Annotated in this window: 44 protein-coding genes, 1 tRNA gene and 1 pseudogene; 20 read left to right on the top strand and 26 right to left on the bottom strand. The window is 74.1% G+C overall.

Annotation, left to right across the window (positions count from 1 at the left end; translation table 11 throughout):
• The 3 genes from ACSNOH_RS12710 to ACSNOH_RS12700 form a co-directional block, all read left to right on the top strand.
• On the top strand, positions 1 to 636 hold a 636-nt coding region (locus tag ACSNOH_RS12710; protein ID WP_436721374.1), incomplete at its 5' end, for a GNAT family N-acetyltransferase.
• Positions 633 to 1190 (top strand): hypothetical protein, encoded by a 558-nt coding sequence (locus ACSNOH_RS12705; protein WP_436721373.1) that lies wholly within the window; start codon positions 633 to 635, stop codon positions 1188 to 1190. The genes ACSNOH_RS12710 and ACSNOH_RS12705, both read left to right, overlap by 4 nt.
• 65 nt (positions 1191 to 1255) lie before the next feature.
• Positions 1256 to 1729, top strand: a complete 474-nt coding sequence (locus ACSNOH_RS12700) for a pyridoxamine 5'-phosphate oxidase family protein (protein WP_436721372.1) — start codon at positions 1256 to 1258, stop codon at positions 1727 to 1729.
• On the opposite strand, the gene ACSNOH_RS12695 is transcribed toward ACSNOH_RS12700, so the two are convergent.
• The 6 genes and pseudogenes from ACSNOH_RS12695 to ACSNOH_RS12670 form a co-directional block, all read right to left on the bottom strand.
• Positions 1645 to 2436, bottom strand: a complete 792-nt coding sequence (locus ACSNOH_RS12695; protein WP_436721371.1) for a sirohydrochlorin chelatase — start codon at positions 2434 to 2436, stop codon at positions 1645 to 1647. The genes ACSNOH_RS12700 and ACSNOH_RS12695 overlap by 85 nt on opposite strands.
• 3 nt (positions 2437 to 2439) lie before the next feature.
• On the bottom strand, positions 2440 to 3894 hold the full coding sequence (locus tag ACSNOH_RS12690; protein WP_436721376.1) for a nitrate/nitrite transporter: 1455 nt from the start codon (positions 3892 to 3894) through the stop codon (positions 2440 to 2442).
• A gap of 108 nt (positions 3895 to 4002) precedes the next feature.
• Positions 4003 to 4335 (bottom strand): annotated as a pseudogene (gene nirD / locus ACSNOH_RS12685) (nitrite reductase small subunit NirD); the annotation flags it as partial.
• On the bottom strand, positions 4332 to 6920 hold the full coding sequence (nirB, locus tag ACSNOH_RS12680) for a nitrite reductase large subunit NirB (RefSeq protein WP_436721370.1): 2589 nt from the start codon (positions 6918 to 6920) through the stop codon (positions 4332 to 4334). The gene nirB and the pseudogene nirD, both read right to left, overlap by 4 nt.
• Entirely contained in the window at positions 6920 to 8149 is a 1230-nt protein-coding gene (locus ACSNOH_RS12675; protein WP_436721369.1) for an NAD(P)/FAD-dependent oxidoreductase, read from the bottom strand. Before ACSNOH_RS12675 ends, nirB begins: the two co-directional genes overlap by 1 nt.
• Positions 8146 to 10332 (bottom strand): molybdopterin oxidoreductase family protein, encoded by a 2187-nt coding sequence (locus ACSNOH_RS12670; RefSeq protein WP_436721368.1) that lies wholly within the window; start codon positions 10330 to 10332, stop codon positions 8146 to 8148. The genes ACSNOH_RS12675 and ACSNOH_RS12670 overlap by 4 nt, the downstream gene beginning before the upstream one ends.
• Before the next feature lie 191 nt (positions 10333 to 10523).
• Between ACSNOH_RS12670 and ACSNOH_RS12665 the strand changes: the two genes are divergently transcribed.
• Positions 10524 to 11651: a uroporphyrinogen-III synthase gene (locus ACSNOH_RS12665; RefSeq protein ID WP_436721367.1), complete on the top strand. Its 1128-nt coding sequence runs from the start codon at positions 10524 to 10526 to the stop codon at positions 11649 to 11651.
• 54 nt (positions 11652 to 11705) lie between these two features.
• On the opposite strand, the gene ACSNOH_RS12660 is transcribed toward ACSNOH_RS12665, so the two are convergent.
• A complete protein-coding gene (locus ACSNOH_RS12660; protein ID WP_436721366.1) occupies positions 11706 to 12056 on the bottom strand; it encodes an ArsR/SmtB family transcription factor in 351 nt (116 codons plus the stop codon).
• A gap of 140 nt (positions 12057 to 12196) precedes the next feature.
• Between ACSNOH_RS12660 and ACSNOH_RS12655 the strand changes: the two genes are divergently transcribed.
• Entirely contained in the window at positions 12197 to 13639 is a 1443-nt protein-coding gene (locus tag ACSNOH_RS12655) for an MFS transporter (RefSeq protein WP_436721365.1), read from the top strand.
• Between the two features lie 108 nt (positions 13640 to 13747).
• On the opposite strand, the gene ACSNOH_RS12650 is transcribed toward ACSNOH_RS12655, so the two are convergent.
• From ACSNOH_RS12650 to ACSNOH_RS12595, 12 genes are all read right to left on the bottom strand, one after another.
• Positions 13748 to 14563, bottom strand: coding sequence for a VOC family protein (locus ACSNOH_RS12650; RefSeq protein ID WP_436721364.1), 816 nt, complete (start codon positions 14561 to 14563; stop codon positions 13748 to 13750).
• Positions 14564 to 14640: 77 nt separating this feature from the next.
• Positions 14641 to 15927 (bottom strand): MFS transporter, encoded by a 1287-nt coding sequence (locus ACSNOH_RS12645; RefSeq protein ID WP_436721363.1) that lies wholly within the window; start codon positions 15925 to 15927, stop codon positions 14641 to 14643.
• Between the two features lie 64 nt (positions 15928 to 15991).
• Positions 15992 to 16654, bottom strand: coding sequence for a class I SAM-dependent methyltransferase (locus ACSNOH_RS12640; protein ID WP_436721362.1), 663 nt, complete (start codon positions 16652 to 16654; stop codon positions 15992 to 15994).
• 49 nt (positions 16655 to 16703) lie between these two features.
• Positions 16704 to 17339: a serine O-acetyltransferase EpsC gene (epsC, locus tag ACSNOH_RS12635; protein WP_436721361.1), complete on the bottom strand. Its 636-nt coding sequence runs from the start codon at positions 17337 to 17339 to the stop codon at positions 16704 to 16706.
• Positions 17336 to 17956, bottom strand: coding sequence for an NADPH-dependent FMN reductase (locus ACSNOH_RS12630; protein ID WP_436721360.1), 621 nt, complete (start codon positions 17954 to 17956; stop codon positions 17336 to 17338). Before ACSNOH_RS12630 ends, epsC begins: the two co-directional genes overlap by 4 nt.
• On the bottom strand, positions 17953 to 19176 hold the full coding sequence (locus ACSNOH_RS12625; protein WP_436721359.1) for an ATP-grasp domain-containing protein: 1224 nt from the start codon (positions 19174 to 19176) through the stop codon (positions 17953 to 17955). The genes ACSNOH_RS12630 and ACSNOH_RS12625 overlap by 4 nt, the downstream gene beginning before the upstream one ends.
• Before the next feature lie 98 nt (positions 19177 to 19274).
• Positions 19275 to 20342 (bottom strand): PLP-dependent cysteine synthase family protein, encoded by a 1068-nt coding sequence (locus ACSNOH_RS12620; protein WP_436721358.1) that lies wholly within the window; start codon positions 20340 to 20342, stop codon positions 19275 to 19277.
• A gap of 465 nt (positions 20343 to 20807) precedes the next feature.
• Positions 20808 to 21944, bottom strand: coding sequence for a transaldolase family protein (locus ACSNOH_RS12615; protein ID WP_436721357.1), 1137 nt, complete (start codon positions 21942 to 21944; stop codon positions 20808 to 20810).
• A gap of 137 nt (positions 21945 to 22081) precedes the next feature.
• Positions 22082 to 22171 (bottom strand) — tRNA-Ser (locus tag ACSNOH_RS12610).
• Between the two features lie 113 nt (positions 22172 to 22284).
• Positions 22285 to 22776 (bottom strand): tRNA adenosine(34) deaminase TadA, encoded by a 492-nt coding sequence (gene tadA / locus ACSNOH_RS12605; protein ID WP_436721356.1) that lies wholly within the window; start codon positions 22774 to 22776, stop codon positions 22285 to 22287.
• A 45-nt stretch (positions 22777 to 22821) separates the two neighbouring features.
• Entirely contained in the window at positions 22822 to 23349 is a 528-nt protein-coding gene (locus ACSNOH_RS12600; protein ID WP_436721375.1) for a tRNA adenosine deaminase-associated protein, read from the bottom strand.
• A gap of 195 nt (positions 23350 to 23544) precedes the next feature.
• Positions 23545 to 23799, bottom strand: coding sequence for a hypothetical protein (locus tag ACSNOH_RS12595; protein ID WP_436721355.1), 255 nt, complete (start codon positions 23797 to 23799; stop codon positions 23545 to 23547).
• A gap of 189 nt (positions 23800 to 23988) precedes the next feature.
• Here ACSNOH_RS12595 and upp point away from each other — a divergent pair, with 189 nt between their 5' ends.
• Positions 23989 to 24624, top strand: a complete 636-nt coding sequence (upp, locus tag ACSNOH_RS12590) for a uracil phosphoribosyltransferase (protein WP_391828784.1) — start codon at positions 23989 to 23991, stop codon at positions 24622 to 24624.
• Positions 24625 to 24732: 108 nt separating this feature from the next.
• On the opposite strand, the gene ACSNOH_RS12585 is transcribed toward upp, so the two are convergent.
• From ACSNOH_RS12585 to ACSNOH_RS12575, 3 genes are all read right to left on the bottom strand, one after another.
• A complete protein-coding gene (locus ACSNOH_RS12585; protein WP_436721354.1) occupies positions 24733 to 25458 on the bottom strand; it encodes a LytR C-terminal domain-containing protein in 726 nt (241 codons plus the stop codon).
• Positions 25459 to 25560: 102 nt separating this feature from the next.
• The gene (locus ACSNOH_RS12580) at positions 25561 to 25857 is read right to left on the bottom strand and encodes a type II toxin-antitoxin system VapB family antitoxin (RefSeq protein WP_003986294.1); all 297 of its coding nucleotides are present in this window, start codon (positions 25855 to 25857) and stop codon (positions 25561 to 25563) included.
• Positions 25858 to 26013: 156 nt separating this feature from the next.
• A complete protein-coding gene (locus ACSNOH_RS12575; protein WP_436721353.1) occupies positions 26014 to 26637 on the bottom strand; it encodes a helix-turn-helix domain-containing protein in 624 nt (207 codons plus the stop codon).
• Between the two features lie 80 nt (positions 26638 to 26717).
• Between ACSNOH_RS12575 and ACSNOH_RS12570 the strand changes: the two genes are divergently transcribed.
• Complete coding sequence (locus ACSNOH_RS12570) at positions 26718 to 27425, top strand: B3/B4 domain-containing protein (protein ID WP_436721352.1); 708 nt, start codon at positions 26718 to 26720, stop codon at positions 27423 to 27425.
• 55 nt (positions 27426 to 27480) lie between these two features.
• Here the strand turns inward: ACSNOH_RS12570 and ACSNOH_RS12565 are convergent, their stop codons facing one another.
• Entirely contained in the window at positions 27481 to 28101 is a 621-nt protein-coding gene (locus ACSNOH_RS12565) for an HhH-GPD-type base excision DNA repair protein (protein WP_436721351.1), read from the bottom strand.
• 187 nt (positions 28102 to 28288) lie between these two features.
• On the opposite strand from ACSNOH_RS12565, the gene ACSNOH_RS12560 reads away from it, so the two are divergent.
• The 6 genes from ACSNOH_RS12560 (at position 28289) to ACSNOH_RS12535 (ending at position 32765) form a co-directional block, all read left to right on the top strand.
• Complete coding sequence (locus ACSNOH_RS12560; RefSeq protein WP_436721350.1) at positions 28289 to 29101, top strand: alpha/beta fold hydrolase; 813 nt, start codon at positions 28289 to 28291, stop codon at positions 29099 to 29101.
• A 228-nt stretch (positions 29102 to 29329) separates the two neighbouring features.
• Positions 29330 to 29515 (top strand): hypothetical protein, encoded by a 186-nt coding sequence (locus tag ACSNOH_RS12555; protein WP_436721349.1) that lies wholly within the window; start codon positions 29330 to 29332, stop codon positions 29513 to 29515.
• Positions 29516 to 29606: 91 nt separating this feature from the next.
• Positions 29607 to 31364: an asparagine synthase-related protein gene (locus tag ACSNOH_RS12550; protein ID WP_436721348.1), complete on the top strand. Its 1758-nt coding sequence runs from the start codon at positions 29607 to 29609 to the stop codon at positions 31362 to 31364.
• The gene (locus ACSNOH_RS12545; protein ID WP_436721347.1) at positions 31355 to 31723 is read left to right on the top strand and encodes a PqqD family protein; all 369 of its coding nucleotides are present in this window, start codon (positions 31355 to 31357) and stop codon (positions 31721 to 31723) included. The genes ACSNOH_RS12550 and ACSNOH_RS12545 overlap by 10 nt, the downstream gene beginning before the upstream one ends.
• Entirely contained in the window at positions 31720 to 32205 is a 486-nt protein-coding gene (locus ACSNOH_RS12540) for a lasso peptide biosynthesis protein (protein ID WP_436721346.1), read from the top strand. The genes ACSNOH_RS12545 and ACSNOH_RS12540 overlap by 4 nt, the downstream gene beginning before the upstream one ends.
• Before the next feature lie 89 nt (positions 32206 to 32294).
• Positions 32295 to 32765 carry a hypothetical protein gene (locus tag ACSNOH_RS12535; RefSeq protein WP_436721345.1) on the top strand — a complete coding sequence of 157 codons (471 nt, stop codon included), beginning with the start codon at positions 32295 to 32297 and terminating at the stop codon, positions 32763 to 32765.
• Positions 32766 to 32822: 57 nt separating this feature from the next.
• Here the strand turns inward: ACSNOH_RS12535 and ACSNOH_RS12530 are convergent, their stop codons facing one another.
• Positions 32823 to 33305, bottom strand: a complete 483-nt coding sequence (locus tag ACSNOH_RS12530; RefSeq protein WP_436721344.1) for an STAS domain-containing protein — start codon at positions 33303 to 33305, stop codon at positions 32823 to 32825.
• A gap of 674 nt (positions 33306 to 33979) precedes the next feature.
• Between ACSNOH_RS12530 and ACSNOH_RS12525 the strand changes: the two genes are divergently transcribed.
• From ACSNOH_RS12525 to ACSNOH_RS12505, 5 genes are all read left to right on the top strand, one after another.
• Positions 33980 to 34144 carry a hypothetical protein gene (locus ACSNOH_RS12525; protein WP_436721343.1) on the top strand — a complete coding sequence of 55 codons (165 nt, stop codon included), beginning with the start codon at positions 33980 to 33982 and terminating at the stop codon, positions 34142 to 34144.
• 85 nt (positions 34145 to 34229) lie between these two features.
• On the top strand, positions 34230 to 34523 hold the full coding sequence (locus tag ACSNOH_RS12520) for a Dabb family protein (RefSeq protein ID WP_436721342.1): 294 nt from the start codon (positions 34230 to 34232) through the stop codon (positions 34521 to 34523).
• Positions 34524 to 34673: 150 nt separating this feature from the next.
• On the top strand, positions 34674 to 35699 hold the full coding sequence (locus tag ACSNOH_RS12515; protein WP_436721341.1) for an RNA polymerase sigma factor SigF: 1026 nt from the start codon (positions 34674 to 34676) through the stop codon (positions 35697 to 35699).
• A gap of 187 nt (positions 35700 to 35886) precedes the next feature.
• Positions 35887 to 36720: an RNA polymerase sigma factor SigF gene (locus ACSNOH_RS12510; RefSeq protein WP_179081853.1), complete on the top strand. Its 834-nt coding sequence runs from the start codon at positions 35887 to 35889 to the stop codon at positions 36718 to 36720.
• Between the two features lie 730 nt (positions 36721 to 37450).
• Positions 37451 to 37687, top strand: a complete 237-nt coding sequence (locus ACSNOH_RS12505) for a hypothetical protein (RefSeq protein ID WP_436721340.1) — start codon at positions 37451 to 37453, stop codon at positions 37685 to 37687.
• Between the two features lie 31 nt (positions 37688 to 37718).
• On the opposite strand, the gene ACSNOH_RS12500 is transcribed toward ACSNOH_RS12505, so the two are convergent.
• The gene (locus ACSNOH_RS12500; protein WP_436721339.1) at positions 37719 to 37928 is read right to left on the bottom strand and encodes a hypothetical protein; all 210 of its coding nucleotides are present in this window, start codon (positions 37926 to 37928) and stop codon (positions 37719 to 37721) included.
• Between the two features lie 213 nt (positions 37929 to 38141).
• On the opposite strand from ACSNOH_RS12500, the gene ACSNOH_RS12495 reads away from it, so the two are divergent.
• Positions 38142 to 38585, top strand: a complete 444-nt coding sequence (locus ACSNOH_RS12495; RefSeq protein WP_436721338.1) for a MarR family winged helix-turn-helix transcriptional regulator — start codon at positions 38142 to 38144, stop codon at positions 38583 to 38585.
• Positions 38586 to 38732: 147 nt separating this feature from the next.
• Positions 38733 to 40379, top strand: coding sequence for an MDR family MFS transporter (locus ACSNOH_RS12490; protein ID WP_436721337.1), 1647 nt, complete (start codon positions 38733 to 38735; stop codon positions 40377 to 40379).
• Positions 40380 to 40542: 163 nt separating this feature from the next.
• On the opposite strand, the gene ACSNOH_RS12485 is transcribed toward ACSNOH_RS12490, so the two are convergent.
• A partial coding sequence (locus ACSNOH_RS12485; protein ID WP_436721336.1) for a TetR/AcrR family transcriptional regulator C-terminal domain-containing protein occupies positions 40543 to 40915 on the bottom strand: 373 nt, incomplete at its 5' end.

The raw sequence follows: 40915 nt of genomic DNA, 5'->3' as shown, positions 1-40915 counted from the left end.
CCCAAGCACCCTTCCCCCGGCTTCGCCTTCAAGCCCACCCTCACCGGCGAACTGACCACCCTGCGCCCGGTCACCGTGGACGACCTGCCCGCCCTGCTGCCCATCTTCCGGGACCAGGAGACGGCACGGCTGACCGGCAGCCACGGCGCGCCCGACGACGCCGCGCTGCGGACCTGGTACGCCACGCGCGCCGGCCGGGACGACCGGCTGGACCTCGCCGTCGTGGAGAGGGCGACCGGCGAGGTCGTCGGCGAGGCGGTCCTCAACGAGTGGGACCCCGGCAACGAGAGCTGCAGCTTCCGCATCTGCTGCGTACCCGGCGCACCCGGGCGCGGGCTGGGCACCGAGGCGACCCGGCTGATCGTCGGCTACGGCTTCGAGACCCTGGGCCTGCACCGCATCTCGCTGGAGGTGTACGCCTTCAACCCGCGCGCGCGGCGCGTCTACGAGAAGGCCGGTTTCGTGCCGGAGGGCGTGCTGCGGGGCGCGCTGCTGTGGAAGGGCGAACGGGTCGACGCCGAGGTGATGTCGATCCTCGCACCGGAGTGGTTCCGCCACCGCGGACACCCGGAGGGCCGTTCGGCCCCGGAACTCTCGCGGGCCGGCCACCGGCAGGAACAGGAAATGGCGACGTGACGCCCCACTCCCTCGCCTTCTACCTGAGCGTCGTCACCACCGGGACGGTGCTCGGCGCGAAGCCGGCGGACACCCCGGAGCGCGTCGCCGCGCTCCTGGGCCCGGACTTCGCCGAGAACTCCCTCGACGACACCGGCATGTGGCGCGACTACGGCCTCGCGGAGTTCTACTGGACCCGCTCGTCCGCCGCGGGGCCGTGGGAGGGGCACCACTTCTCCCTGCAGGTGCACCGGCTCGCGCACGGCGGGACCGGGAAGCTGGTCGGCGAAGCCGTACGGGACCGGTACGGCCGGTTCGGCCGGAGGCTGCGCTTCGAGAAGCTGCGGCGGCTGCTGGAACGGCGCGGCACGGCGCTGCTGGAGGTCCCGGACCCCTGGAACGGGCCGCACTACCGCCTGTACTGGCAGCCGGAGTCGCAGGTGGCGGTCAGCGTCGTCGGCGAGCGCGAGGAGTACCTGACGCCGCGGAACCTGCAGCCGGGCGACGTCTGCCGCATCAGCGCCCCGATGACCCCGGAAGAGGTGGCACGGCACCGGTCCCACGGACGGGGGTGACGGGCGGCGGCCCGGGGCCGTTCGGCCCCTGGCGCGGCCGCGGGCCGGGCGCCTGTACTGGAGGCGTGAGCGACACCACCGCACCGCCCCGCCGCCGCATCGAGCTGACCCGCACCGAGTCCCTCCGGCTTCTGCGCACCGTCTCCCTGGGCCGCGTCGTCTTCACCCGGCGCGCCCTGCCGGCCATCCGCCCGGTCAACCACGTCGTGGACGGCGGCCACATCGTCATCCGCACCCACGAGGGCGCCGCCCTGGCCGGTCTGGCGGCGACCGCGCACCCGCCCGGCGGGCCCGTCCGCCGCGTCGTCGTCGCGTACGAGGCCGATTCCATCGACCCCGTCACGCACCTCGGCTGGAGCGTCGTCGTCACCGGCTACTGCGCGCCGGTCACCGACCCGCGCGAACTGGCCCGCTACGCCACGCTCCTGACCCCCTGGTGGGACGAGCGGATGGACTACGCGGTACGGATCCGGCCGTCGCTCGTGACGGGCGTCCGGCTCGTCCCCGGGTGCCCGCACCCGCCCGCGGCGGCCTGCTGATACCGGCGCAGGACCAGCCGTGCGACGGCGTCGTGCGGCCCGAGCGGGCGGGAGACGAGCACGTGGTTCACTCCCCTCCGTACGGACCTCCGTACGGACTCGCTGAAGTGCCCCGGGGCGGTCAGGTACGTGGCGACGGACGCGTTCTCCCGCGCGCCGTCGCGCAGCGCCGCCACCGCCTCGGCGGGGCGCGGCCCGCGGCCCGACACGTATGACGGCACAACCCTCACTCCCATCCGCAGGGCGAGCAGCCGTGCCATGCGCTCGGTGTCCGCCCGGGCCGCGGGGTCCGAGGAGCCCGCGGCGGCGAGGACGACGGGCCCCGCCGACCCGGGCTCGCGCCCCGCCTCGGCCAGCCGGTCCGCGAGGGCCTCCGCGAGCAGCGGGTGGGGCCCCAGCGCGGGCGCGGTCCGGCACCGGAGCCGGGGCGCCGCGGACGCCACCGCCGCCGGGACGTCGGCGCGGATGTGGTGCCCGGTCCCGAGCAGCAGCGGTACGAGCACCGCTTCCCCGCGCAGCCCGGCCAGGACCTCCTCCAGGGAGGGCGCCACCAGTCCGAGGTAGCCGACGCGTACGCCGAGCTCCGGACGCAAGCTCCGCACCCGCCCGGCCAGCGCCTCGGTCACGGCGATCCCGGCGGGGCTGCGGGTGCCGTGCGCGACCAGGACCAGGAAGGGACGCCGCCCCGCCGCCGGGATCACCGCCACCGTCTACACCCCCGCCGCGCGGCCGCTGCCGGGCCGCAGGTAGACCGCCCACGTCAGGACGGCGCACACGGCGTACGCGGCGAGGAAGGCCAGGTAGGCCGCGTTGCCGTTGTGCGAGCCGAGGAAGGACTGGCGGAAGGCCAGGTTGACCAGGACGCCGCCGAAGGCGCCCACCGCGCCCGCGACGCCGATCAGGGCCGAGGCGCGGCGCCGGGAGGCCTCCTCGGCGGCGGCCGGGTCCGCGCCGTGCACCTCCACCGCGGTCCGCGCCTGGGCCCGGAAGATCGCCGGGATCATCTTGTACGTCGAGCCGTTGCCGATGCCGCTGAAGACGAACAGGGCCACGAACCCGGTGAGGAACAGCGGCAGCGAGCCCTGCCGGGACGCGGCCAGGACGGTCACCGCGCCCGCCGCCATGGCCCCGTAGTTCACCAGCGTCACCCGGGCCCCGCCCCAGCGGTCGGCCAGCATCCCGCCGACGGGGCGGACGAGCGAGCCGAGCAGCGGGCCGAGGAAGGTGAGGCCCGCGGCCTTGACCGGGGTGCCGAAGTCGCCCTGGAACTGCACCTGCAGCACCTGCCCGAAGGCGAAGCCGAAGCCGATGAAGGAGCCGAAGGTGCCGATGTAGAGCACCGACATCACCCAGGTGTGCGGCTCGCGGCAGATCTCGCGCAGGGCGCCCGCCCCGTCGCCCCGCACGGACGTCAGGTTGTCCATGCGCAGGGCGGCGGCGAGGGCCGCCAGCGCGATCAGCGGGATGTAGAGCAGCGGCAGCAGGCGCGGCGCGCCGCTGCCGGCGGTGGCCAGGACGAGCAGGCCGAGGAGCTGGACGGCGGGGACGCCGAGGTTGCCGCCGCCGGCGTTGATGCCGAGGGCCCGGCCCTTGAGGCGCTGGGGGTAGAAGGCGTTGATGTTGGCCATGGAGGAGGCGAAGTTGCCGCCGCCGACGCCGGCGACGCACGCGACGGCGAGCAGGGTCCCGTAGGAGACGCCGGGTTCGAGGACGACACCGGCCAGGACGGTCGGGACGAGCAGCAGGAGGGCGCTGATCACCGTCCAGTTCCGGCCGCCGAACGCCGTGACGGCGACGGTGTACGGCAGGCGCAGCACCGCGCCGAGGGCCGTCGGCAGTGCGGTGAGCAGGAACTTCCCGGCCGGGTCGATGCCGTACTCGGGGCCGAGGAAGAGGACGAGGACGGACCACAGGCTCCAGACGGAGAAGCCGATGTGCTCGGAGAGGACGGAGTAGACGAGGTTGCGGCGGGCGATGCGGGAGCCGGTCTCCTTCCAGAACACGGGGTCCTCGGGCCGCCAGTCGTCGATGTCGCGGCCGCGGGCCGGGGGCGACGGCGGAGCGGGGCCCTCAGCGGCCGCCGGGGCCACCGGGCCCGCCGCGGCCGCCGGGGCCGCCGCGCGCGCGGCCTCAGGAGCCCCGGGAGCCGCCGGAGCCGCCGACATCCCCGAAGCCACCGTGGCCGCCGCGGCCGCCGGTACGCCAGCCCCCGCCGCCACCGCGGACGCCGCGGACGCCGCCACCGCGGACGCCACGGCCCCCACTCCCTCGCCCCGTCGCACCGGCCACACCCGTACCGCCGCCTCGCTGCCGTCCGGCGCCACGGGCTCGTCCAGGCAGGCGCCCGTCCGCAGGCAGAACGCCTGCTTGTACATGGGCGAGGCCACCACGGGCGCGCCGTCGCGGCTGCCGAGGATGCCGCGCGAGAGGACGTACGCCCCGCTGAACGGGTCGCGGTTGCCGACGGCGTACACCTCGCCGGCGCGGTCGCGGAAGACGGCCACCTGCTCGTCGCCGACGAGCACCGCGACCCCGCGCCCGGGGACGAGCCCGTCCCAGTCGCAGACGGGCTGCCAGCCCGTTCCGTCGTGGATCTCCACGGTCATCCTGCACGCACCTCCAGCTGAGCGCCGGCGATCAGCGGCGCGGTGAGCGGCTGCCCGTCCTCGTGCGGCAGGGCAGGGCGGATCTGGTCCCGTTCGGGGACGAAGCGGACGGTCGGGTCGGGGGTGCCGGGCGCGTTCGCGAAGGAGACGAAGCGGCGCAGCCGGACGGGGTCGGCGAGGGTGGCGGCCCACTCGTCCTCGTAGGTCGCGATGTGGCGGGCCATGAGCGCGTCGAGGTCGGCGCAGATGCCGAGGGAGTCGTCCATGACGACGGCGCGCAGGTGGTCGAGGCCGCCGTCGAGCCGTTCGAGCCAGGGGGCGGTGCGCTCCAGGCGGTCGGCGGTGCGGATGTAGAACATCAGGAAGCGGTCGATGGTGCGGATGAGCGTGGGGCGGTCGAGGTCGGAGGCGAGCAGGTCGGCGTGGCGCGGGGTCATGCCGCCGTTGCCGCCGACGTAGAGGTTCCAGCCGGCGGAGGTGGCGATGACGCCGAAGTCCTTGCTCTGCGCCTCGGCGCACTCGCGGGCGCAGCCGGAGACGGCCGACTTGAGCTTGTGGGGAGCGCGCAGGCCGCGGTAGCGCAGCTCCAGTTCGACGGCCAGGGCGACGGAGTCCTGGACGCCGTAGCGGCACCAGGTCTCCCCCACGCACGACTTCACGGTGCGCAGGGCCTTTCCGTAGGCGTGGCCGGACTCGAAGCCGGCGTCGACGAGCCGCCGCCAGATGTGCGGGAGCGCGTCGACGGTGGCGCCGAAGAGGTCGATGCGCTGCCCGCCGGTGATCTTGGTGTAGAGGCCGTAGTCGCGGGCGATCTCGCCGATGGTGATGAGGCCGTCGGGGGTGATCTCGCCGCCGGGGACGCGCGGGACGACGGAGTAGGAGCCGTTGCGCTGGAGGTTGGCGAGGAAGTGGTCGTTGGTGTCCTGGAGGGCGGCCTGTTCGCCGTCGAGGATGTGGCCGTTGCCGAGGCTCGCGAGGATGGAGCCGACGACGGGCTTGCAGACGTCGCAGCCCTCCGCGCCCCGGCCCGTGCCGTGTTCGTCGACGAGGCGGGCGAAGCTGTCGATGCCCTTGACGCGGATGATCTCGTAGAGCTCGGCGCGGGTGTGCTCGAAGTGCTCGCACAGGCCGCGGGCGGTCTCGACGCCGGCGGCGGCGAGCTCCTCGGTGACGAGCGTGCCGAGCAGCTTCACGCAGCTGCCGCAGCCCGAGCCGGCCCGGGTGCACTGCTTGACCTCGGGGACGGTCGTGCAGCCCTTGTCGCTGACCGCCGCCCTGACCTGCCCCTTGGTGACGTGGTGGCACGAGCACACGACCGCCTCGTCGGGCAGGGCCACCGGCCCGGCGGGCGCCCCGGCGGAGGCGGGCAGCACCAGCTGCTCGGGCGGGGCGGGCAGCGGCGTGCCGCTGAGCGCGAGGGGCCGCAGGATCCCGTACGCCTCGGTGTCGCCGACGAGGACGCCGCCGAGCAGGGCGCCGTCCGCGCCGATCACCAGCTTCTTGTAGACGCCGTCGCGGCTGTTGGAGTACGTGACGTCGAGGGCGCCTTCGGCGGCGCCGTGCGCGTCGCCGAAGCTCGCGACGTCCACGCCGAGGAGCTTGAGCTTGGTGGAGGTGTCGGCGCCGGTGAAGGAGCCGCCGCCCGCCGAGAGGGCCCGCGCTGCGGTCTCGGCCATGGCGTAGCCGGGCGCGACCAGCCCGTAGACGCGGCCGTCGGCGGCGAGCGCGCACTCGCCGATGGCGAGGACGGCGGGGTCGGCCGTACGGCACTGCTCGTCGACGACGATGCCGCCGCGCTCGCCGACGGGGAGGCCACAGGCGCGGGCCAGTTCGTCGCGCGGGCGCACCCCGGCCGCGAAGATCACCAGGTCGGCGGCGATCCGCCCGCCGCCGGAGAGGGCGAGGGCCCGCGCGGCGCCGTCCTCGCCGGTCTCGACGCTCTGCGCCCCGGCCCCGGTGTGGACGGTGACGCCCAGCTCCTCGATCCTGCGGCGCAGGACCGCGCCGCCGCCGTCGTCCACCTGAAGGGCCATCAGGCGGGGCGCGAACTCGACGACGTGCGTCTCGACGCCCATGGCCTTCAGCGCGCCCGCGGCCTCCAGGCCGAGCAGCCCGCCGCCGATGACCGCGCCCGCGCCGGCCGTGGCGGCGGCGTCGCGGATGGCCTCCAGGTCCTCGATGGTGCGGTAGACGTGGCAGCCGGGGGCGTCGTGGCCGGGGACGGGCGGCACGAAGGGGTACGAGCCGGTGGCCAGGACCAGCACGTCGTAGGGCAGTTCGCGGCCCGAGGCGGTGGTGACGGTGCGGGCCTCGCGGTCGACGGCCGTGGCGCGGTCGCCGAGGTGCAGCTCGATGCCGTACTTCTCCAGGAAGCCGTCCGGGCAGAGGGAGAGCTCCTCGGCGGAGGTGCCGGAGAACCAGGAGGTGAGGTGGACGCGGTCGTAGGCGGGGCGGGGCTCCTCGGCGAGGACGGTGACCTGCCACGCCGCGCCGGGCCCGGCCGGGTCCTGCTCGAAGAGCGCTTCCAGGAAGCGTTGTCCGACCATGCCGTGGCCGACGAGAACCAGGCGTCGTGCAGCCGTCATCAGGAGGCTCCTTGCGAGGTCAGCAGGTGGAAGGGGTCGGCGGGCACGGGTTCGTCCCGTTCGTAGGCGCGGGCGAGGGCGCCGACCGTCGCCAGGTCGCCGAGGAGGATGGCCCCGGCGATCCGGTCGCCGCGCAGGACGAGCTTCTTGTACGCGCCGCGGGTGGCATCCGCGATGCGGAGCACGTCGACGCGCTGCGCACCGGCGTCCTCCTCGTCGGCGGCCGGGTCGCCGAACGCCGCGTACTCCAGGGGCCCGGCCGACAGCCGGGCGTACGGGCGCGAGCCCGCGTAGACGGCGTCCGGCGCGGCGCCGGACAGGCGCGCGGCCAGCACGTCCGCCTGCTCCCAGGCGGCGCCGGCCGTGCCGTGCGTACGGCCCCGGTGCTCGGCGCAGTCGCCGATCGCGTACACGCCGGGGGCGCAGGAGAGGCAGTCGTCGACCAGGACGCCGGTGCGGACGGGGAGGCCGGCGGCGCGGGCGAGGGCGGTGCGGGGGCGCACGCCGCAGGCGGCGACGACGAGGCCGGCGTCGAGCGTCCGCCCGTCGGAGAGGGCGACGCGGCCGTCCGCGTCGACCGCCCGGACGGTGCTCCCCGTGCGCGTCTCCACGCCCAGGGCGGCCAGGCCCCGGCGCAGGAGCTCGCCCGCGGCGCCGTCCAGGGCGCGTTCGACGAGGTGGGGGGCCTGGTGGACGATCGTCACCCGCAGTCCGCGGGACGCCAGCGCACGGGCCACGCTCACGCCGAGGACGCCGCCGCCGATCACCACGGCCCGGTGGGCGCGGGCCGCGGCGGCCGCCAGCCCCTCGCAGTCGTGGGCGGTCCGCACCACGTGCACCACGCCCGGCCGGAGCGCACCGGCGACCGGCTCCCGGACGGGGGCCCGGCCCGCCGCGGCACCTTCCGGAACCACCGGCCCCGCGCCCGTGGCCAGGACCAGCTCGTCGTACGGGACCTGCGTGCCGTCCGCGAGGTGCAGCGTGTGCGCGACGACGTCGAGCGCCGTCACCTCGCAGCCGGTCCGCAGCTGTGCCTCCCCGGCCGGGAGCGTGAGGTCGTCCGCGGTGTAGCGGCCGGTGAGGACGTCGGCGAGGAGCACCCGGTTGTACGGGGCGCGCGGCTCGGCACCGTACAGCGTCACCTCGGCGTCCCCGCCGAGGGCCTGGAAGCGCTCGGCGAAGCGGGCCGCGGCCATCCCGGCGCCGACGACGGCGATGCGGCGGGTCATGCCGCCACCTCCGTGGCGGGAGCGGGGTCTGCACCCGGACCGGGGTCTGCACCGGGACCGGCCCCCGTGGCGGGAGCCGACCCCGCCTTCTCCACCCGCACCGCGCACACCTTGAACTCCGGCATGCGCGAGACCGGGTCGAGGGCCGGGTTGGTGAGGGTGTTGGCGCGCCCGTCGCCGCCCCAGTGGAAGGGCATGAAGACGGTGTCCGGGCGGATGGTGTCGGTGACGCGGGCGGGGGCGACGGCCCGCCCGCGCCGGCTGGTGACCGCCAGCGGCTCGCCCTCCGCGACGCCGAGGCGGCGGGCGAGGACGGGGTGCAGCTCCACGAACGGGCCGGGCGCGGAGCGGTTGAGCTCCTCGACGCGCCGCGTCTGGGCGCCGCTCTGGTACTGGCCGACGACGCGGCCCGTCGTCAGGTAGAGCGGGTACTCGCCGTCGGGGCCGTCGGGCTCCTCCGCGGCGGGCCGGTGCGTCACGGCGGCGAACCGGGCCCGCCCGTCGGGGGTGGCGAAGCGGTCCAGGAAGAGGCGGGGCGTGCCGGGGTGGCCGGGCTCCGGGCAGGGCCAGAAGACGCCGTCCTCGGCGCGGATGCGGTCGTAGCTGATGCCCGCGTAGTCCGCCTGGCCGCCGGCCGAGGCGCGCCGCAGCTCCTCGAAGACCTCCTCGGGGTCCTCGGGGAACCCCTCGGGCACGCCGAGGCGGGCGGCGAGCCCGTGCAGGACGGAGAGGTCGCTGCGCACGCCCGGCGGGGCGTCGACGGCCTTGCGGCGCAGGATGACGCGGCCTTCGAGGTTCGTGGTGGTGCCGGTCTCCTCCGCCCACTGCGTGACCGGCAGGACCACGTCGGCGAGGGAGGCCGTCTCGGAGAGGACGACGTCGCCGACGGCGAGGAAGTCCAGCGCCCGGATCCGTTGGGTGACGTGGGCGGCGCGGGGCGCGGAGACGGCCGGGTTGGAGCCCATGAGCAGGAGCGCGCGGACGCCGCCGGGGGTGCCGAGCGAGTCGAGCAGTTCGTAGGCGCTGCGGCCGGGGCCGGGCAGGCCGTGGGGGTCGACACCCCAGACGGCGGCGACGTGGCGGCGGGCCGCGGGGTCGGTGATCGAGCGGTAGCCGGGCAGCTGGTCGGCCTTCTGGCCGTGCTCGCGGCCGCCCTGGCCGTTGCCCTGGCCGGTCAGGCAGCCGTAGCCGGAACCGGGACGGCCCGCCTTGCCGGCCGCCAGGCACAGGTTGATCCACGCGCTGACGGTGTCCGTGCCCTTGCTCTGCTGCTCGGGCCCGCGCGCGGTCAGCACCATGCCGCGCGGCGCCTCCCCGAACATCGCGGCCGCCTCGGCCAGTTGCGCCACCGGCACGCCCGTCAGCCGCTCCACGCGCTGCGGCCAGTGCGCCATCGCGGCGGCGCGGGCCTGCGCGAAGCCCGTCGTGCGGCGGGCGATGAACTCCCGGTCGGCCCGGCCGTCGGCGATCAGCAGGTGCAGCAGCCCGAGCGCGAGGGCGAGGTCGCTGCCGGGCAGGGGCTGCAGGTGCAGGTCGGCCTGCTCGGCGGTGCGCGTGCGCCGCGGGTCGACGACGATCAGCCGGCCGCCGTTCTCGCGCAGTTCGCGGAAGTAGCGCAGCGCCGGGGGCATCGTCTCGGCCGGGTTGGCGCCGACCAGGATCACGCAGTCCGTACGGGCGATGTCCTCCAGCGGGAACGGCAGCCCGCGGTCGATGCCGAACGCGCGGCGGTGCGCGGCCGCGGCGGAGGACATGCAGAAGCGGCCGTTGTAGTCGATGTGCGGCGTGCGCAGCACGACGCGCGCGAACTTGCCGAGCAGGTAGGCCTTCTCGTTGGTGAGCCCGCCGCCGCCGAAGACGCCGACGGCGTCGTCGCCGTGGCGGCGCCGCGCCGCCGTCAGGCCCGCGGCCGCGCGGTCGAGGGCCTCCTCCCAGGAGGCGGGGCGCAGGGGCGCGTCACGGGCGTCGCGGACGAGGGGTCCGGTGAGCCGCACCCCGGGGCGCAGCACGGCGGCGGCCGTGCGCCCCTTGCCGCACAGGGCGCCCCTGTTGACGGGGAAGGCGGGGCGCTCCAGGACCTCGGCGGGCTCGGACCCGGCGCCGGGACGGAGCCGCATGCCGCACTGCAGGGCGCAGTACGGGCAGTGGGTGTCGGTGGCGGTGCCGGAGCCGGAGGTCGTCATGGCACCGAGGTTCACTCCGTGTCGTTACGGGGTGAGGTCGGCGATGTTGCCCGCGCGGTACAAGCTGTTCACACGGCCGGGCGGGCGGTGCAGGCCCGACGACATCTGCCGTAACGTGCCGGAAGCTTTCCCTAACGCTTGTGTGACGGGGGCGCAACCGGCCCGAAACCCCGCCGACGGACCATGCGCGCATGGGAACGACCAGCGCTGACACAGGACCGCTCACCGGCTTCGTCGTCGGGGTGACCGCGGACCGGCGGCGCGACGAGCTCACGGCACTGCTCCGGCGCAGGGGCGCCCGGGTGACCGAGGCGCCCACGATGCGGATCCTCCCGCTCGACGACGACGTGGCGCTGCGGCGCGCCACCGAGCGCTGCCTCGCCGCCCCGCTGGACTACGTCGTCGCCACCACGGGCGTGGGCTGGCGGGGCTGGATGAGCGCCGCCGAGGGCTGGGGGCACGGCGCGGAGCTCGCCGCGGCCTGCCGGGGCGCGCAGGTGCTCAGCCGCGGGCCCAAGGCGACGGGCGCGGTGCGCGCCAGCGGCCTGGCGGAGGCGTACTCGCCCGGCTCGGAAGCCACCGGCGCGCTCCTGACCTGGCTCCTCGCCCGCGACCTCACCGGCCGCCGGATCGCCGTCCAGGAGCACGGCGCGCCCCTGGACGGCTTCTCCGACGCGCTGCGCGAGCGCGGCGCGGAGGTCATCGACGTGCCGGTCTACCGGTGGACGCCGCCGGCGGACACCGACGCCGTACGGCGCCTGGTCGAGCAGACCGTACGGCGCGAGGTCCACGCCCTCACCTTCACCAGCGCCCCGGCCATCGTCTTCTTCCTGGAGGCCGCGCACGCGGCCGGCCTGTACCCCGAACTCCTCGCGGCGCTGCGCGGCGACGTCCTGCCCGTCTGCGTCGGCCCGCTGTGCGCACGCCCCCTGGAGGACGCCGGCGTCTCGTCGGTGTGGCCGGAGCGCGGCCGCCTCGGCGCCCTCGTCCGCACCCTCACGGACACCCTCCCGGCCCGCGACCGCCGCGTGCTGCGCTCGGGGCCCCGCCCTCTCGTCCTCCAGGGCAGCGCCCTCCTCGCCGGCGAGGAAGCCGTCTGGCTGCCCCCGGTCCCGGCCGCGGTCCTGCGCGCCCTGGCCGCCCGCCCGGGCTGGGTCCTGAGCCGGACCGACCTGCTCCAGCGGGTGTGGGCCGGCGCCCGCGCGGACGAGCACGCCGTGGAAGCGGCGGTGGGCCGGCTGCGCGGCGCGCTGGGCGCGTACGCGGGACTGGTCCGGACGGTGCCGAAGCGGGGGTACCGGCTGGTGGTGGACGACTGATCCCGGATCAGCCGCCCGGCCCCGCTCCGGCGGTCGTACCGGCGGTCCGGGGTCTCAGCCCGCGTCCTGCGGCTGCAGGACGAGCGTCAGCAGCCCGGGGAACCGCTCCTCGAACTCGGCCCGGCGCAGCCGGTTGATCCGCTTGGCGCCCGCGTCGCGCTGCTCGATGAGCCCGGCGGAGCGCAGCACCGCGAAGTGATGACTCAGCGCGGCCTTGCGAACCGGCACGTCGAAGCTGCCGCAGGTGCGCTCCCAGTCCTCGCTTGCGGCCAACTCCCGTACGAGCGCGAGCCGTACGGGATCGGCGAGCGCCGCCAGCGCGGTCTCCAGCGGCACGTCCCGGGGATGGACGTGCTCCGGTGGCGTGCGGTGCGGCGCCGGAGCCGCGACGTTTCCCTTGGTCATAACGGCCTTCCTGACGAGCGATTGCAAAGTGTTCGACGATCTGCGTACAGTCTACGTGTTCGCCTCGCATCGAACAGTCTATTCGCGTCGTGCGCCCCTCACCCTCCCCGCACCCTTCCGACCGACCCTTAGGAATAGGCATGTCCCAGAGTGAACCCAGTACTGCGAAAAGGAAGCTGTCGCTGCTCGCGGCCTGCCTCGGGTTCGTCGTCGTCATCCTCGATGTCAGCGTGGTCAACGTCGCCACCGACGCGCTGAGCAAGGACTTCGGCGGCAGCCTCTCCGGGCTGGAGTGGGTGATCAACGGCTACACCCTCACCTTCGCCGCGTTCCTGCTGTCCACCGGATCGCTGGGGGACCGCTTCGACCCGAAGCGGATCTACCAGGTGGGATTCGCGCTCTTCGCCGTCGCGTCGTTCGCCTGCGGCGCCTCCACCACGCTCGTCGCGCTGATCGTCTCCCGCGTGGTCCAGGGCCTGGGCGCGGCGATGATCGTCCCGTCCTCGCTGTCGATCGTGAACAAGTCGTTCCCCGATGCCGGCGAGCGCGCCAAGGCCGTCAGCCTGTGGGCCGCGGCGGGCGGTCTCGCCCTCGCCCTCGGCCCGGTCGTCGGCGGCGTCCTCATCGACCAGCTCGGCTGGCGCTCGATCTTCTTCGTGAACGTCCCGATCGCCGTCGTCGGCATCTGGCTCACCCAGGCCAACGCCCCGGCCGGCGTCCGCCCCGCCGATGCCCCGCGCCGCTCCTTCGACCTGCTCGGCCAGGTGCTCGCCGTGGTCGCGCTCGGCACCTTCACCGCCGCCATCATCGAGGCCAACGGCCGCGGCTGGGGCTCGGCGTTCGTCATCGGCAGCCTCGTCGTCTTCGCCGTCGCGACGATCGCCTTCATCGCCGCCGAGAAGCGCAGCAGCGACCCGATGCTGCCGCTGCACCTCTTCGGCCGCAAGGCGTTCACCTCGACCTCGCTGATCGGCGTCCTCGTCAACTTCGCCTTCTACGGTCTGATCTTCGTCTTCAGCCTGTTCTTCCAGTCCGTCTGGGGCTACTCGCCGATCGTCGCCGGCCTCGCGTTCCTCCCGATGACCGCCGCGATCATGACCGCCAACCTGTCCTGCGGCCCGCTCGCCAAGCGCTACGGCGCCCGCGCCGTGCTCATCACCGGCAGTTCCCTCGCCGCCCTGGGCTACCTCGGCACCCTCCCGGCCGTGCACTCCGGCTCGTACTTCGCCATCATCGGCCAGTTCCTGGTGGCGGGCTTCGGCATCGGCCTGGTCGTCCCGGCCATGACGAACGCCATGCTCGGCGCGGTCGACTCCGGCAACGTCGGCATCGCCTCCGGCGTCCTCAACGCCTCGCGCCAGCTGGGCGGCCTCATCGGAGTCGCGATCATGGGCCTGATCGTGGGCGACGCGAAGTCGGACACCTTCACCTCCGGACTGCAGACGGCCCTGGGATGGGCCGTGGCCGCACTGGTGGCGTGCGCGCTGCTGAGCGCCTTCGGCATCCACCGCGCCGCGAAGGCCACGGCCGCCGCCCCCGCCGCTGCCCCGGCGGGCGCTAAGGCCGCCGTCCCGGTGAAGTAGCCCCCCGGCCACGCCCTGCCCCGCCTCCCGGACGGGCCGGATCGCGGAAAGCCCGCAGCCCGCACAGCTGCGTCCCGCGCATTCCGGCCCGTCCGGCGGCGACCCGCCTCACGCCGCGTCCGTCAGCCCCGGCATCTTCCCCGTCGTCGCGCTCAGGTCGATGACGGCGAACGCCGCCCCCTGGGGGTCGGTCAGGGCCGCGAAGCGGCCGAAGGGGCTGTCCATCGGGCCGAACTCGAGCGCGCCGCCGCGCTCCACCGCCTTGGCGACCGCCGCGTCGCAGTCGCCGACCGCGAAGAAGACCTGGATGTGCGGCGGGACCTCCGGAGGGAACTCCTCGCCCATCACCATGCGGCCGAGCACCGCGTCGCCGCCGAGCGTGAAGAGCTTGAAGTCGATCTCCTCCTCGTCGGTGTCCGCGTCGCCCTCGATGCGCTGGACGCCGTACGGGAAGACGGCCGGGAAGAAGGCGTCGGCCGCGCCCGGCTCGCGGGTGAAGATCTCGGCCCAGCAGTACGCGCCGGCCTCGCCGCGCTTGCCGAAGCCCTCGTGGGTGCCGGCCTGCCAGACGCCGAAGGCGACGCCCGAGGGGTCACGGGCCAGGACCATCGTGCCGAAGTCGCCGACGGTCATCGGGTCCATCAGCACCTCCCCGCCGCTCGCCCGGATCTTCACCGCGGTGGCGGCCGCGTCGGGCGAGGCGAGGTAGAGGCACCAGGCGGACTGACCCTCCTGGCCCGGCATGGGCGGCACCACGGCGGCGACGGGCTTCCCGTCCGCGTACGCCTCCGTGTAGTCGCCGAACTCCGACGCGCTCTCGCCGAAGGTCCATCCCAGGACGTGACCGTAGAAGTCCTTGGCCGCCTCGACGTCCGTGAACATCGCGTCGGCCCAGCACGGCATGCCCTCTGCTTGCGCGGCCATGGCTCCGGCTCCTTCCGGGCGGTGCGGGCCCTCCCGGGCGGTGAGGCCCTCACGCTCCTTGAGTCCCCGTAGCCACGCTAGTCACCCGCGACCGCCCCCGCACGGGGAGCGCGCAGGGCCACCAGCCCCACGACGGCCGCCGCGGCCACCGCCAGCAGCCCGCACGCCAGGATCCCCGCGCGCGCCCCGTAGTGCTGGACCGCCCAGCCCACCAGCGGCCCGCCGACCGGCGTCCCGCCCGTGTAGACGAGCATGTACAGGCCCATCACGCGGCCCCGCATCGACGGATCGGTGTTCAGCTGCACCAGCGCGTTGGCCGTCGTCGCAAACGTCACGCTCAGCAGCCCCACCAGCACCATGAGCACGCCGAACCACCAGACACCCGGTGCCGCCGCCGTCAGCATCTCCAGCACGCCGAAGGCCGCCGCCGTGCCCACCATCACCACCGCGCTGCCGCTCCGCCGCCGCGCCGACAGCAGCGCCCCCGCCAGGGCCCCCACCCCGACCGCCGTCGTCAGGAAGCCGAACTCCTTCGCGCCGCCGTCGAAGACGGTGTACGCGAAGCCCGACAGGATGGTGGGGAAGTTGAAGCCGAAGGTGCAGACGAACCCGACGAGGACGATCGGCAAGATGAGCTTCGGATGTTCCCGCACGTGCCGCAGACCCGCCCTGACCTGGCCCTTCTGCCGCGGCGCGGGCGTCGTCGGGCGCAGCTCGCAGGTGCGTACGGCCAGGAGGGAGGCGATCACCGCGAGGTAGGAGACGGCGTTGAGCGCGAACGCCCAGCCGCTGCCGATCACGACGATCAGCGGGCCCGCGACGGCCGGGCCCAGCAGGCGGGCGCTCTGGAAGTTGACGGCACCCAGGCTGACCGCGTTGGCGACGCGCTCGGGGCCGACCATCTCCGGCACGAACGTCTGGATCGCCGGGTTGGCGAACACGTTCATGAGGCCGAGAAGGAACGCGAAGACGTACACGTGGGCCACGGTGACGGCGCCGGTCAGCGTGAGGACGGACAGGGCGGCCGCGAACAGGCCCATCGCGCCCTGCGTGGCGAGCAGGATCCGGCGCTTGGAATACCGGTCGGCCGCGACGCCGCCGAACAGGCCGAACAGCAGCACCGGCAGGAACTGCAGCGCCGTGGTGACGCCCACCGCGAACGTGCTGCCGGTGAGGTGGAAGACCAGCCAGTCCTGGGCGACGAACTGCATCCACGTGCCGGAGTTCGAGACGAACTGGCCGAAGAAGAAGTAGCGGTAGTTGCGCACGGCGAGCGACGCGAACATGCGGCTGCCCGGCTTCGCGGGCGCGGGGACGGGGGCGGGGCCCGCCGCGGCGGGACCCCTCGGGGACGGAGCGGTCATCGGTACCAAACCCTTGACGGTGGTGCGGTGGGTGTCTTTCCGGCGTACGGCGTACGCGCGCGGCTCACTCCTCGCGGCGCGCCAGCACCAGGAGGTAGGCGAGCCCCGGCAGCTCCCTGCGCACGGTGCGGACGGCGGTCACGGCGAACCCGGCGCCGGCCAGCAGTTCCCTCGCCTCCCGCTCGGTGAACCAGCGCGACAGGCGGCCGTCCTCGGCGCGGTTGAGGACGCCCTCGGCGAGCTCCTCGGCCGTGGTGAACAGGCTGACGGCCAGCAGCCCGCCGGGGCGCAGCCGCCGCCGCACGTTCGCGAGGTACGGCGCGTAGCCGGCGGGGTCCTGGTGGTGGAGGACGCCGTTGTCGACGGCCGCGTCGAAGGTGCGGCCGCCGGTCATGTCCGCGAAGTTGCCGGTCTCGAAGGACACCGCGGCGCCGTGGCGGCGGGCTATGCCGTCCCAGTCGGGGAGCCGCACGAGGTCGACCGCGGTGACGCGGTGGCCCGCGGCCAGCAGGAGCTCGGTGTCGCGGCCGCGGCCCGCGCCGATGTCGATGACGGTGCTGCCGGCCGCCAGCTCCGTGCAGAGCAGGGGCACCAGCTCGCGCATGGCGGGTTCCTCGCTCCAGGAGTCGGCGCCGTCCTCGTAGCGCCGGACGAAGGCCTCGCGGAGGACTTCGCGGTACGGGCCGGCGGCGCCGGCCGCGCCGTTGTGCTGGTTCGTCGTGGTCACAGGCCGCTTCTCTTCACTCTTCGTCACAGGCCGCTTCTCTCCCTCTTCGTCACAGGCCGCTTCTCTTCCTCTTCGTTTCCGTGCCGCCGGCCCGGGTCAGGACCGGCCGGCCCTTCGGCTGGATCTCGCTCGGAGGGGCGCCCACCCGGCTCCCGGCCGGCACGTCCGTCGTCACCAGGGCGTGCGCGCCGATGAGGCTGTCGTCGCCGATGCGGACCGGGCCGAGGACGGAGGCGCCCGCCCCCACCACGACCCGGTCGCCGAGGGTGGGGTGCCGCCGCTCGCCGGGCAGCCTGCGGCGGTCCCGCCACCAGCCGACGGCGCCGAGGGTGACCTGGTGGTAGAGGGTGACGTCGTCGCCGATCACGGCGTCCTCGCCGATGACGACGGCCGCGGCGTGGTCGATGAACAGCCGCCGCCCCACGCGGGCGCCCGGGTGGATGTCGACGCCGCCGGACAGGAAGCGGCCGGCGAGCGACAGCACGCGGGCCGTGACCCGGTGGCCCCGCGCGTGCAGCCTGCTCGCGGGCCGGTGCAGCCACAGGGCGGGCAGGAAGGGCGCCAGGAGCGCCTCGGCCCGGGTGCGGACGGCGGGGTCGCGGTCGGCCACCACGTTCAGGTCCTCGCGCAGGCGGTGCACGAGGCCCGCGCGGGGCGGGCGGCCCGTACGGAAGGCGATGCTCAAGCCGCCACCTCCGCCCGGTCCTCCAGGGACCCGGCCCGCGCGGGGCGCATGGCGCGCGTGAACACCGCGAGCTGGCCGGCCAGTTCCGCGCACCGGGCGTGCACGGGACCCGTTTCGTCCAGCGTCCGCTGCCCGACCCCGCTCGTGAGATTCCCCGAGAAGTCCGCGGACACCGTGCTGACCTGCATCGGCACCGCCCACCCGCCGAGCGCCTTCACCACCTGCCGCAGTTGCTCGCAGGCTCCGGCCGACCCGCGCGGGCCGCCGGCGTGCGACACCAGGGCCACGGCCTTGCCCGCGAAGGCGTCGCTCGGCAGCAGGTCGACGGCGCTCTTGAGCAGCCCCGAGTACCCCGAGTGGTAGACGGGCGTGCCCAGGACGAGCGCGTCGCTCGCCCGTACCGCGGCGATGAACTCCCGTGCCCGCGCGTCGGGGTGGGGTTCGGTACTCCAGTAGTGGTCGGGGTGGCCGGGCGGCAGGCCGAGCTCGGCGAGGTCCGCCAGGAGGGTCTCGGAGCCGTGCCGCTCCAGCAGGCCGGCGACGTGGGCGACCAGCGCCCGCGTGCGGGACCCGCGGCTCGGGCTCCCGGCGACGCACAGCGTACGGAAACGCGTCACGAGGCACCCTCCACGCCGTCCGCACTGCCCGGGCCGCCCTCGACCGTCACCCGCACGAGGCCGTGCGCCTCCTCGGCCGCCTTCCGCGCCTCGGCCGCCGTGCCGGCCGTCGTGATGAGGAAGCCGAGCCGGTCGAAGTTGTCACGGGCCGGGCGCACCGCCTGCCCGGGGCGCGCCTGCAGCATCACCTCGGCCGTCCCGGGGGCGCCGCGCGCCGCCTCCGCGTCGATGCCGGCGAGCACGCCGGGCGCCGGGGCGGTGATCGCCCGGATGCAGCCTGCGCCGCGCGCCGGGGAGGGCGACGGACTGCCGCCCAGGGCGAGTTCGATGACGTCGTGGTAGATGTTCCGGCCCAGCACGTAGTTGATCATCGTGGGGACGTAGCCGCCGATGAGCCGGCCGTTGATCTCGATGATCTGCGGGCCGTCCGGCCCGAGGACCACCTCGGTGTGGGTGTGCGCGCGCCGGATGCCGGCGGCGGCGAGCGCGTCGGCGACCACGCGCACGACGGCCTCGTGCACGTCGTCGTCCAGCTCGGCGGGGAAGCAGCCGCCCAGCTCGACGGGGTGCGGCGCGGGGGCGAGCATGCGGTCCACGCAGCCGTACGGGGTGCTCGTGCCGTCGACGGTCACCATCTCGCAGCTGACGACCGGGCCCGGCACGTACGTCTCCAGCAGGACCACGCCGCTGCCGGAGACCCCGCGCCCGTACGCGCGCTCGCCGCAGACGGCCGCCGCCAGCCGGGCCGTCTCCGCGGCGTCGTGCGCGACGCCGACGTGGAGGGAGCCGAAGCCGTCGGCCGGCTTGACCACGACGGGGTAGCCGAGCTCCCCGGCCGCGGCCACGGCCTCCTCGGGGCTCACGGCCCGCCGGAACGCGGGCTGCGGGACGCCCGCGGCCGCCAGGAGCTCGCGCACGGCGTGCTTGTCGCGCAGCCGCCGCATCACCGCCGCCCTCTCGAAGGGCAGGCCGAGCGCCCCGGCGACCTCGGCCGTGGCGGGCAGGTGGCCCTCGCTGAGGGCGAGCATGCCGTGCACCGGGTGCTTGCGGTGCAGCGTGCAGATCACGTCGAGCAGGCCGCCGGGGTCGGTGGTGGGCACCCCGGTCAGCAGCCGGTGCGGCGTGCGCAGGGCCTCCTCGCCGCCCTCGGCGGCCAGGTAGGGGTCGAGGGAGTGCGCCACGAAGGTCACTTCGTGGCCGAGCGCACGGGCCTCGGTCACGATCTTGAATCCAGCCGTCGGAGTCGTCTCGACGAGAACCAGGTGGGAAGGGCGGGAGGAACGGGAGGAACGCTGCGGATCCCCCGGCTTCGTCGTCGTCATCGGCCGAGCCGCTCCCACTCCTCCGGCGTCCCGGCGTCGGGGAAGACGGTGACGACCGTCGCCGACGGCGGCAGCGCGGCGGCCGTCTCCTTGGCCGCGATCCAGTTGGCGGCGGCCGAGCTGCCGACGCGGAGGCCGGTGAGGTCGCGGAACTCCCCCATGGCGGCGAAGGCGCGCGGGTAGGAGACGGTGCGCTGCTCGGTCTCGTCGTCGTGCAGCGTCACGAACGGCTGCCTGATGCCGTACCCCATGCCGCCCGAACCGGCGTATTTCCGCTTCCCGTTGGGCGGCTGCTCGCTGCCGTAGGGCAGCTCGGCGGGCGTGACGCCGATCGCCCGTACGGCGGGGAAGCGGGCGCGCAGGGCGCGCAGCACGCCGACCAGCGTGCCGCCGGTGCCGATCGAGGCCACCCACGCGTCGGGGACGCGGCCGCCGAGCTGCTCGACGAGCTCGGCGCCGGTGGTGCGTTCCTGCAGGAGCACGTTGGCGGGGTTGCGGTGCTGGTAGAGCAGGGTCCACTCGGGTTCCGCCGCCGCGATGCGGAGGGCCTCGCGGACGACTTCGAGGAAGCCGCGCTCCTTGTCGACCAGGTCGACGCGGGCGCCGCGCCCGGCGAGGGTCGCGAGGAGGCTCGGGGGGCTCGCCGAGGAGAGGACGAAGCGGGAGCGGATGCCCAGGCCTGCGCAGAGCTGCGAGAGGGCGTTCGCGAGGCTGCCGCCGGAGTACTCCAGGACGCGGAGCTCGCCGAGCGGACGGTCGCCGTGGCGCTGCAAGGCGCTGCCGAGCAGGGCGTGGGCGACGCGGTCCTTGATGGATCCGGCGGGGTTCTCCCACTCGCACTTGGCGAGCACGGTGGCGCCGCCGGGAGGGCCGGGCACCTCGATGAGGGACGTGCCGCCGAGCTCCTGGCCGAACTTCGCGTAGAAGGGATGCCGTTCGCCGACGGCCGCGGTGTCCACGGCGGCCCGGGCCGGGTCCAGATCGCCGGGTGGGTAGGGCGCTTCGAGTGGCTCGTGGCGGGCGGCGGGGAGAGGGGAATACGCGTTGTTTCCGGCCTGATGCACCGACAGCCTCCCTGAGCGGTTTACGCGTTCACATGCACGTTCACAGGCAGCGCGATCACCCTAGGTGCCGGAATGGTCACATCAGCGGGTGATGTGACGTCCCTCACCTCCCCATACGGAAGATGACTTATTACTTCCTCCGGGAAAGCCGGGTCGGGGCAGGTAGGAAGGGGAATCGGACGGACAACCTCCGCTATATGGCAGGCAGTTGGAAAGTGCTGCTACGTCATGCCGCCGCTTCCCCGGCCGTACATTCCGGCCAGCGCTGCCGTATTGCGATGTTTACGCCACGGGTAAGGGGGTCTGGTCCCCCCGATCCGGCCGACGAAATCCGGCCGCCCGAACGCCCGACGCCCGGCCCCGCCGAAACACCCCGCCGCCACGGCGGAAGAAACCGGCCGGACCCGGCAGCGCCGCGCCCCTGCCCGCCCCGCCCCGAAGAACGGGCCCGGCCCGGTCGGCGCGCTAGCGGGCGCTGACCGCCGTCAGCAGCGCCTGCCAGCGGGCCGCGCGGGCGCGGGCCGCGCCCGTGGCCAGGTCGCGGGTCGTCCGGGCGTAGGCCGCGCCGAGGATTTCCAGGGAGTCCAGGACGCGCGCCGCGGCCCGGCCCCGGCCGGTGACGGCGTCGCCGCGCGGGTTGCCGCGCTCGGCGACGGCCTCCAGCGTCGCGGGGCTCAGCGTCGTGATCGCGCCGCGGACGACGAGCTCGTCCACGTAGCGGGTCCCGGGCCGGCCCGGGGCCCGCACCGCGGTGTCCGTCCAGCGCACCCGGTGCGGCCGCGCCCCGAGCGCGGCGAGCTCGCGCCACTCCGGCCCGGCCAGCAGCTGCTCGTGGCAGTGGAAGACCAGCCGCGCGGAGGCGAGCGCCGCCTCGCCGCGCATCATCCGGGCCGCCTCGGACGCGGAGCGCCGCAGCCGCTCGTCGAACGCGGCGTCCACGGGCGCGAGCGGCACCGAGACGACGGCCCGCACGGCGGAGAGGTCGCGGCCCGCACGGTGGGCCCGGCGCAGGCCGTCCAGCCACGCGCCGGCCGCCTCGCCGTAGTGCGCGGGCGACACCACGGGGCCGATGTCGACGCCGGCGCCCTCGGCCAGGCAGTCCGCGGCCGCGGCGAGCCCCTCGGGCCCGGCGGGCAGGCCGACCAGGGCGTTGGGCCGGTCGACGGCCCGCCACAGGCGCAGCGCGGTGGCCGTGTCGGCGACGGGGCCGACCTCCAGGGTGACGTGGCCGTCCCGGCCGCCGGTCCGCTCGTGGACGGGCAGCAGCACGTCGCACGCGCGCCGCCCCTCCGCGGCGAGCAGCGCCTCGGCCGCCGGCCCGGCCTCGCACACGGGCCGCGCAGCACCGGGAACGCCGGAAGGCCACGCGCCGCGGGCGCGCCGGACCAGGGACCGGGTGAGGGGCTCGGGCCCCAGGGCCAGCCCGTTGATCAGCCCGTCGTCCACGAGCCGGGCCAGCCGGCGCGGGTTGGGCTCCTGCCACTCGGCACCGTCCAGCCAGCGCGACACGCCCTGGTCCGCCAGCAGGCTGATGATGCCCGCGCCGCACACCTCGTCACTCCCCTTGCACAGTCCGCGCGAGCGCCCCGCCGCTCGACGCACGCCGCGGCATCTTCGGCGGAAATGCCGTACGAGTCAAGGAAGCTGACGGTGCGTCGCATGATGTCACCGCGCGGCGGAGAGGTCCGGGCATGCAGAACGCCCCTCCGTCCGCGTTTCCACGGGCGAAGGGGCGTCGCTGGCGGTAGCGGTGGGATTTGAACCCACGGTGGAGTTGCCCCCACACACGCTTTCGAGGCGTGCTCCTTAGGCCGCTCGGACACGCTACCGAGAGAGAGCTTAGCGGACGGTGGGCCGTGCTCTGAAATCGATACCGGGGCGGACCGGTGTGACCCTCGTCATCAAGGCGCCGCGAGGCCGCCGGACGGGCGCCCCGGGGCGCTCACCGGGAGCGGAAGAATTCCGTGAGGAGCGCGGCGCACTCCCCGGCGAGGACGCCGTGGATCACTTCGGGGCGGTGGTTGAGCCGGCGGTCGCGGAGGACGTCCCAGAGGGAGCCGGCCGCTCCGGCCTTCTCGTCGACGGCGCCGTAGACGACGCGGTCGACGCGGGAGAGGACGATCGCGCCCGCACACATCGTGCACGGCTCCAGCGTCACGACGAGCGTGCAGCCCGCGAGGCGCCACTCGCCGACGGCCCGCGCGGCCTCGCGCAGGGCGAGGACCTCGGCGTGGCCGGTCGGGTCGCCGGTGGCCTCGCGCTCGTTGCGGCCGCGGCCGATGACGGAGCCGTCCGGGCCCAGCACGACGGCGCCGACCGGCACGTCGCCGGTGGCGGGGGCCCGTACGGCCTCGTCGAGGGCGGCCCGCATGGGGGCGAGCCACGGGGTGCGTACGGGGTCGTGGCCGGTGGGCTCGCGGACGGCTTCGTTCATGGCACCAGTGTGGGCGAACCCGCCCCGGGGCCCCGGGGCGGGGCGTCAGCGCACGGCCTCCAGGACGTCCGTGCAGCCGAGGACGTCGGCGATCTCGCTGAGGGCGTCCCCCTCCAGGGCGAGCAGCTCCTTCTCGCCCACGCCCAGGTCGGAGAGGATCCCGGCGTCGCCGAGCGGGCCGGCCGGCCGCGGCTCGGCGTCGCCCGCCTCCTCGGCCTCGTCCTCCACGGGCTCGGGCTCGCCGTCCTCGGTGCCGTCGAGATCGAGGTCGTCGAGGTCGTCGGCGCCGGTGTCGTCGCGGCCGATCAGCTCGTCCACGAGCATGGCGCCGTAGGAGCTGCGGCCCGCGACGACGGCGTTGGAGACGAAGACGCGCGGGTCGTCCTCACCGTCGACGCGCACGACGCCGAACCAGGCGCCCTCCTGCTCGATCAGGGCCAGGACCGTGTCGTCGTCCACCGCGGCCTCACGGGCCAGGTCGGCGAGGTCGGCCAGGGTTTCCACGTTGTCGAGTTCTGTGTCGCTCGCTTCCCATCCGTCGTCGGTGCGCGCGAGCAGTGCGGCGAAGTACACCGTGACTCTCCCACTGGTCATAGGCGGTGCCGGGCCGGACGGGGACCACCCCGCCCACTCGGAATCGTGGCAGAAACCTCGCCGTTGCGAGAGGTCTTCCGCGCTGCGTCGTGCAGCAGTCCGAAGAGATGTGCCTCACGTGGCGCCGCCGGACCCGCCGTCCGGGCGGCGCGGCGCCGGCCGGTCGGCCGGAGATCACCAGCGGAAGGTCCGCATCCGCATCTGCTGGCGCATCCGGGCCGCCCGGGCCCGGCGCGGCTGCACGCGGTCCCGGAGCTCCTTCGCCTCGTTCAGCTCGCGCAGGAACTGCGCGCGTCTGCGGCGGCGGTCCGCCTCTTCCTCCGTCTCGGGGCCGCTCGTGTCGGACTTCGTGTCGGACTTCGTGTCGGACCTCGGGTCGGACTTCGTGTCGGGCGTCGTGTCGGGATTCTCGGGGGCGTCTTCAGCCATGGCAGGACCACCTCGTGCCGAGTGCTTCGCCGGCCACACCCGGTGCGACAGACCGGGCGTACGTGCCCACTTTCCCCCTAAGTGGTGGTTTGATGCCAGTGCGGCGACAGACCGCCGCAGACCTGCAGCGACCCGTCGAACGCCGCACGGCGGCCGCCGGGGGCCGAAAGCTCGGTTAATGTCGATGTCATGCGGATCCACGTCGTCGACCACCCCCTGGTGGCGCACAAGCTCACCACCCTGCGCGACAAGCGCACCGACTCCCCCACCTTCCGGCGGCTCGCCGACGAGCTGGTCACCCTGCTCGCCTACGAGGCCACGCGCGACGTGCGCACGGAGCAGGTGGACATCGAGTCCCCGGTCACGGCGACCACCGGCGTCAAGCTCTCCCACCCGCGCCCGCTCGTGGTGCCGATCCTGCGCGCCGGCCTGGGCATGCTCGACGGCATGGTCCGGCTGCTGCCGACCGCCGAAGTGGGCTTCCTGGGCATGATCCGCAATGAGGAGACCCTCAAGGCGGAGACGTACGCCACGCGCATGCCCGACGACCTCTCGGGCCGCCAGGTCTACGTCCTGGACCCGATGCTGGCCACCGGCGGCACGCTGGTCGCGGCGATCCAGGAGCTGATCTCCCGCGGTGCGGACGACGTCACCGCGATCTGCCTGCTGGCCGCCCCGGAGGGCGTCGAGGTCATGGAGCGCGAGCTGTCCGGCGCGCCGGTGACCGTCGTCACCGCCTCCGTCGACGAGCGCCTCAACGAGAACGGCTACATCGTCCCGGGCCTGGGCGACGCGGGCGACCGCATGTACGGCACGGCGGGCTAGCCGCCGGTTCACGGCCAACGCGTAGGTCCGGCGGCTCTGCATTCCGCCGGACCTCGCGGCGTCCCTCCCTCAGCGCTTCCGCGCCCTCAGCACTTCCTCAGCACTTCCTCAGCACTTCGAGGGCCTCGGTGCCGGGGACGCCTTCTTCGAGGGCGAGGGCGGCGCCGAGGACGGTGAGTCCGACGGCGCCGGCCCCTCGCCCGGTTCGACGCCCATGTCGGTCAGGGCCCGGTCGGCGTCCTTGCGTGCCGTGAGCTCCTTGAAGTCGTTGCCGATGACCAGGTCGACGTCCTCGTCGGTGTCGCGCTGGTCGTTCTTGATCTCGGCCCCGGCCATCTGGGTGCCGATGACCCGCAGCGCCCCCTCCGCGGCCGTCGGTGCGCCGATCAGCAGGCCGACCTTCTCGACCTTCTTGTCGTAGAGCGCGGGGGCGTTCCCCACCTTGCCGATCCTGAAGCCGCGGCTCTGCAGCTCGTCCGCGGTGATCTTGGCGAGTCCGCCGCGCGGAGTCGCGTTGAAGACGTTGACGGTGATGTCGCCGGGGCGGGGCAGCGGTTTCGGTTCCGCGCCCTCGTCCGCCGCCGCCTTGCAGTCGCCGCCCTTCGCCCCTTTCCCGCCCTTCGCGCCCGCACCGTGGGCCTGTGTCTCGCTCGGGCCCCCGGTGAAGACGTCGACGAGCTGGAAGGTCCCCCATCCGGCCAGGGCGAGCGCGGCGGACGAGGAGACTGCGGCGAGCACGATCCTGCGGCGGTTTCTGGGACGGCGCATGTGCGGGAATCGCTTGCCCGTGATGCGGTACCTGCCGCCCATGCCGGGAGGGGTGAGCATGCTCATGGGCGCAGCGTAGTGCGGGGCGGGGCCGCTGCCTACTAAATGATCAATGGGTTCGCGGGGGCCAACCCGAAAGGCCGAACAACGGCCGGAATGTGCCTCCGGTCAGCCCAGTTCGAGCACGCGCGCGTGCAGCACCTGGCGCTGCTGGAGCGCCGCCCGCACGGCGCGGTGCAGGCCGTCCTCCAGGTAGAGGTCGCCCTGCCACTTGACGACGTGGGCGAAGAGGTCGCCGTAGAAGGTCGAGTCCTCGGCCAGCAGCGTTTCCAGGTCGAGCTGCTGCTTGGTGGTCACCAGCTGGTCGAGCCGCACCGGGCGCGGGGCGACGTCCGCCCACTGCCGGGTGCTCTCCCGGCCGTGGTCGGGGTACGGCCGCCCGTTTCCGATGCGCTTGAAGATCACACGGAAAGCCTACCGGGCGACAGGCTCCCGGCGCAGCCACGGCACGGCAGCGCGAAGGCGACAATCGGCCGCATACCAGGAGCAGCGGGGGCGCTCCGCGCCCCGGAAACGGTGCGTGCATCGTGCACGGGATCCGTCGTCCACAGGCTGGGGACGTCAGCCGTGCGGCGGTACGAGGACGACCCCCGCGTACTCGGTCTCCGCCTCCGTGCGGTTCGCGTAGGAGTGGGGGTGGTCGCCCGCCATGCGGAGCCCGTACCCCTGCGGAAGGACGACCTCCTGCCCGCCGGCCGTGACGGTGAGGGTGCCGCGCAGGACGTGCAGGAGCTCCACCGTGCCGCTGACGTGCGCCTCGCTGCGGTGCTCCTCGCCGGGGGCGAGCTTCCAGTGCCACAGCTCGGCGCCCACGGGCGGGGCGGCGCCGGTGACGAGCAGGCCGCGGCCGCCGCCGGGGCCGCTCCACAGGACGGCCTGGTCCGCGGGCGGGGCGGGCTGCAGGAGCGGCGCGGCGGGCTGCTGGAGCAGGGTGGTCAGAGGGACGCCGAAGGCGTCGCAGAGGCGGACGAGCGTGGCGAGGTTCGGGTTCGAGCGGGCGTTCTCCAGGGAGACGAGCACGCCCTTGCTGACCCGGGCGCGGGCGGCGAGGGCGTCGAGGCTCCAGCCGCGCTCCTTGCGCAGGGCCCGCACGCGGGCGGCGACGGCTTCCATGACGGCCCGGTCGTCGCCGGATTCCGCCGCTGTGTCTGTCCCGCTCATGCCGCTGCGCTGCTCGCCGCTCATGCCGTTCATCTTCGCGCCTCCGCCCTGCCGGTCGTTTGATGCTACCGTCCAGACCACTCAACCGACTGCAGGAGGACGACATGGGCCCGGACCGGGAACCCGATCTCGAAGCGGTGGCCGCGAGCGTGCGCGTGGACGAGGCCGTCCGCGCGCTGCGGCCCGGCTTCGCCGTGCTGGTGATCGCGGCGGACGGGCTGCCCGCCGGGCCCAGCGACGACTGGTCGCGCGGCCTGCTCGCGGAGGCCGCCGCGACCACCGAGGGCCTCGACGTCACCGCCGACCCGCACGTCGCGGCCTGGCGGGAGGCGTACAAGGCGTTCGGCGCCAAGCCCGGCCGCACCCGCAACAGCGCCGAGGCCCTGATCCGCCGCGCACCGGCGGGCCTGCCCGAGGTCAACCTCCTGGTCGACGTCTACAACGCCGTGTCCGTCGCGCACCGCCTCCCGGTCGGCGGCGAGGACCTGGCCGCCTACGCGGGCGCGCCGCGCCTCGTGCGCGCCACGGGCGACGAGGTGTTCGACACGGTGGCCGGGGGCGCGCCCGCGACCGAGCACCCCGAGCCCGGCGAGGTGGTCTGGCGCGACGACCTGGGCGTCACCTGCCGCCGCTGGAACCACCGCCAGTGCGTGCGCACCCGCATCACCGAGAAGTCGGCGAGCGCCCTGTTCCTGCTGGAACGGCTCGACCCGATGCCGCTCGGCGCGCTCGACGACGCCGCCGCCGATCTCCTCGCCCGGCTGCGCGAGCGCGCGCCCGGCCTGCGCGCGGTCTCCCGCCTGGTCCGCTGACGGAGCCGGCGGGCCGTGCCGCCGGCGCGGCGGAAGCCCGCGGCGGAAGCCCGGGTCAGGGCTTCTTCTTCGCCGGGCGGATGGTGGTCTTCTGCGCCGCCGCCTTCTTGGCGGCGGCCTTCATCTCCTGCTTGTGCGCCCGCACCTTCGCCAGCGACTCGGGTCCGGTGATGTCCGCGACCGACCGGAAGGAGCCCTCCTCGCCGTACGCCCCCGCCGCCTCGCGCCAGCCCTCCGGCGCGACCCCGAGCTGCTTGCCCAGCAGCGCGAGGAAGATCCGGGCCTTCTGCTCGCCGAAGCCGGGCAGCTCCTTGAGCCGCGCGAGCAGCTCCGCCCCGGTCGGGACGCCCTCCCACACGGCGCTCGCCTCGCCGCCGTAGTGCTCCACCAGGTACTGGCAGAGCTGCTGGACGCGCCTGGCCATCGAGCCGGGGTAGCGGTGCACCGCCGGCTTCTGCGACAGCAGCCCGGCGAAGGCGTCGGGGTCGTAGGCGGCGATCTCGTACGCGTCGAGGTCGTCGCGGCCCATCCGCCGCGCGATGGCGTACGGGCCCGAGAACGCCCACTCCATGGGGATCTGCTGGTCCAGCAGCATCCCGACCAGCGCGGCGAGCGGGCTGCGGCCGAGCAGGGCGTCGGCCTCGGGCTGCTGTGCGAGGTGCAGGGTGATGTCCATGCCTCGATGATCCCCGGCAGGCGGGCGCGGACCCGTGTGCGAACGGGTGAACCCGGCGCCGGGGGCCTTGCGGGCGCGGCGGCCCGCGGCTGTCATGGACCTCCGAGCGAGCTCCGAGCGAGCTCCGAGCGAGCTCCGAGTGAGCTCCGAGCGAGCTCCGAGTGAGCTCCGAGTGAGGGGGCCCGGCATGGCGCGAGTCCGGGTACGCGGCACGGAGCTCTTCCACGAGGTGGCGGGCGAGGGCGAGCCGCTCGTGCTGGTGCACGGCAGCCTGGCCGACCACTACACCTGGCAGGCGGTCGTCCCGGCCCTCGCCACGTCCTTCCGGGTCCTCGTCTACGACCGGCGCGGCCACAGCGGCAGCACGCCCGCCTCCGGCAACGGCGCCCGCAGGGACCACGAGGACGACCTCGCCGCCCTGATGGAGACGCTGGGCCTCGCGCCGGCGCACGTCGCGGGCAACTCCTTCGGCGCGTCGACGGCACTGGGCCTGGCCCTCCGCCGCCCCGGGCTGTTCCGCAGCCTCATCGCCCACGAGCCCCCGCTGCTGGGCGTGATCCGCGGCGACGACCCGGTGCACGTCCTGGTGCGCGCCGCGCAGGAGGGCATCGACGCGGCGGTGTCGCTCATCCTCGCCGGGGAGGAGAGTGAGGGAGTTCGCCGCTTCCTGGAGGACGTGGCCCTCGGGCCGGGCTCCTGGGCGGCCCTGCCCGCCCGGGTGCGCACGGCCCTCGTGGCCAACGGCCGCGCCTTCGCGGACGAGCAGCGCGACCCCGGCTGGGCGAGCCTCGACCTCACCCGGCTGTCCGGCTTCACCGGGCGGACGCTGCTGACCTACGGGACGGAGAGCCCGGCCTGGCTCCCGCCGGTGACGATCGAGCTCTCCCGGAGCCTGCCGCGGGCGGAGCTTCGGGCGCTGGCCGGCGCGGGGCACATCCCGCAGGTGTCGCACCCGGACGCGTACGCGGCAATGGTGCGCGAGTTCATCGCGTCCGCCTGACCGCACGGGCCGCCGGGCCGCCGCCGCGTGACACCGCGTGAGGCCCGTCCGGGCGCGCGCACCGGTAGGTGAGCGTCCGTGCGCCGCGTGCCCCGCCCCCCGCTCCGGGGCGCTGCTCCAGCGCGTCGTCCCCCTCTGTGCGGGAGCGGAGGAAGTGCACGACCGTGGAGTGGGCGGGACACAGTGCCCTGCAGTGCCCAGCCGTGCCGGCGGAACAGGAGGACCGCGATGGAGAGCACGCACGACCCGATCAGGCCTGCGCCCGACACCTCCGCGACCGTCCAGCGCTCCCGCACCACCGCCAAACGCCCTTACGTGGAACCGCAGATCGAAGAGCTCGGCACCGTCGAACGGCTCACTGCCCACAACGGCCCCCTCATCCTCGACTCGCCGAACAGCCGCGCGCTCCTCTGACCCGCGCACCCCGCCGCCCCGGCCCGCGCCGGGGCGGCGCCGGACCGTCCGCACGTCCCGTCCCCGCGCGAGCGATGCCGGAAGGGAAGCCATGGAGACCGTGCCCGTTCCCGGCGGAGGCCGCCCCGCCGGAGGTCCGCCCGCCGGCGGCTACCTGGGCTGCTACGGGCGCGTCCCGTTCGGCGGCCCGGTGCGCCGCATCTCGTACGTGAGCGCGCCCTTCGGCCGGCGCCCCGCCTGGTCGGACGGCGGCTGCCACCTCGTCCAGTGGGCGGCCCCGGGCACGCCCCGGGTCCCGTACCCCTCCCAGCGGGAGAGGCTGCTGCTGACCGGTGTCGTCAGGGGACCGGTGACGCCCGCGTGGGTGCACCGCCTCACCCACGTCCTCAAGGAGGGCCGGCACGCCGAACTGGCCCGCATGCCCGGCGCGCTGGCCGGCGCCCTCGTCGCCGACCACCGGGTGGTCCTCTTCCGCAGCGCCACCAGCGAGGAGGCCCTGCACTACCGCCGCTCCAGGGACCTGCTGCGCTTCTCCACCGACCCCACCGACCTGCTGGACGGCCCCGGCGAGTTCGGCACCGAGGAGGTGTGGCGCGCCTGCCGCGGCGACATGGTCTTCGTCTATCCCGCCGTCGCGCGCGTGCCGCCCGGCACGGTCGTCACCGTCGAGCGCGGCTCCGCGACCACGGCCGCGTACGACCTGGTGACCCCGCTGGACCTGCCCCCGCGGACGACGATGACGGAGTTCGCGGAGGCCGCCTGGGAGCTCGTCGTGGAGGCGGCGCGCCCGTACGCGGGCCGCGGCCGGACCGGCGTCCTGCTCAGCGGCGGCCTGGACTCCGCGGCCGTGCTCGCGGCCCTCGTCGAGTGCGGCGCGGACGCGGTGGCCTACCACTACGCCACGCGCGACCCGCTGGCCGACGAATCGGCGTACGCCCGGGCCGTCTGCGACCACCTGGGCGTGCCGTTCGTCCCCGTCCCCACGGACCACGGCGCCGGATACCTGGACGAGCGGTGGGAGTTCCCCCACCCCTACAACCACCTGGCCTACCGGTGGCTGGAGCAGATGGCCGAGCGCGTCGCCCAGGACGGCGTCACCTTCCTGGCCTGGGGCCGCGAGGGCGACCGGATCTTCGGCCCCGCGCGCTACGGCCTGCACGACGTCCTCACCGGCGACCTGCCCGCGCGGGAGAAGGCGACGCTCTTCCGGGGCCTGCTGACCTCGCGCTGGGAGCTCCCCCGCATCCTGCGCAGCGCCTCGCCCCGCACGTCCCTGCTCGACGACCTCGTCCCGGCCGGCGGCGCCGCCCGGCCCGCCGACTTCCTCACTCCCCTCCCCGGCGCACCGGCCGACACCTTCGACGCCGGCCACGCGCCGCAGGAGCACTGCGCGAACCTCACCGTCTGGCGGCCCCGCGGCATCCAGCTGTGCAACCCCCTCGGCAGCAAGGGCCTGCGGAGCCTCGCCGCCCGCCTGCCGCACGCCTACCGCCTCCTGCCGCACCAGGGCCGGCTGATCACCAAACCGGTGCTCAGGCTGATGCTCTCCGAGCGGTTCCCCGACACCGTGTGGCGCCGCCACGGCCGGCTGTGGCTCGGCTCCCCGCACAAGGATTACGTGCTCCGCCACCCGCACGTCTTCGCGCGCCTGCTCGGCCGGTCCGACGCCCACCTCGTCCGCCTGGGCATCGTCGACCCCCGGCGGCTCGCGCACGTCCTGGCCGAGCCGGCGCGGCTGCGCCTCAACGCGGAGAGCCTGATCAGCGCCGCCATGACCGAGCTGTTCCTGCGCAGCGACGCGCGGCGGACGCCGCCGCCCGGCCCGAGGGGACGGACCGCATGCCGCTGATCGGACTGGCCGGGCACGCCGTCTTCGACGACACGGACGGCGCCGGCGTCATCCTCGACACCCGCCGCGGCGTCTACCTGGCCCTCAACGCCACCGCCACCCGCATGCTGCGCGCCGCCCTGGCGTGCGACTCCGTGGCGGCGGCCGTCGCCCGCCTGAGCGAGGACTTCGACGCGGACGAGGAGACGCTGGCCGCCGGGCTGGCCGGCCTGACCGCCCGGCTGGGCGAGCACGCGCTGCTGGAGGACGACGCGCTGCCGGAGGACGACGCGCTGCCGGAGGAGCGCGGCCGCACCGCACCCGCACCACGCCGGTGGGGCCGCAGGGTCAGAGTCAGAGTCAGAAAGGAGGGCCGGTGAACGCGCACACGGACTGGGAGTTCTTCCTCGACGATCCCCGCGGGGGCACGCCCGCCCCCGCCGTCCCGCGCCGGCTGCGGGCCGCCGCCCTGCTGCGCACGGCGCGGGCGCTGTGGCTCTTCCGGCGGCGCGGCTGGGGCGGGGCGTACCCGTACCTGTGCCGGATCCGGCCCGTACGGGGCTCGGCGGCGTTCGCCGGGCTGCCGCCCGCGACCGCGGTCCGGCTGGCCCGCCGGGAGATCCTCGCCTCCCAGCTGGTGCTGCGCGCGATGCTGCCCAACGGGCTCTGCCTGCCGCGGTCGTTGGCGCTGACCGCCTATCTGTGCGCGCTCGGGCTGCCCGCGCGGATGACGGTGGCCCGGGGCCGCGCCCTGTCCGCGCCGGCGAACGCCTTCCACTCCTGGACCGAGCTCCACGGGGCGGTCCTGACCGACAACCCGGACGTACGGCTGGGGTACACGGTGCTGCAGCGGGTTCCTTGATCGTCTGCCCTTGCCCCCACCGATCGATTGTTCTAGCGTCATACGAACAAGGTGATCCGGTAAGGATCCGGGTCCGGAAGGATCTGGGGGTGGGTGGCGTGACGGTCTGGAGCCGTACGGTCGTGGCGGGTTGGATGGTCGCCCTGGGGGCGGTCTCCGCCGTGGGGTTCGTCGTGGCGGGGCTGGCGACCGGTCAGCTCGTGCTGTTCCTGTGGCTGCTGCTGGCCTCGGCGGCCCTGGTGATCACCGGTGCGGTGCGGGTCGCCGTGACGGACCGGGACGTGACCGTGCACGCCGTCGCGCTCCCCCTCGTCCGGCGCCGGATACCGCACGCCCGCATACGGGAGGCGTCGGCGCGGCTGTCCCGGCCGATGGAGCTCGGCGGCTGGGGGTACCGCTGGATGCCGGGGCAGACCGCGGTCTCGCTGCGCGCCGGGGACGCCCTGTGGCTGGAGCTGACGTCGGGGAAGTTCTTCGTCGTCACGGTCGACGACGCGGGGGAAGCGGCGGAACTCGTGAACGGCTACGTCGCACGGCCGGCGAAGGGTGACAGGGGTTAACAGGGCAGGCCGCAGGGCCGGCCGCAGGGGCGGGCACTAGTCCCGCCCGCACCCTCGTCAGGCGACGCTGCCGTCCCGCGGACCGGCCTCCTCCGCGGGTGCGAACTCCGCCTGCGCGAACTCCGGCTGCCCGAACTCCGTCTGTACGAGCTGTACGGACGGGACGGCCGGCGCCGGCGGGCGGTCCGCGGCAGGCGGGAAGGCGTCCACGACGTCGAAGGCCGTCTCCACCCCTGCCACCCGCATCAGCCGCGACACGCGCGGAACTCCCCGCACCACCCGCAGCCGCCCGCCCCGGCAGAGCATCCGGTGCCGGGCTCTGATCAGCAGGCGAAGCCCGCTCGCATCCATGAAGGTCACCCGGCGAAGGTCGATCACGATATCGGCGCGGCCCCGCTCGGTCAGCGCATCCATGCGCGGACCGAGCATCTGCTCCGCCAAGATGTCCAGCTCACCGTGCAGTTCAATGATGATCGCGCCGCACGCCACGCGCTCCCGCATGGCGAAGGCGGGCTCGTCCGCGCCCATGTCGCCCCTCACCGACCTCCCTCGGCCCCGCACTTCCGGCACCGCGCATCCGCCGGTTGCCGGATACCTTTCTGGTGCCCCCGCAGTAGGCCGATCTCACCTTCGACGCAAAGCTGTCATCGCGCGGACAGGCGCGCCGCACGGGGCGCACGCGGGCGCGTAACGCGCGGGTGCCTTCGGTGGGTCTCCAGGGGGCCGCGGTGAGGCCGGTGGCCGTGCCACGAGCGGGGGACCGGACCGCCGGCCGTGCCACGAGCGTGGGGGGCAGGTCCGTACCTCTCCACCCGCCGGCCAGGCGAAACGCAGGTCGGGGAAACGCAGGTCGGGGAAACGCAGGTCGGGGAAACGCAGGTCGGGGGAAGCGGCATCGGGGGGACAAGCCGCTTCCCCCGGCGGGGCCACGGCCTCCAAGTACGGGCCGCAGTCGGGGGGAAGTCGCGGCCCGGACCCCGCAGTGAGGCCATGTCCCTGCCCGGCGGATTCCTGCCAGATCCGGTACGGGCACCCCCTATCCTCCGCCCCGCCGCGCCCCGCCCCGTACGCCGAAGGGCCCGGCTTGGCGGGCCTTTGGTCCTTAAAGGTCGCGTGAAGGGAGCGGACGCGTTCCCGGCATTCGGGCAAACGTACGGTTAGACTCCGCCACCGGAGCAAGGGGATCACGGGGATCACCGGGGAGGGAGTGCGCCGTGGAGAAGGCGAAGAAGATCACGTTCTGGGCGCTCGGCATCTTCGTGGCGTACACGATCATCCACTCCCCCAAGCGGTCCGCGGAGCTCGTCCAGATAGGGTTCGAGGGCATCTCGGACGCCGCCAAGAGCGTCGGCGAGTTTATGACCCAACTGATCAGCTGACGGGCGCGACGGGGCGGGCGGCGCGGAAGCGGAGCCCGAAGCGGAACCGGAGCGGCCCGGACCGGCCCGGCGTGGAGGCAGTGCCGTGATTCGTCATCTCGTCCTGTTCAAGCTCAACGAGGGCGTCCGGCGCGACGACCCGCGCGTCGTCGCCGGGGTACAGGCGTTCGAGGAGCTGGGCAAGCAGATCCCGGAGCTCCGCTTCTGGGAGTGCGGCTGGAACGTCTCCGACCGGCCGATCGCCTACGACTTCGCCATCAACTCGGCCGTCGACGACGCGGAGGCGCTCCAGCGCTATCTGGACCACCCGGCCCACCAGGCGGGCGTCGCGCAGTGGCGCGAATTCGCCACTTGGGTGATCGCCGACTACCCCTTCTGAGCGCCCGCAGCGCACGGCCCCTCGCCACCTCGGCGAGGGGCCGTTTTTATGGTCAACACGATGTTATGGGGTTCTTGCACACAGTGCACATGTCTTGTGATGCTATGACCGCTTTTGCCGGATGAGTTGACCATGAAGGGTGGCAGAACCGTGTCGGCCCGAACCGTCCCCGAAGCCCCCCTCCACGAAGCCCCTGCTCAGCCCCTCGGCCCGGACGCCGGGCCCGCACGCACGAACGCCGCGGACCGGTCCGCCGAGCCGGACACCGGCCCAGGTCCCGGTCCCGGTCCCGGTCCCGGCTCCCGGGACCCCCTCGCCGACGCCGCCGGCACCCCCGGCACGGCCGGCTCCGCCGACTCCGCCGACCCCGCAACCGAAGCCGCCGAAGCTGCCGGCGCCGACCACCCCAGGAGCCGGGGAGCGGACGCCAGGGCGCTCACCCAGGTGCTCTTCAAGGAGTTCGTCGCCCTGGAGCCCGGCACGCCCGAGCACACCCGCGTGCGGGCCGCGCTCATCGAGGCCAACCTCCCCCTCGTCCGCTACGCCGCCGCCCGCTTCCGCAGCCGCAACGAGCCCATGGAGGACGTGGTCCAGGTCGGCACGATCGGCCTGATCAACGCCATCGACCGGTTCGACCCGGACCGCGGCGTGCAGTTCCCGACCTTCGCGATGCCGACCGTGGTCGGCGAGATCAAGCGGTACTTCCGCGACAACGTCCGCACCGTGCACGTGCCGCGCCGGCTGCACGAGCTGTGGGTGCAGGTCAACGGCGCCAGCGAGGACCTGACCGTGCTGCACGGCCGTACGCCCACCACCGCCGAGATCGCCGAGCGGCTGCGGATCCCCGAGGACGAGGTGCTGGCCTGCATCGAGGCCGGGCGCTCCTACCACGCCACCTCGCTGGAGGCCGCGCAGGAGGGCGACGGGCTGCCCGGCCTGCTGGACCGGCTCGGCTACGAGGACCCCGCCCTCGCCGGGGTCGAGCACCGGGACCTCGTGCGCCACCTGCTCGTACAACTGCCGGAGCGCGAGCAGCGCATTCTGCTGCTCCGCTATTACAGCAATCTGACGCAGTCGCAGATCAGTGCCGAGCTGGGCGTCTCCCAGATGCACGTGTCCCGGCTGCTCTCCCGCAGCTTCGCCCGGCTGAGATCCGCAAATCGAATCGAGGCATAACCCTCACGGGTGACCCCCTCCCCATACGAGGCGGCAGATATGTCGACTTGACGCTACAGCGCGTTGCCGACATGTGACATTCTGCAGGAACTGCGTTTGCCACAGCGCGGCCTCCGGTATTCAGGTGGGGGCCAACCCCTCACCGCAGGGGCCCGCTGTGACCCGTCCGCGACCTCAAGGGGGTGGCATGTCCGTAGACCTGGGCAGCGCGAAGGTGCTCGCCACCGACGCACCGCACGCCGTGCTCGACGACTGCGAATCCATCGACACCCGCACCCTCTCCCGTTCACTGTTCATGCGACTGGCCGCACTCGACCGGGACAGCGCCGAGCGCGCCTACGTCCGCGACACCCTGATCGAGCTCAACCTCCCCCTCGTGCGCTACGCGGCCGCCCGCTTCCGCAGCCGCAACGAGCCCATGGAGGACATCGTCCAGGTCGGCACGATCGGCCTGATCAAGGCGATCGACCGGTTCGACTGCGAGCGCGGGGTGGAGTTCCCCACCTTCGCCATGCCGACGGTCGTGGGCGAGATCAAGCGGTTCTTCCGGGACACGAGTTGGTCGGTGCGCGTGCCGCGCCGGCTGCAGGAGCTGCGCCTCGCCCTCACCAAGGCCAGCGATGAGCTCGCACAGAAGCTCGACCGCTCGCCGACCGTCCCCGAACTGGCCCTCTGCCTGGGCGTCTCCGAGGACGATGTCGTCGACGGCCTGGCCGTGGGCAACGCCTACACCGCCAGCTCGCTCGACTCGCCCTCCCCCGAGGACGACGGCGGCGAGGGCTCCCTGGCGGACCGGCTCGGCTACGAGGACAGCGCGCTGGAGGGCGTCGAGTACCGCGAGTCACTCAAACCCCTGCTGGCCAAACTGCCCCCGCGAGAACGGCAGATCATCATGCTGCGGTTCTTCGCCAATATGACCCAGTCGCAGATCGGCGAGGAGGTCGGGATCTCGCAGATGCACGTCTCCCGGCTCCTGACCAGGACGCTGTCGCAGCTCCGCGAGGGTCTCATCGCGGACTAGGCCGCACGTCACGGGGGCCTTCACGGGAGCCTTCACAGGGGCCTTCACGGAAGCCTTCACGGGGGAACACCACCACGGCGAGCCGCACGGGGGATCGCCGGCCCGCACCACCCGAAGCCTGTACTACTGACAGACCGTCAGCCACACTGGGCCGATGCGACGGAAGACGATCGTCTCCGCATCCGCCTCAGCCGCGGCGGCCGCACTCGCCCTGGGAGCCGTTCTCGCAGGTTGCGGCGGCACCGACCGCGACGCCTACGTCGCCTCCGAGGCGGCAGGCCCCGGCTCGTCCTCCCACCCGGTGGGCGGAGCCGTTCCGCCCGATCAGGGCGTCGAGATGCACTCCTTGCCCGCGGCACCATCCGGCCGCACTCCGGGCTCGCCCGGCCCGGGCCGCTCACGGCCCCCGGCCGCAGCGTCTTCTCCGCAGAGCTCTCCCGCGGCATCGCAGCCCCGGGCAGACACCGGCTCCTCCGGACGCGGCGCGGCTCCGGCTCCGCGCACGAGTACACAAACTCCTTCACTCGCCCCGCGCCCTGACCCCGCCAGCCCCGCGCGCCCCGTACGTCCCTCGACTCCCGTCACGACTCCGCCGGCCCCCGGACAACCGCCACAGCCGCCACGACCGCCCAGCGACGGCAGCAGGCCGCCCTCTCCGGCCCGGCTCGACACCGGCACGCCGCGCCGGTCGGCGGACGACGAAGGCCGGCGCTGGTGCGAGAAGGTCACGGTGCCGCTCACGAACTCCGGAGGCGGCCCCGTCACCACGGGCACCGTCACCTTCGGCACGCACGTGATCGACCTGCTGGGCATCGACTGGGCGACGATCACCTCGGAGCAGCCGCTCCCGGTGCCCGTCGAGGCGGGCGCGGCGGTCGAGGCGACGTGGACCGTGTGCGTCGAGGCCTGGCGCGTGCCGTGGGGCATGCACGTCGAGACGCGCGACGTGAAGGTGGAGTGGGGCTAGCGGCCGCGGCGGCAGCTGCGGCCGTGCCGGCTCAGCCGAGGGCGAGCCACACCACGGCCGCGACGATGACGACCGCCGCGACCACTCCGGCGATCACACCGGCACTCGGGCCGGAGGACCGGGCGGGGGCGGGCGCCGCGGCGCGCCTGCCCGGGGCGCCCTCGTCGACGAAGGCGCGGAACATCTGCGTGCTGCCCGCGGGGTCGTAGCTCTCGGGGTTCTGCTGATGGGGGTTGGCCATAGGCCAGGACCCTAGCGAAGGAGGGAGGGGTGGCGCGCGGCACCCCGCCTCGCCGAGGCACTCCGTCCACTTCGCGCCCTACCTGCGGTTTTACGGGGACCTGTGGATCCTTGGCCCTACCTTTACCCTCGGAAACCCCTTTTCGCTTGCCTGCAGCAACCAAATTCTGGTTCCATCGTTGCCCTAAGCAACTGAAGTGGGGAGGGTGGCGCCATGGCGGCCGAGCAGGAGCAGTACGAAGAGCTCGCCCGGCAGCTCAGCGCCGTCGCCGCCGTCCGGCGCGACCTCGCCCGAGTCCTCCCGGCGGACTGCTCGCCGGCCGCGGCCGTCGTGCTGACGATGCTGCGGCAGTACGGCGAGATGCGCATGGGCAAGCTGGCCGAACTGCTGCTGATCGACATGTCGGTGACCAGCCGGCACGTCGCCTACGCGGAGTCCCGGGGCTGGCTCGAACGGCACCCCGACCCCGCCGACCGGCGGTCCCGGCTGCTGCGCATCAGCCCCGCCGGCGAAGCCCTGCTCCGGCAGGTCTCCGGGCGCTACACCCAGGCGCTCGCGACCTGCCTGCGGGACTGGTCGCCGGAGGACGTCGGAACGCTGATCGAGCTGCTCGGCCGGTTCCGCAACAGCTTCGACGGCTGCCGGACGCGTACGTGAGCGCGGACGTGACCGCGTACATGACCGCGTACGGGCCCGCCCGGGCGGGGACCACGCGCACGCAGACACGCACCACCCGCACGCAGACACACCACCCACACCCGTAGGCGTACACCACACGCCACACTCGCACTGCAAAGGAACTCAATGGCTACGACCACACCGGCCGGTGTGGGGGGCGGCCACGCCAAGCACGGCGGTCAGGACGGCGGCGCCCCCATGACTCACCGGCAGATCATGGAGGCGCTGTCCGGGCTGCTGCTCGGCATGTTCGTCGCCATCCTGTCCTCGACGATCGTCTCGAACGCGCTGCCGGAGATCATCTCCGACCTGCACGGCAGCCAGTCCTCCTACACCTGGGTCGTCACGGCCTCGCTGCTGGCGATGACCGCGTCCACCCCTCTGTGGGGCAAGCTCTCCGACCTGTTCAGCAAGAAGCTGCTGGTCCAGATAGCCCTGATCGTCTACGTCGCGGGCTCGGTCGTGGCCGGCCTCTCGCAGAACACCGGCACGCTCATCGCCTGCCGCGCCATCCAGGGCATCGGCGTCGGCGGCCTGTCCGCCCTGGCGCAGATCATCATGGCCGCGATGATCTCCCCGCGCGAGCGCGGCCGTTACAGCGGCTACCTGGGCGCGACCTTCGCCGTCGCGACGGTCGGCGGCCCGCTGCTCGGCGGCGTCATCACCGACACCGACTGGCTCGGCTGGCGCTGGTGCTTCTACGTGGGCGTGCCGTTCGCGGTGATCGCGCTGATCGTGCTGCAGAAGACGCTGAAGCTGCCCGTGGTGAAGCGGGACGTGAAGGTCGACTGGCTGGGCGCCTTCTTCATCAGCGCCTCGGTCACGCTGCTGCTGGTGTGGGTGACGCTCGCGGGCAAGGACTACGACTGGATCTCCTGGCAGACCTACGCCATGGTCGGCGGGTCGATCGTGCTCGGCGCGCTCTTCGTCCTGGTCGAGTCCAAGGCCTCCGAGCCGATCATTCCGCTGCGGCTGTTCCGCAACAAGACGATCACCCTGTCGTCGGCGGCGAGCCTCTTCGTCGGCGTCGCGATGTTCAGCGGCACCGTCTTCTTCTCGCAGTACTTCCAGCTGGCGCGCGGCAAGTCGCCGACGATGTCCGGCGTGATGACCATCCCGATGATCGGCGGCCTGTTCCTGTCGTCGACGATCTCCGGCCAGATCATCACCAAGACCGGCCGCTGGAAGGCCTGGCTGGTCAGCGGCGGCGTGCTGCTCACGGCGGGCCTCGGCCTGCTCGGCACGATGCGGTACGACACCCCGTACTGGCACCTGGCGGTCTACATGGCGCTGGTCGGCCTCGGCATGGGCATGATGATGCAGAACCTGGTGCTCTGCACGCAGAACCAGGTCGCGCCCAAGGACCTCGGCGCCGCGAGCTCCGTCGTCACCTTCTTCCGCTCCCTCGGCGGTGCGGTGGGCGTCTCGGCGCTCGGCGCGGTGCTCGGGCACCGGGTGACGGACTACGTCAAGGACGGCATCGCCGCGCTCGGCCCGCAGGCCGCGGCGGCCGCGGCCAAGGGCGGCGGCTCCGGCGGCGGCATCCCCAAGCTCGACGCGATGCCCGCGCCGCTGCGGACGGTCGTCGAGAGCGCCTACGGGCACGGTGTGGGCGACGTGTTCCTCTACGCCGCGCCGTGCGCGCTGCTGGCCTTCGTCCTGACGCTGTTCATCAAGGAGGTCGCGCTGCAGGGACGGTCCGGAGCGGCCGCGACGGCCTCCGAGAACTCCGAAAACTCCGGAGACAAGGAAGCCGTCAAGCAGGGCGGCTGACAAGACCCCGCCGGCCGGGGGCGCGGAATCGAGCGGAGACGCGCCCCCCGGTCAGGCGGAACCGGGACCGGAACGGCATGAAGGTCCCGGCGACGGGCCCCGGTGGTGGCGCGCGCAGAGGCAGGGGACGGCCTGCGCGCCACCGCCGGGGCTTCGTTGTGCCTCAGCCTTCGTGTGAACGGTCCCGCATGACCTCGATGCCGGCGATCACCGTGTCGAGGGCGTACTCGAAGTCGCGTTGCCGCATCTCCGTGACGCTCCCCTGCTTGCCCCACCTCTCGGTGACCTCGGCGGCCTCCCGGTAGGTCGCCGTCCACTCCGGGCTGTCGTTGACGACGCTCATCACGTCCCGGAGGTACTCGTCCTCGGAGACGCCCGCGGCCCGGCAGCGCTCCTTGAACAGGGCGTCGATCGTGCAGAAGCCGTAGACGAACTGGAAGAGGGCGGCCAGCGCGCCGGTGATCCGGTCCTGCGGGATGCCGCTGCGGGCCATCACCGTGATCGTGGCGTTCGAGAACGCCATCGAGCGCGGGCCG

The organism is Streptomyces sp. URMC 127, assembly GCF_051386535.1.
Taxonomy (GTDB): Bacteria; Actinomycetota; Actinomycetes; order Streptomycetales; family Streptomycetaceae; genus Streptomyces.
This window is presented reverse-complemented; position numbering and strand designations above follow the sequence as displayed.

Excerpts from the sequence above, each read along its gene's own strand:
- ACSNOH_RS12690 (WP_436721376.1), bottom strand. The coding sequence starts at position 3,894 with ATGTCGGCGGCTCCGGCGGCTCCCGGGGCTCCTGAGGCCGCGCGCGCG.
- nirB (WP_436721370.1), bottom strand. The coding sequence starts at position 6,920 with ATGACGGCTGCACGACGCCTGGTTCTCGTCGGCCACGGCATGGTCGGA.
- ACSNOH_RS12675 (WP_436721369.1), bottom strand. The coding sequence starts at position 8,149 with ATGACCCGCCGCATCGCCGTCGTCGGCGCCGGGATGGCCGCGGCCCGC.
- ACSNOH_RS12670 (WP_436721368.1), bottom strand. The coding sequence starts at position 10,332 with ATGACGACCTCCGGCTCCGGCACCGCCACCGACACCCACTGCCCGTAC.
- ACSNOH_RS12665 (WP_436721367.1), top strand. The coding sequence starts at position 10,524 with ATGGGAACGACCAGCGCTGACACAGGACCGCTCACCGGCTTCGTCGTC.
- ACSNOH_RS12660 (WP_436721366.1), bottom strand. The coding sequence starts at position 12,056 with ATGACCAAGGGAAACGTCGCGGCTCCGGCGCCGCACCGCACGCCACCG.
- ACSNOH_RS12655 (WP_436721365.1), top strand. The coding sequence starts at position 12,197 with ATGTCCCAGAGTGAACCCAGTACTGCGAAAAGGAAGCTGTCGCTGCTC.
- ACSNOH_RS12650 (WP_436721364.1), bottom strand. The coding sequence starts at position 14,563 with ATGGCCGCGCAAGCAGAGGGCATGCCGTGCTGGGCCGACGCGATGTTC.
- ACSNOH_RS12645 (WP_436721363.1), bottom strand. The coding sequence starts at position 15,927 with ATGACCGCTCCGTCCCCGAGGGGTCCCGCCGCGGCGGGCCCCGCCCCC.
- tadA (WP_436721356.1), bottom strand. The coding sequence starts at position 22,776 with ATGAACGAAGCCGTCCGCGAGCCCACCGGCCACGACCCCGTACGCACC.
- ACSNOH_RS12595 (WP_436721355.1), bottom strand. The coding sequence starts at position 23,799 with ATGGCTGAAGACGCCCCCGAGAATCCCGACACGACGCCCGACACGAAG.
- upp (WP_391828784.1), top strand. The coding sequence starts at position 23,989 with ATGCGGATCCACGTCGTCGACCACCCCCTGGTGGCGCACAAGCTCACC.
- ACSNOH_RS12585 (WP_436721354.1), bottom strand. The coding sequence starts at position 25,458 with ATGAGCATGCTCACCCCTCCCGGCATGGGCGGCAGGTACCGCATCACG.
- ACSNOH_RS12575 (WP_436721353.1), bottom strand. The coding sequence starts at position 26,637 with ATGAGCGGCGAGCAGCGCAGCGGCATGAGCGGGACAGACACAGCGGCG.
- ACSNOH_RS12570 (WP_436721352.1), top strand. The coding sequence starts at position 26,718 with ATGGGCCCGGACCGGGAACCCGATCTCGAAGCGGTGGCCGCGAGCGTG.
- ACSNOH_RS12565 (WP_436721351.1), bottom strand. The coding sequence starts at position 28,101 with ATGGACATCACCCTGCACCTCGCACAGCAGCCCGAGGCCGACGCCCTG.
- ACSNOH_RS12560 (WP_436721350.1), top strand. The coding sequence starts at position 28,289 with ATGGCGCGAGTCCGGGTACGCGGCACGGAGCTCTTCCACGAGGTGGCG.
- ACSNOH_RS12555 (WP_436721349.1), top strand. The coding sequence starts at position 29,330 with ATGGAGAGCACGCACGACCCGATCAGGCCTGCGCCCGACACCTCCGCG.
- ACSNOH_RS12550 (WP_436721348.1), top strand. The coding sequence starts at position 29,607 with ATGGAGACCGTGCCCGTTCCCGGCGGAGGCCGCCCCGCCGGAGGTCCG.
- ACSNOH_RS12545 (WP_436721347.1), top strand. The coding sequence starts at position 31,355 with ATGCCGCTGATCGGACTGGCCGGGCACGCCGTCTTCGACGACACGGAC.
- ACSNOH_RS12510 (WP_179081853.1), top strand. The coding sequence starts at position 35,887 with ATGTCCGTAGACCTGGGCAGCGCGAAGGTGCTCGCCACCGACGCACCG.
- ACSNOH_RS12500 (WP_436721339.1), bottom strand. The coding sequence starts at position 37,928 with ATGGCCAACCCCCATCAGCAGAACCCCGAGAGCTACGACCCCGCGGGC.
- ACSNOH_RS12495 (WP_436721338.1), top strand. The coding sequence starts at position 38,142 with ATGGCGGCCGAGCAGGAGCAGTACGAAGAGCTCGCCCGGCAGCTCAGC.
- ACSNOH_RS12490 (WP_436721337.1), top strand. The coding sequence starts at position 38,733 with ATGGCTACGACCACACCGGCCGGTGTGGGGGGCGGCCACGCCAAGCAC.